The sequence below is a fragment of the Shewanella sp. OMA3-2 genome (assembly GCF_021513195.1).
Taxonomy (GTDB): Bacteria; Pseudomonadota; Gammaproteobacteria; order Enterobacterales; family Shewanellaceae; genus Shewanella.
In genome coordinates, this window is record NZ_CP090974.1 from 2,163,155 (window position 1) to 2,220,825 (window position 57,671).

Genomic DNA, 57,671 nt, shown 5'->3' on the forward strand with positions numbered 1-57,671 from the left:
AAAACTGACCTGTTCTGGGTAGGCTGTGCTATAGCTGGTATTTTACTTCTGCTACCTGACTCATCCAGTGCACAGGGGCTTGATCTTACTGGTGCATTAATGGCACTGGGAGCGGGGGCCTGTTGGGCTGGATATATCTTGTTTGGGACTCGCACTGGCAAGCAAGCATCGGGTGGTATTACCGTGGCTCTTGGTATGACAGTGGCTGCCATTGTGTTAGTACCTGTTGGTGCTATCAGCCAAGGTTTAGCGTTAATCAGCTGGGAAGTGTTACCACTAGGACTATTGGTGGGCATATTGTCCAGTGCCTTACCTTATTCTTTAGAAATGGTGGCCTTAAGAAATATGCCTACTCAAACTTTTAGTGTGTTAATGAGTTTAGAGCCAGCAATCGCCGCATTGGCAGGTTTTATTATTTTAGCTGAGCAACTGACTTTACTACAGTGGTCCGCTATTGGTTTAGTCATTGTTGCCTCTATTGGCAGCAGTTTTACCCCCAAAAAAGCGATTGAAATGGGAGTGTAAAAAAGCTATTTAAATTGCTAACAAGCTTTTTATCACTAAGTGTCTGATGGTTTGTTAGCCGTTAAATAAGATGAGGTTTCTCTAACATGTATATTGGTGAAATATCAAAAAAGACCGGATTATCTATCAAGGCTATTCGTTTTTATGAGGAGAGGGGACTCATCCAAACGCCGGAAAGAAAAGGCCGTTATCGGGTATATCAACAAAAAGATGTAGAGTTGCTGATTTTAATTAAGGAAGCTAAAGCATTGGGAGTCACCTTATCTCAACTTAAAGGCGTTATAGTGTATAAAAATGATCGAGTTGACTGGGCAAGTATAAAACAATTTCTCAGTGAGTTTAGAGAGGAACTAGTGGCTAAGAGTAAAGATATCAACAATAAGATAGCGAATATTGATCGGTGTTTTGAACAAATTATGTGTTAAGTATCACTTGACTCTCCCCTAATAGGGAGACGGTAAGCTACATCTTAAATACCTTTATATTGGAAAATGAGATGAGCAAAAAAATATTAGTGTTATCTGCAAACCCAAGAAAGAATAGTTTTACTCACCATTTGGCTTGCATATACGCAGACGCAGCAGAAAAAAATCATCAGGTTAAACGACTCGATATATCTGAAATGCAGTTTGATCTCGATCTATCAGCTGGATATAAAGAGCGCATGTTAATGGAAGCTCCGCTTATGGAGTTTCAGGCTGCACTTGAGTGGTGTGAGCATTTAGTGATTTTAACGCCGATTTGGTGGGGATCCGTACCAGCAAAGTTAAAAGGGTTGATTGATCGTACTTTTTTACCTGGTTTTGCATTTCAATATGAACAGGGCAAGTTAATCCCTAAAAAATTATTACAGGGTAAAACGGCTCGTATTATCATGATGATGGATACTCCTCCATGGTATTACATCTGGGTGCAAGGAGCTCCTGCTCTTAAGCAGTTAAAGAAAACGACGCTTGAATTTGTTGGGTTTTATTCAATACAAAGCAACATGATTGGTCCTATCATTAATGCTACTCAAGGCACTAGAGATAAATGGGTTCAGCGGGTGTCGAAACTGGGTTTTGAGGCGTGTTGACATTATGCCAACTAGGTGAAAATAAATATTACTTATTTTCTAGCTTTGGCCTTCTGTGTTAAGAGCGTTGCCGTGGCCTGATCTTTATATTGGTGTCGATTAGAGTATTAGTTTTATCTGGTTACAGGCCTAACGATGAAAAAGGGTGGCGTTAGATCGTCACTTTGCCACCCGTGGATATATTAATCTGCTAAATAATAAGCAATCGTTGAAACAACTCTAACTTGCTTAATATGTGGATTGTTCTTGTCGCGGTCATTTATTGAAAATTGCCCTTGTGAAGCCTTTTTAATCTTACCTAGCTGGCTGTTTGAATCTGTAGCAAATTTCTCTGCAACCATTCGAGCATTGGTGGTTGATTGCTCGATCATTTGCGGTTTGATTTCATTCAGTCGAGTAAAGATATACTCAACCTGTGCATTGTAATCATTTTGGCTAAATACAATGCCTTTTTTACCTAATTCGGTCAGTTTTGGCATAGCATCACGCACCAGTTGAATACTTTTTGAGTAAACGGTAATGGTTTGCAGTGCGGTGTAACGGAACTCAAAATCTTGCTGGCCACCATATTGTTGCGCCAACTTATCATTAATAGTGGGAGCTGAAAAGCTGATTTCATCCACTGCAATATTCTGTGAGGTTAGAAAGTTAATGACTTGCTGCGCCTGAGTGTCGACTTGATTATATAAGCCTTCAATATCATTACTGGCAGCGGTAAATTGAATCGGCCATATAACAATGTCGGCTGGAAATTCTGCTTCAGCTAACCCTTTTACGGTAACACTTCGATCGTAGGTTTTTACTTCAATTAAGGCCTGTTTTATCAGTATGCCAAAAACGGTGAAGCTAATGACTAGCATAAGCCCCAAAATGGTTGCACTTGATTTTTGCATTTTTCTACCTTAATGATTGTTTAGAAAGCGGTGAACTGATCGTACCAAAAGCATTCAACTGGCTAATTGGCTATATCTAGCTAATATTAGTGGGTGTCATGCCAAAGGATTGAAGATGCCAGCTACGTTATTGAATCAAGGTTCAGACCAGATCAAATTAGAATTACCGTCAGCTGTTTGGGCTTGGCGTAAAACTGTTTTTGAACGCATTTTCAGCATTTTATCCCTCATTTGCATCCCCGTTTATATTACCAGCGTTTATCTGTGTATCAAGATGAATTATTGGGAACTCGTCATTTTTGATACATTTGTATATGCCACTTTTGTGAGTGTGGCTTTTGGGTCTATTATTCCGCTTAAAATACGCTTCACTATAGGCTGTGCCATTACCTATTTAATTGGGGTTGCTTTTTTGCTGGTGATTGGTCCTTCTGGCGCAGGTTTTTTTTGGTTATTTATCTACCCACTGTTGAGTTGTGTTTTATTAGGTAATAAGGCGGGTTATATTGCACAAGTTATTAATTTTTTTACATTAGCTGTGATTGGTCTGCTTTTTTATCATCATGTATTACAGTGGCCAGAAATAGAAGGTTATTCATTTTTTATTTGGTGTGTGGTCGCGATTAATTTTATGGTAACGAATATTCTTGCTATGTCTATTTGTGGCTATTTATTACAGGCAACTGCAAAGCATTTAAAACAGGTTCAAGTATCTCGTTATGCCTTTGTTGTCGGTTTAGCGACATTATCAGAATCGTATAATCCCAGTGCTAAATTACATATTCATCGTGTGGCCATGTATGTTCAGATTTTAGCGGTGCAACTGGCGAATACGGCATCAAGTCGTGATGAAATGGTTGAAAAAATAGATGACCTCATGCTTGCCAGCATGCTACATGATGTAGGAATGCGTGAAGTTCCAGAGCGATTATTGTGCTACAAAGGCAAAATGTCTTTGGATAATTTTGAAGACATAAAACGTCATTGCGTCAGTGGTGCGTCATTGTTAAAAAGTTTGCAAAATTACCACCCTAACGGTGAGTTGTTATTTATGGCTAGGGATATAGCCTTGTATCACCATGAAAATTGGGATGGTTCAGGATATCCACAAAATGTGATGGGTACGCTTATTCCGCTAAGTGCACGGCTTATGCGATTAGTGGATGTGTATGATGGTATGACGAGTGAAAGAAGTTACCAGCAAATGATGGGCCATAATGCCGCTGTTGAGTTTATTAAGCAGCAATCGGGCATATTGTTTGATCCTAATGTGGTTAACGCTTTTTTACTTGTGACGGCAGACTTTGCCCAACTTAACCCAAATAAACTCGCTATACAGGCATAAAAAAACCAGCGCTAAAGGCTGGTTTGATAATAATGTTAGCCATTATAGGCATGACCATCGCAGCTGCTAATGGTTAAATTCAACCCTAGTCACGGCTTTAGTCGCGTGATAGTGGTAAAATTTCAATACCCTGAAACAGAATAATTGTTAAGCAAGTTTTGCTTTACGGTCACGTGAAGCTTGGGCTAAATCACGCAGTAATTTTTCAGAGTCGTCCCAATGCAAACATGCATCGGTAATACTTTGGCCGTATGTTAGCGGCTTGCCTTCAATGACTTTCTGATTACCTTCAATCATAAAGCTTTCTGCCATTATGCCTGCTATGGCGGTTGAACCTTCGCGTAGTTGGGTAATAATGCTATCTGCTACATTTAATTGATTTTTATGATTTTTCTGGCTATTTCCATGACTAAAATCAATCACTATACGTTGGCTAATACCCACATCTTCAAGTTGCTGACGCACGGTTTCTATATCAGCGGCTTGATAGTTAGGCTGCTTACCACCACGTAAAATAATATGGCCATATGGGTTGCCATGGGTGCGGTAAACCGCCATGGCGCCATCTTTATCCGGTGAATAAAATATATGCGGTACTTGCGCTGCACGAACGGCATCAACAGCTATGTTGATATTACCGTCGGTGCCATTTTTAAAGCCCACTGGACACGATAAAGCCGATGCCATTTCACGGTGAATTTGGCTTTCGGTGGTGCGTGCACCAATAGCGCCCCAGGTGATGAGGTCGGCAATATACTGACCGTTCACCATGTCTAAAAACTCAGTGGCAATCGGTAACTTCAATTCAGTGATTTGTTGCAACAGTTGACGCGCCATACGCAAGCCTTTATTAGGGCTGAAGCTGCCGTCTAAATCCAGGTCAGAAATCAGACCTTTCCAGCCTACAATAGTGCGGGGTTTTTCAAAATAGACGCGCATGACAATACATAAGTCATCTTTTAATTCATGGTGTAATGTCGATAAGCGCTGGGCATAATCTAATGCTGCTTTAGTATCATGAATCGAGCAAGGTCCAATAATCACCAATAGGCGTTGGTCTTCACCAGAAATAATCGCTTCTACTTCTCTACGCTGCTGAACAAGGTAATCAGCGGCATTTTGAGTAAGCGGATATTCAGACGCAAGTTGTGCGGGTGAAATTACTTTGCATAATAAGGATGTGCGTAGTTCGTCTGTTTTAATGGTCATTCATATTACCGCTAAATCGTGAGATGCTTATTTGCATCATAATAGGGCGATTATAACCTCAAATATGTTATCGATGCGAGTTTCACAGACCAACTAATGCTTGTAAAATATCAATCTTGTTCAACAATAAAACCGATTAGACAGCTTTAACCTATTTTTAAATGAGCTTATAAGATAAGTTTTGCTGTGGGGTTGACGAATATTTCATTAGGTTAAAGGTGAAATATTCGTCAAATAATAAGTAGCAGAGATTGTTCTATATTATAAACAGCCCTAGAACATATGACGTTCTAACCTGGTTATATCCAGAATTTTAGTCGCTATCTCTTCAACTGAATGATTAGTGGTATTCACAAAGGGAATACGTTCTCTTTTATACAGCATTTCAACTTCTTTAACTTCTAAACGGCATTGTCTCAGTGATGAATAGCGGCTATTTTCCATGCGACTTTGGCGAATTTCATGCAGACGATTAGGATCTATGGTTAAACCAAATAATTTAGATTTATTACGTTTAAGGGCATCAGGTAACTTTAGGTTATCCATGTCATCTTCGGTGAAAGGGTAGTTTGCTGCTTTTATGCCAAATTGCATAGATAAATAGAGGCTTGAAGGCGTTTTACCACATCGCGATACACCTAAAAGAATGATGTCCGCTTTATCCATATGTTTCATGGTTTGGCCGTCATCATTTTCCATTGAAAAGTTAATGGCTTCAATTCTAGCTTCATAACTGTGGTTAGCTTTACCATGGGTGCGGTGTAAAGCGGGCTTAGCTTCGACACCTAAATGTTGTTCTAATGGCGCAACAAAGGTGTTCAAAAAATCATAATCCATCCCTTCTGAAGAGAATATGACGTTTCTGATGTCGGGGTTAACGATAGAATGAAACACTAGCGGTCTTTCACCTGTGGTAATAAAACTATCATTTATTTGTCGCTTCACTTTTTCTGCTTTTTGAAGTGTCTCGACAAATGGAATTGTAAGTGCTTCAAATTGAATGGGAAACTGTGATAGAACCGCATGACCAAAAACCTCGGCGGTGATCGCTGTCCCATCCGAGATATAGAATACTTTAGGTGCCATAATGACCTCTTGTTGTAATAAAATTACAAATAAAATTAATTATTTACGCGTCTTATAGGGGAGTGTAAAATGCCGCTGCCCTTATGTGAAGTGGCCACTGAAATAAAACTTGCGGAGATAAAACTGTGCAGCAATACGTACTCTGGTATCAAGAATTAGGCATGGGTGATGTGAACAAGGTTGGCGGTAAAAACGCATCCCTTGGAGAAATGATCAGTAATCTAGCCAATGCAGGCGTTCAAGTACCTGGTGGTTTTGCAACTACCTCTCATGCGTTTAATGAGTTCCTTGAACAAAGTGGTGTTAATCAAAAGATTTACAACCTACTAGAAACCTTAGATGTAGACGATGTAACGGCGCTTGCTAAAGCCGGTGCACAGATTAGACAGTGGGTAATTGACACCCCATTCCACCCAGAATTTGAATCAGCCGTTCGTGAGGCTTACGAGCAGTTAGCTAGCGAAACTTCAGAGGCTTCATTTGCCGTGCGTTCGTCGGCAACCGCTGAAGATATGCCAGATGCTTCATTTGCTGGCCAGCAAGAAACCTTCCTAAACGTTAAAGGTTATGATGCAGTCATTCTTGCGATTAAGCATGTGTTTGCTTCTCTGTTTAACGACCGTGCAATTTCATACCGCGTTCACCAAGGTTATGAGCACCAAGGTGTGGCATTGTCTGCGGGTATTCAACGCATGGTTCGCTCAGACAAAGCTGCATCAGGCGTGATGTTCACTATGGACACAGAATCAGGTAACAACGACGTTGTATTTATCACTTCATCTTTTGGTTTAGGTGAAATGGTGGTGCAGGGCGCCGTTAACCCAGATGAATTTTATGTTCATAAGCCAATTTTAGCGCAGGGGCATCAAGCCGTTGTGCGCCGTAATATCGGCAGCAAGTTAATTCAAATGGTTTACTCTGATGAAACATCCCACGGTAAACAAGTTAAAATTGAAGATGTCGCGGCAGATCAGCGCCGTATATTTTCAATTAATGATGCTGAAGTGATGGAACTGGCGAAACAAGCCGTTATTATCGAAAAGCATTATGGCCGTGCAATGGACATTGAATGGGCAAAAGATGGCAACGACGGTAAGTTATATATCGTTCAAGCTCGTCCTGAAACCGTGCGTAGCCGTGAAGATGTTCAGCTTATTGAACGTTACCATTTAAAAACCAAAGGCGATGTGATCTGTGAAGGCCGTGCTATTGGTCATAAAATTGGTTCAGGCGTAGCAAAAGTATTAACATCAATTGCCGACATGGATCAAATTCAACCAGGTGATGTATTAGTTACTGACATGACAGACCCAGATTGGGAACCTATCATGAAGCGCGCTAGCGCCATTGTGACAAACCGTGGTGGACGTACTTGTCACGCAGCCATTATTGCCCGTGAGCTAGGCGTTCCTGCTGTTGTAGGTTGTGGCAATGTCACTGATTTAATTAAAAATGGCGAGCTAGTGACTGTTTCTTGCGCTGAAGGTGATACAGGCTTTATATACTCTGGCAAACAAGAGTTTGAAGTCGTCACCAACCGTGTCGATACACTGCCTGACTTACCAATGAAAATCATGATGAACGTTGGTAACCCTGATCGTGCATTTGATTTCGCTCGTTTACCAAACGAAGGTGTAGGGCTTGCGCGCTTAGAGTTTATTATCAACCGTATGATTGGTATTCACCCTAAAGCTTTGCTTGAGTTCAACCAGCAAAGTGCTGAGCTGCAAACTGAAATTAACGAAATGATCGCCGGTTATGACTCGCCAGTTGAGTTCTATATCGCTCGTTTAGTTGAAGGTATTGCCACTATCGCCTCGGCGTTCTACCCGAAAAAAGTCATTGTACGTATGTCAGACTTTAAGTCTAACGAGTACGCTAACTTAGTTGGTGGTGAACATTATGAGCCAGAAGAAGAAAACCCAATGTTGGGCTTCCGTGGTGCAAGTCGTTATATTTCTGAATCATTCCGCGATTGTTTCGCGTTAGAGTGTGAAGCAATTAAACGTGTGCGTAACCAAATGGGCTTAACTAACGTTGAAGTGATGATCCCATTTGTGCGCACATTAGGCGAAGCTGCTCAAGTTATCGACTTGCTTAAAGAACAAGGTTTAGAGCGTGGCAAAGATGGATTACGCGTCATTATGATGTGTGAATTACCGTCAAACGCATTACTTGCTGAACAGTTCTTAGAGTACTTTGATGGTTTCTCTATCGGTTCTAACGACTTAACTCAGTTAACCTTAGGTCTTGACCGTGATTCTGGCATTATCAGCCATTTATTTGATGAGCGTAATCCAGCCGTTAAAGCGCTGTTAGCTATGGCCATTAAAGCGGCTAAAGATAAAGGCGCTTATGTGGGCATTTGTGGCCAAGGCCCATCTGACCACGCTGACTTTGCCCAATGGTTAGTAGAGCAAGGTATCGATAGCGTATCACTTAATCCTGATACTGTGATTGACACATGGTTGTACCTAGCAAAAGATCACGCTTAATCAATTAAACTTATCAAAATAGCTGGTTTGAATTCGATTTAGCATTTAGCTTCGAAGCCAATTACAGGTATTTTTATCAAGTTGTTAAAAAAGCCGCTATTTAGCGGCTTTTTTTTGTTTATAATGGCTGTAACTAATAATAAATAATAAGTCTGCCATGTTACCTCTACTTTCACACAAACAAACTTTAGAACCGATTTATCTAGCGTATTTAGATGTGCTGGAACAAAGTGATTTTAATGGTGAAATCGATAAACGATATAGCGCCAGACTTATTCAAGCCACCGACAATTCTGTTTATCAATTTTTGCCCCAAGCCGTTATTTATCCCGCAAGTCAAAAAGATGTCGAGCTGGTATTACGCTTAGCTGCTAAACCTGAGTTTAGTGCAGTAACATTCAGCGCCCGTGGTGGTGGAACTGGCACTAATGGGCAATCTTTAACCCATGGACTTATTTTAGACGTGTCACGTCATATGAACCAAGTCATTGAGATCAACGCCAAAGAAGGTTGGGTGAAGGTACAGGCGGGGGTGGTAAAAGATGCGTTGAATGATGCACTCAGACCCCACGGCTACTTTTTCAGTCCTGATTTATCCACATCAAACCGCGCCACAGTTGGCGGAATGGTCAACACCGACGCGTCTGGTGCAGGATCTTTAGTGTACGGTAAAACATCTGATCATGTTTTAGGACTGACTAGCGTATTAATTGATGGCAGTGTATTAACCACTCGACCTATTAATAAAGATTCAACCCATTCTTCACCGACCGAAAATGCATTGGCAGATAGTATTATTGCCAAAGTGGCTGATATTTGCCGTGATAAGCGTGAATTAATCGATAATCGGTTTCCGAAATTAAATCGTTTTTTAACCGGTTATGATTTAAAGCATGTTTGGGATGAAACATTAAGCCATTTCGACTTATCCCGTATTCTAGCCGGTTCAGAAGGCACGCTTGCGGTGATCACCGAAGCGAAATTAAACATTACCCCGCTGCCAACCACGCGGATGATGGTTAATATAAAGTATGATTCGTTTGAGTCTGCTTTACGCCATGCTCCGTCATTAGTTCAAGCTAAAGCCACAGTAGTTGAAACCGTTGATTCAAAAGTATTAAACCTCGCTAAGAAAGATATAATTTGGCATTCGGTAGCGGATTTAATTCAAGATGTCCCTAATAAGGTTATTGAAGGATTAAATATGGTTGAGTTTGCCGGAGATGATGCTGACGTTCGTGCCAAGGTGGCCAGTTTAGAAGCCGTGCTCACTCAACAATTAGCTGATGAATTATACGGGCTAGTTGGATTTCAAATAACCAGCGATAAGCCCAGTATTGAGCAAATATATGGTATGCGTAAAAAAGCGGTAGGTTTACTGGGGGCCACTAAAGGTCGCCGCAAACCAATTGCATTTGCCGAAGACACAGCTGTACCACCTGAGAACCTAGCCGATTTTATTATGGAGTTTCGTGCGCTATTAGATGGCCATGAACTGCAATACGGCATGTTTGGTCATGTTGATGCGGGCGTATTGCATGTTCGTCCAGCCCTTGATATGTGTGATGAAGCCGATGAAAAGCTGCTTAAAGTGATTTCTGACCAAGTGGCGGCTCTGACGCTTAAATACGGCGGTTTAATGTGGGGCGAACACGGTAAAGGCGTGCGCGGCGAGTATGGCCCATCGGTTTTTGGAGATGAGTTATATGGCGTCCTTCAATATATCAAAGGCTTGTTTGACCCCGATAATCGTTTAAATCCTGGTAAATTAGTTGCACCAGCACAGTCTGGCCCTTTGATGTTCAATGTTGATAGCACCAAACGAGGCACCTTTGACAGACAAATTCCGGTGCAAGTGCGTGATGCTTTCCCCGATGTGATGAATTGTAACGGCAATGGCTTATGCTTTAACTACAGTGCCTACTCACCTATGTGTCCGTCTTTTAAAGTCACAGGTGACAGAATTCAATCACCTAAAGGTCGTACGGGGTTAATGCGAGAGTGGTTAAGATTACTTGAAGCTGAAGGAGTGAATGTAAACGAGTTAGCAGCATCAAAGTCATTAAGCTTATTACAACGGGTTCAAAATACCATTAACACCAAACGCGACTATGACTATTCGCATGAGGTGATGGAGTCGTTAAAGGGGTGTTTAGCCTGTAAAGCGTGTTCTAGTCAGTGTCCGGTAAAAGTGGATGTACCTAAATTTAGAGCGCAATTTTTTGATATTTATTACAAACGCTACTTACGTCCAGCTAAAGATTATTTAGTTGCCGGTATTGAAGACTCATTACCATTAATGGCAGCCATGCCCAAAGTGACCAACTTTGCCTCACAAAATCCGTTAAGCCAATGGATCATTAAGAAAACGATAGGTTATGTCGATTCACCCAAGCTGTCGGTGCCGACACTCAAGCAACGTTTAGATGGCCATCCAAGTCGTGGTTATGATCTCGATACTTTATACAGTATTCCTGAAGCTGACCGCGCACAATATGTCCTTGTGGTGCAAGATCCGTTTAATTCTTTTTATGATGCTGACATCGTGTATCACTTTATTCAATTAATTGAAAAGCTTGGTTTTAAACCGGTTTTATTACCCTTTAAACCTAATGGTAAACCAAGCCACATTAAAGGGTTTTTATCCAAGTTTGCCAAAACGGCCCAGGACAGTGCAGACTTTTTGAATAAGGTGCATTCACTTGGAATGCCAATGGTCGGTTTAGATCCCGCTTTAGTATTGTGTTACCGAGATGAGTACCATGAAGCGTTAGGCAAGAAACGAGGTAATTTTGAAGTCAAACTGGCCAATGAATGGTTAGTTAATGCCATTGAGGATTACCCTAAAGTGACGAACCAAACACCGGCGCAGTTTACCTGGTTTAGTCATTGCACCGAATCTACGGCTAAACCTAATACTGGCAAAGAGTGGCAAACTATTTTTAATCATTTTGGTGCCAATGTCAGTAGCTTAAATTTAGGATGTTGTGGTATGGCGGGCACATATGGTCATGAGCTTGAAAATCTTGAGCGCTCTAAAACCTTATTTGAAATGTCTTGGCAATCTAGTATTGATAAAGTGGCTCAAAAAAGTCAGATTTTAGTTTCGGGTTACTCATGTCGAAGCCAGGTTAAACGGTTTGCCAAGTTTAGTCCAAAACACCCTGTAGAAGCTTTATTAGCCTTGCTTAACAATAACTAGGTAGTGATGAAATGATAGATAATGACACTGAAATTGAAGCTGAAATCACACCCTCAGTGGGGGAGTTCACCCATAAAGACGGGGTAAAGTTGTGCAGTGATGAGGTGTTATTCAGTATTTTATCTGACGGCAGTTGGCTGTATCTTAATAGTCCGCTGCCGACTAAGTTTGCGCGTATGTTTAGTCATATTTTACATTGCATTGATACAGAGTACTTCTTAATTACGCCTGTCGAAAAAGTGAAGGTCGCTGTTGAAACTTGGCCTCTGTTAATGGTTGATGTCGATAAAACAGAACAAGGTTTTTGCTTTAAATCTAACCTTGATACTGACTTTAACGTGATACCGTCAGACATTAAACTGCAACAGCAAAGTATTTTGGTGAGCCTCCCTAGGGGGTTAACGGCAGTATTAAACCGTGCCTGCTATTACCGATATATTAATGAATATGTTTCTTTTGACTAAAGTGCTGGTTTCTAGCGTATGCTTAAAGGCTGGGTTGGATGCTATGTGCTGTTGTAGCACAAATAAATTCTAAAAGTATTCTCAATATAGCTGTTGTAGGGAGGTATCAATTGAAACGATTCGAAAGTTTAAATTACTTGGTATCACATTTAAATTTAGCTTTGCAGCAAGCGTTAGATACGCGCCTTAAGCGTTATGAATTAGATATTAAGCTCTGGCCGGTTTTGTTTACTTTGTGGCAAGAAGAGGGCTTGAGTCAAACCGAGTTGTCTAAACGATGTGACGTGGCTAACTACACCATGACACGCTTACTCGATCAGCTGCAAGTACAAGGTTTTGTTACCCGCCACCAGGAAGCTGATAATCGCCGAGCGTTTCAAATTTACTTAACAGACAATGGTAAAGCCCTAGAACATGATTTAATCCATGAAGCTGAATGGGTTAATGAACAGTTTTTAGATCAACTGACCGATACTGAGCAGCAAGAGTTAATGCGTTTGCTAAATAAAATTAACAACGCATGTTAAAAAGCTAACGTTTTCAATTATGATGATACAATACAGCTAATAAATATTGGAAATGGAATAACCATCATGGTTGATGAACAAAGCATTATTGTTGAAACTGAACGGCTAGTTTTACGCCCTTTTACCGCTAACGATGTGCATAGTCTTTTTTTATTAAACAGTCTCCCCGACATTCTCACTTATATTCCTATGGACCCTTTCACAGAGGAGTCGCAGGCGGCAGATATTTTCGAAAATGTCATTAAAGCCGATTATCAGCAACATGGTTTTGGTCGCTGGGCCGTGCATCATAAAGTTGATAATAGAGTCATCGGTTTTTGCGGTCCTAAATATCTACCTGAGTTTGACAAGGTTGAGCTAGGTTATCGATATTTTCCTGAATACTGGGGTAAAGGAATTGGTTATGAGGCGGCACAGGCAGCACTTAATACCTTTAAGCCATTACATGGAATTGAACTGGCTATAGCATTAATTTTGCACGGGAATGTGGGCTCAGAAGCGGTAGCTAGAAAAGTGGGAATGTCTGTCTTTGAGCAGAGTGAGTATTGTGGTCACAAGGTACATGTATATCAGTGCGATTTATAATGTATTTTGTGCCAATTTAGACAATAAATAACCAGCCTCTTAGCTGGTTATTTATCAATGACAATTTATTCGTCAGCGTGGTCACAAGTATCATTGGTGCAATGACCATAAAGATACAAGCTATGGTGGGTCAGTTTAATATTATGACGCATAGCAATTTCATCTTGGCGACGTTCAATCACATCATCAGAAAACTCAATCACTTTGTCACAAGTTAAACAGACTAAGTGGTCGTGATGTTGTTGAGTTGACATTTCAAAAACCGCTTTACCTGATTCAAAGTGGTGACGGTTTAAAATACCAGCATCATCAAATTGGTTAAGTACGCGGTACACAGTTGCTAAGCCAATTTCCTCACCAACTTCGAGTAATCTCTTGTACAAGTCTTCAGCACTGATGTGTTGATTTTCAGGGTTTTGCATTAGCTCTAGAATTTTAACTCTTGGCAGGGTAATTTTTAAACCGGCTTTTTTAAGCGCTTGATTTCCATCTGTCATTGCTAATCTCTTGATTGCAGAACCAATCGGTTCATCCGTGGGTAATTAATCATTATATGTGTTGAATAGGAAAACTTAAACCTCTTAAACTGCTTAATCGACTGATTAGTGCCAAAATCGTCGTTATTAACGACGCTTGGCAAATAATTAGCTTATTTGTGACAGTAAGCTTACTTATACTAAGGGATTATTGCCGTTAATGGCCTCGTGGGCAAAACTAGAAATATCATTTATTTTCTCTAGTGAAATAAATAAAGCTAAAAATGACTAAAGTTAGTTGCAGGTTAAACCCTGCTATTGATAGTGTAAGCTTGATTATTTAGTCTAAAAATACACCCTATAATAAAAAGGAATCACCATGTACCGGAATATTGTCGTGTTAACCGGCGCAGGCATTTCTGCAGAATCAGGTATTGGTACTTTTCGTGATCAAGATGGGCTATGGGAACAGCATCACATTGAAGATGTTGCGACACCAGAAGGCTATGCTAAAGATATTGAATTAGTTGAGCGATTCTATAATAGCCGTTGGACCCAATTGCATTCAGGTGAAGTAAGTGAAAACTTGGCCCATATAGCCTTGGCAAAGTTAGAAGCCAAATTTGAGGGTAATCTACTGGTTATTACCCAAAATGTAGATGACTTACATGAACGCGCGGGTTCTAGACGTTTATTGCATATGCATGGGGAATTATCTAAAGGTCGATGCCCTAAATCACTTCAAACATTTATTCTGCGTGAGCCTTTTGGCCCAGAAAACTGTTGTACTTGTTGTATTCCTGCCATGCGATTAAGGCCACATATTGTCTGGTTTGGTGAAATGCCTTTTGGAATGGACAGAATACATGATGCCCTTGATCACTGTGACCTATTTATTGCTATTGGCACTTCCGGTACAGTTTATCCAGCAGCAGGTTTTGTCGACAGTGCTAATCATCACGGAGCGCAAACGGTTGAAGTTAATCTTGCTGGCCCTGATAGACATAGTCAATTTCAATACCACTTTACCGGTAAAGCAGGCGACATAGTGCCTCTGTTAGTTGACTGCATTTTACAAGGTAAAATAATTGGCAGTGAGTTGACACAATCATGAGTACTAAACCAGTAGATGTTAAATCAATTGATACAGGAACAATGAACTCTAAGTTGGTTATTATTATGCGTGGCTTACCTGGTAGTGGTAAGTCCCATTGGATAGACCTATTTATTCAATCCCAACCTTTACCAGTAGCGCTGCAAATTAAGCAACGAGGTTATTTTTCAACCGACAATTTGTTTGTTGTTGATGGCCAGTATAAATTTGATGCCAGTAAGTTATCTGAATATCATCAAATTAATTTAAGCTTATTTATTGAAGCTTTATCAAGAGGTGAGCCCATTGTGATATGTGATAATACCAATGTGTGCCATTGGGAATATATCGCCTATAAAACTGCTGCAGTGGCATTAGGGTATAAGGTAAAAATAGTGATTACTGGTGAGCCAAAATCAAAGTCACACCAACTGCTGTGTGCACAACGTAATAAGCATCATGTTCAACTGAAACATATTCAAAGAATGGCAGAAATATTTGAAATATAATAACAACAGAATAAAATCACTCTGATTAATCCGTTGTTATTATATTATAAAGAGCATTTATATTTTATGATTTAGAGATAACTTCAAAATTAACCCGACGTATTTTTGAACGTTCAGAATTTGATAACTTCACATTCTTATTTTCAATAATGTGCGCACTTGATTGTAGTTGGCTAGGTGATGCGCCTAACAGCACCAAATGTTCAACTAAACCTTCTGCACGACGTTTTGCTAGGGCTTCATTGTACTTAATCGTGCCTTTGTCATCAGTATAACCTTGAATATCAATTGCTTTTTCTGGGTTATTCGCTAGAAAAGTAACGATGCAAGCCATATTGTTCTCTAAGCTGCTATAAGGTTTATCGCTATTTAATTCAAAATAAACTGGTCTAAACCCAAGCACTTCGCTCTCATGTTCATCCTGCAATGCATAATCTAGGCATGCTGGAGATAATGAAAATACTTTAGGGGGTTCAGGTACTACTTCAGGAGTAGATTTACAACCCGTTAAACTTAATAAAACAAATAAAGATGCTGAAATTTTAAAGTGTGCCATATCTATATTTAGTCCGTTAAAAAAGAAGCCGTAAAATTACCTACTCTATTTATATTGGTCAAGAGTAAAGTGCTATATTTTAGTGTAAAATAGAGAATAATTTAATATCAATACATCCTTTGTAATAATGTTATTTGTAATTACATTATAATGGGTGTGTATGTGGCCGCTTATTTTCATGTTTATGTAAGGATCGTTTTTTAGGTGTTGTTTTTTATTATTTGTTGCTGCAACATATTGGGGTGAATTTGTTTTACTAGGTAGTTAGTTTACATACCTTTTGATAATATTAAGGGATTAACCTGTACTTATGGATAAGAGTAAAGTACCAAACCAACCAATTGATGATAAAACTTTTGTAGCTGGAATAACCCAATCAACAAAAGTTAAGAATGAAGTAAACTTAATTGGTAAGTGTTTAAAAAAACGCTATCTAATCGAGTCTAAAATTGGTCATGGTGGTATGAGTGACATATACCGCGCTAAAGATCTTTATTTGGAATCTCTTAAGATCCCTGAGCCCTATGTGGCAATTAAAGTATTATTATCACAATTCTCTGATATTGAGGAGGCTCAACAAGTCTTAATTAAAGAGTCTGTTCAGACTCAGCAGCTTTCTCATCCCAATATTATTCGTGTCTATGATGTTGATACCGATGATGGTTATCATTTTATGGTCATGGAATGGCTAGATGGTGAAACATTAGAGCAAGTTATTAAACGCTCAAAACCATTAGGCATAAACTTTAAAGGTACAATGAAATTAGTTGAACAAATTGCTTCCGCTCTTACATATGCGCATCAGCAAGGTATTGTTCATACAGATTTAAAGCCTTCAAATATATTTTTAACGCGTCAAGGTAATATCAAAGTGTTTGATTTTGGCGTGGCTAAAAGTTTTCAACACAATGTAGATCAATATGCACTTACTGAAACAGACCATGACTCATCGTTAATTGGGTATACACCAGCATATGCTAGTTTTGAACAGCTAGCTGGTGAAGAAGCTTGTGCCGCGGATGATATTTTTGCGTTTTCATGCATTGTTTATGAGCTGCTCACGAGTAAGCATCCTTATCAAAGAGTCGCTGCTAATGACGTCGACTTAACTAAAACTAATCTGGCTAAACCTAAACATATCAGCTTAGGTCTATGGCCGACTTTGAAAAAAGGTCTTGCTATTAAAAAAGCGCAAAGAGCGGACTCAGTGCAAGCAATTATAGGTAAATTTCAAAGCAAAAACTGGCCTATCCCTACAGCAGTTGTTGCGGCAATAGTGCTTACGCTAGTAGGCGTACAAGTTCAGCGTAGTCACCAACAAGATATTCTAGCATTACAAAACAAAGTATTGCAGACCACTCAGGCGCAAAGCGAAGTCCAAGCCTATGAATTTCTACCAGCGTCTTCGGTTTTAGAGCGTATTGAAGAGATCCCCGCAGACAAACTATTAATTCGCAATGGCTTATTACGAAAACATCAAAGCTCAATATTAGATATTCTTGAACAACAAATTGAATTATTACCTAAAAGTAGAAATGGCTTATATCAAAACTACCAAAAAATAGAATCAATGATAAGTAATGTATCGGGTTATTACCCAGATTCAGTTCGTTTATTACAAATTAGTAATCAAGCACAGCGGAGTAAGCAATCTGTTATAGATTCATTATCAGATCGATTGAGCGTGCTGCTGTCACAGTCAAGATATAATGAAGAAGGTGATAATAACATTAAGGCTATCGTAGAAGATTTAGCATTTGTTGAACCTGAGTACCACTTTAGTCCAAGTGAAGCAGATTTTAATTTATATTCAAAAGCTTTTTCTACAGCTTTAAAGTCTCATGATGTAAAACAAATGAATGCATTAATTATTACTGGTGAAGTTGTATTTGCACATCAACCTTTAGCTGAACCTCTTATTGAGTATGGTTCGGCTTTACGAGTAGCGGTTAAAAAACTAAGTGATTATAACGATGCTAAAGCCAAGGGGCTTGCGGTTGATTATCCTTATGCCGCCGCGGAAGTTTATTATCGCGATACTTTTAATCAACTCACCACACGATTAGATACAATAAATGAACCAAAAGCCTTACATGCTTTTGATCAAGAGGTACGTGATTTAGCCACTAATTTACCTGCAGACTTTGAACCATTATTAACACTTGATAAGCGTTTAGCGGCATCGTTTTTACGTCAGGCCAATATATTTTTGGAAAAACAATATTTGAAAACCGCTCGTGAACTATTTGCCAGAGGTAACGAAATGTACGAACGCTTGAACGGTGTGCAGCGATTATAAATGTCAGTTGATGGTAAGTTTAACGTTGTAGAGTATGGATGATGTAAAAGAAATGGAATTAACTTTAGAAATTGTCAGTTATCATCGATTATCTCCCGAACAGATAACGATCAAGAATGTCACGCAATCTTTAACTATGGGGCGGGCTGAAACCTGTGATTGGTATTTACCGGATCCAGAAAAAGTCGTTTCGGGAACACATGCGCGCATTTCTAAACGCGAAGATGGTTTTTATATTGAAGATTTATCAACTAATGGACTGTATGTAAATCGAGCTGTCGATGCACTTGGCACCAAAGCATTACACAGAATAGATCATCAAGACTTGTTCACTTTTGGCGATTATGAGGTGAGTGCTTCGCTTGTTTCTAATGACAGAGTAAGCAGCCAGCCATTAATTAATACTGACATTAACCAGGCCAGCAATTTTGCTGTTTCGTCGGATAATTCACAGTCGAATTCCAATATAACTCAAAAGCAGCAATCCCCTATCTTTAGTGAACACTTAGATAATGGAGTGGCGGGCTTTGATGCTCACACGCTTTTAAATCAATCTAGTCAAAAAAAATCACTCTTTTCAGGTATCAATGCAGACTTACAGGACCATTTTCAACCGCCTGGAGCGAGCATACCGGAAGAGTGGGATAAAGACTTTTTTGGAGCGTCAGATTCACATGTTACTGACACGCCAGAGAGACAAACTCAACCACAACCACAACAAGTGAAAGAGTCTGCTTATGCAGCCGTGTCTGACGTATCACCTACTCAGTCCTCGCAGAGTCATACCACTCAACCGTCTCAACAGGTTACCTCTTTGACTCAAGCTTTTTTTAAAGGGCTGGGTGTTGATGAGCAAGATTATGCCAAAGTTTTGAATGAAGCATTGATGTTGGAGTTAGGCCAAAGCATGCACTTAATGTTAACTGGTTTAATGGATTCATTACGTCAACGCTCTCAATTAAAAATGGAGTTTCGAATTAATCACACTACTTTTCAGCAAAGAGAGAATAATCCGTTGAAGTTTTCGGCCAACATTGAGGATGTTTTTCAAAATTTATTTCTTAGAAAAAGTGCGAGTTTTTTGTCTTCACAACAAGCAATTGTAGAAGCATTTAATGATGCTAGAAAGCACGATATAGCACTGACATCGGGGACTATAGGGGCACTCCAAGGGTTATTAAACCAATTAGCTCCAGAGCTTATTGAGCAAAAAAGTCAAAGTCAGTCTTTTGCAGACATGTTACCTGGACAGAAGCAAAGTAGGCAGTGGAAAGTATATAAAAGCCTGCATCAAGATTTGAAGAATGAATTCATGCAAGACAAACCAGCTGCATTGTCAGATGATTTTGTTAAAGCCTATGACAGTAAACTTAAGTTATTATAAATAGTTGGAGACGACTCAATGAACCTTAAATCAAGTATTTATCAAATTTTTATCGTTAGCTTGTTACTTGTTAATTCCGGCTGTAAAACCATCAATGCTGTAGTGCCAGCCTCTACGGATATTACTTTTCAAGCCAGTGCAGATATTAATCCTGACATTAACCTACGCCCGTCGCCTGTGGTGGTAAAAATATTTGAGTTATCTTCTAGAACAATCTTTGATACTCAAGATTTTTTCACTTTATACGAAAATGCAGAATCAGTGCTGGGACCCGACTTGATCCGCAAAGATGAATTGGAATTACAGCCTTCAGAAATCAGAGAATACCCAATGAGTTTAGGTCATAACACCCGCTATGTTGGTGTGATTGTCGCTTATCGAGATATTGATTCCTCTCGGTGGCGATCAGTTGTTGCAGTCGATCCGACTGGATATGATGACGTAACCATTAATATTGAGCAAATAGCTGTATATAGCCAAGAAGATTAGTCACTTAAGCCAAGTGTGTTCAAAGATAGAATATCACTAATAGACGTTAAGAATAGGGAAGTTATGAGCGATTTTAGCCCAATAGCATGGACAGAAGGGATGTTTTTGCGCCCTCAGCATATGCAGCAACAAGAGCGTTTTTTACAATATCAACAAACACGTGTTGTTAATAAATTAAATCCATTTGCTTGGGGCGTGACAAATGTAGACATTAACTACAGTTTGTTGCCTTTAGGGCAATTTGGCTTAGACCGTATTGAATGTATGTTTCAAGATCATTCGTTAGCGCTTATGCCTGAGCAAAGCCCATTGCCTAAAGTGATTACTGTGCCAGCGGGCACTCTAGATCAACTGATTTACATTGTGCTACCTGTCACGAAAAGCAACGGCTTAAATATCTCATCTATTGAGCAGAATCAAATCACCCGTTATGTTTTTGACGATCATAATATTGTTGATACTAGCGTGGGTTCAGATGCGATGGAAGTATTGCAAGTAGCAAAGCTCGATTGCAGACTTAAATTACAAAATGAAGACCGCTCAGGATACGTGTCTATTGCCATTGCCAGAGTGATTGACGTATCAGATGAAGGTGTTGTTAGACTCGATAAGAAGTTTATTCCAGCCTGTACAGGCATTGAGCATATTAAAGCGTTACAGAATATTAATTCTGAAGTGAACGGCATGATCCATCAGCGTGCCGATGCAATAGCGGCTAGATTAAACCAATCTCAAGGGTCATCAAGTTCGATAGCTGACTTTTTAATGCTGCAACTGTTAAATCGGTACCAACCTATTTTTGAGCATTATTCTGTTGCTAGTCATATTCATCCCGAAAAATTATTTTGTACATTAATTGCTTTTGCTGGTGAGTTAGCGACCTTTAGTAGCGCAGATAAACGTCCGCCAAAATTTCCAATATATCAACATGATAATTTAACTTATGTCTTTAGTAATACCATGGTGATTGTCAATCATGGATTAAGCAGTGTATTGGAGCAAAGTGCGACAGAATTGAGTTTAGAAAAGACTAAATTTGGTGTTTATTTCTCGACGATTGCGGATAAAAGTATGTTGGATAATTCGGAGTTCATTTTGGCCGTTAAAGCTAATGTGCCAAATGATGAGTTACGTCAGCGTTTACCGTCACAGATTAAAATTGGCTCGGTAGAGAGTATTCGCGAATTAGTTAATAACCAGCTTCCAGGGATCGGAATTACTAATCTTCCAGTGGCGCCAAGGCAAGTCCCTTACCATGCCGGTTATCATTATTTCCAGCTTGATAAAAATAATAGCCACTGGATAAAACTCAAATCAAGTGGTGGTGTAGCCATGCATATTTCAGGTGCTTATCCTGATTTACAAATTGAGCTATGGGCTGTCAGCTTATAACAAACACAATATAAAAGGACCTTAGTTGTGAATGATAAAACGATTGTTAAGCCTCGACCTGGGAAAGGGGCGGGGCTGGCAAGCAGTAAACCTAAAATTGATGATGATAATCAAAAAACCTTAATCCAAGAACAAAGGTTTGAAAATCGAAGCCAGCGGGCTGTGCTCAGTCTGGCTCAAAATCCAATTGTTGATTTTGCTGGTACGCTGCTGTCTATTTGTACTCAATTAAAAGCCAGCACCCAACATGATGATGTTGATACTTTGCGAGTGCACTGTGTTGAGTTAATTAAAAATTATGAACAACAGCTGCGTAATGCCGACGTGGCCTCAGACGACATCAAATCTGCTCGCTATTGTATCTGTTGCTTTATCGATGAAGTGGTCCTGAATACTCCTTGGGGTGAGCAAAGTTATTGGGCGTCAGAGAGTTTGTTGTCTACGTTTCATAATGAAACATTAGGTGGGGAGTATTTCTATACCCTGTTAGATGCTTCATTGGTGAACTCAAATGAAAAGTCCAATTTACTTGAGTTGATGTATCTATGTCTGACTCTGGGTTTTGTTGGCAAAATGCGCGTTGAACCTCAAGGTGGTCAAAAATTAGAAGCATTGCGCGACCGCATATACTTAGCTATTCAGTCAACAAAAGATGAAGTTCACCGTGAACTGTCTCCCAGTTGGCGACAAAATATAGCCTCTCATCTTACTTTCCAACATCCTTTCCCATTATGGGTTATAGGGGCGTTATTTGGCGTGTTGTTATTGTTTATTTACATGGGATTCAGTTACAGCATTAATGAATATTCTTCACAAGCATACAAACAACTGACGTCAGTTGTGCCTTGGCAACAAGCAGAGGAAGAACAGCAAATAAGTCGTGATGAAGCTCTCTTACTACAGCAACTATTACAAACTGAGATCACCAAGCACATACTTGAAGTTGAGCAATTAAATGACCGGGTACGCATTCGAATCGGTGCCGGTGAGTTGTTCTCTTCTGGTAATACTCAGCCTCGTTCAGATTTTGAAGCGATTTTAGCCAAAATAGCGCGCACGCTTGAAAGTACCTCAGGTAAAATTTTAATTACCGGACACACAGATGATGAAGCGATTTTTACTTCCAAATATCCTTCAAATTGGCACTTGTCACTTGCTAGAGCAACTTCTATCGGCGATGTACTTGCTCGAAGTGCATCATTGCGTGGTCGTATTTGGCCTGAAGGGCGAGGAGAGTCGGAACCTCGAGTCGCTAACGATAGTGATTTGAATCGCGCTCTGAATAGACGTATCGAAATAGATTTATTGTTCTAGCATTACACAAAGGAATGTATTGATGTCTTTAAAATCAATTGGCAAAAGGATTGTCGATGTACTCAAGTCCAAATGGGTTATCACAATTATTGGCTTTACATGTTTAGCATTATTAATCTGGTTTGGTGGCCCATTAGTCGCCATAGCAGGATATGAACCTTTAGCATCTGCAGCAGTGAGGGTCATCGTCTTGCTGGTTATTATTATTATTTGGGGGATTTTACATTTTTCACAACAAATTAATAGTAAGAAACAAAGTGAGAAAATGGTTGATAACCTTATTAATGGTGACGAAGGCAGTGCGGTAACTGGGGATGATTTAGTTAAAAGCGAAATTGCAGTGTTACAGAATAAAATGACCCAAGCGTTAGATATTTTAAAGCACACTAAATTAACTAAAAACAAAAGTATCTATGAACTACCTTGGTACATCATGATTGGTCCGCCAGGTAGTGGAAAAACCACCGCAATCCAACACTCTGGTTTGGAATATCCTCTAAAAGATAAAATGGGGATAGATATGATTGAGGGTGTCGGCGGAACCCGCCATTGCGACTGGTGGTTCACTAATAAAGCGGTATTAATAGATACAGCGGGCCGGTATACCACGCAAGATAGTCATATCAAGCAAGACTCTCGTGCTTGGCAAGGTTTTCTGGGATTACTCAAAAAGTATCGTCCTATTCGCCCTATTAATGGGGTGATTATTAGCATGGGAATGTCAGATTTATTAAATCAAACAAAAACCGAGAGAAATCTACACGCTAGAGCGATTAAGCAGCGATTACAAGAGCTACAAAACCAATTAGGTATGACTTTTCCGGTTTATGTTCTGTTGTCTAAATCAGATTTAGTGGCAGGTTTTAATGAATTTTTTGATGACTTAACTAAAGATGAATGTGAGCAAATATGGGGGGTAACATTTCCATTAAATGTCGATGATGGCAGCGATGTTGTGAGTACTTTTAATAAAGAGTTTCATCACCTTTTATTAAATTTAAATGCCAGACTAAATAGTCGTCTAAGACATGAACGAGATTTAGATCGTAGAGCGGCAATTTATGAGTTTCCAAAACAGTTAAGATTATTACAAAGTTCAGCAGATGATTTTTTGAAAGAAATATTCGCACCTAACGCATATGAAGAGGCGCCATTATTACGGGGAGTGTACTTAACCAGCGCGACGCAAGAAGGGACTCCGATAGATCATTTATCAACCCATTTATCCAGTGGCATAAAAAGTAGAACCAAAGCGAATACTGGCCATAAGGTACGCAGTTATTTTATAAAGCGTTTACTTGAAGATGTTATTTTTCCAGAGAAAAACTTAGCCTCAACCAATAGAAAACACGTCAAGCATAACAAGCTGTTACGTAAAATCTCTGTGGGTATAGCAGCCTCTGTAACCTTGTTGTCAAGTTATCTTTGGTGGCAAAGTTATGACTGGAATAGGCAACTTATTGATAATACTTATGCTGATTTAGCTAAATATGAAGCAATTACAAATGGCGGTTTATCGTCAAAAGCAGACATAGTGACCTTAACAAAAGGTTTAACTGTGATTCGAAATTTGCCAGTCGGTTTTGGAACCGAAAAATCGGATGATGCGCAAACATTTGGCCTTTATCAAGGAGACAAGCTAAAGCAACCTGCGACAGCGGCATATATTAGAGCGTTAGAAACTCATTTAAGGCCATTTATGCTTGCGGTTCTCAGTGAGGAAATGGACGCTAATGGTGGTCATTTAAACTATCTTTATGAGACATTAAAAACTTACTTAATGTTATATCAATCAGAGTACTACAAAGAGGACAATATTAAAGTTTGGTTCTCTGCTTATATTGACCGCAACATTACAGGCAGTATTAATATTGACGTACGTCAACAGCTCAATACTCATATAGAAACTCTATTAAATTTAGGTATCCGCGGCAAAAAATATGATGAGATGGTCGTAGATAGCGCTCGGGCAAATTTGACTATGTTGCCATTAGTTGAACGCGCATATCAGCGATTAAAAAGTGACTTTTCCCAAAGCAGCATTCCCGATTTTAAGCTGGTTGATATTTTAAGTTTAGATAGCTTAGATGGCTTGGTTTTTACCAGCGGACGCCCATTTAATCAAGGTATTCCTGGCTTATATACCTTTAATGGCTTTCACGGTATTTTCAATATTGAGAAAAACAAAATCATCAAAAATTTAACCGCAGACAGCTGGGTTTATGGTGATGACTTAGCTGATTTAGATGAACAAGCCCGTAAGCGTTTAACTGCAGATTTAGAGACGAAATATATTCGCGATTATATTTTCTACTGGGAAGATTTATTGAGTGATGTTGCAATCAGACCATATTCGACTCTTGAAGAGGCTGAACGCGTTACTGCCGCGTTAGCGAGCCCAGATCAACCGATAAAAACCATTTTGGCAGCAGTGCAAAAAAATGTTGAATTAACTAAGTTACCGATGGAGTCGAATAATTTAAAAGCAGCTGGCGAAGTCGTCAGCAACATATCAGATGTCGCATTTAGGTCTAAAAAGGCACAATTAAATCGTCTTTTACCTGATACTGCAATTGAACTTAATATGGATTTACCGGGTAAAGAAGTTGAGGTTGCATTTGCTGAGATTTTAAAAATTAATCTATCCGAAATAGATCAAGTTCAAACAACTCTTAGGGCATTAAATAGAAATTATAATAAGTTATTACTTCAGTCTGAAGGCCGCGGTAGTGTAATGAATCAAGCGGTCGAAGAAAGCTTTGCCCAAATGGGCTCTAATTTATCCGAACAACTTATTGATTTACCTTATCCGGTAAAAGGTTGGTTGGGCGATGTTGCTTATCAAACTCGTTCATTTGCAAAATCGAATCAAAGCCAGCGATTTAATGGCATCTGGCGATCACAAGTATTTGCTGAGTTTGAACGGGCTATTGCTGGTCGATACCCGTTTAATCGTCGTGCGACAGAAGATGTTAGGCTGAAAGATTTTAGTAAGTTTTTTGGTTACGGCGGCACCTTAGATAAGTTTTGGGATCAATACTTAGCCATGCATGTTGATACAAGTAAAAAGCCTTGGCGCTTTAAACGTAATATTGGTATTCGCAATGATGTGTTAACCATGTATCAACGGGCAGAGGTTATCAAAGAAGCCTTTTTTGAACCGGGCACTAATCATCCTAGAATCAATTTTTCATTAGAGCCACAGCTATTAGATAGCAGTGTGAGTTTATTTTTATTAGAAATGGACTCTCAACAGCTTAAGTATCGTCATGGTCCAACAAGAAAAGAAATGTTTGTTTGGCCTGGCCCTGGTGCTAATAATGAAACTCGGATTGCTTTTTCTCCACCTAATGGCGGCCGTTCAATCAATATGAAATATGAAGGTGAATGGTCATTTTTCAAACTGCTTGATGAGTTAAGTAATAAACGTCCTCAAACCAAAAAAGATGGCAAGTTACAGATTAATTTGAGTGGCTATAACGCTGAGCTGACGCTTAGGGCTAATAGTGTTAACAATCCATTTTGGATGGCAAATATGGAGAAGTTTACATGTCCGGCGAACCTTTAAAACATATAGGTTATTGTGGCAAAGTCCCCACAAGAGGCGACTTTATTCAGCAAGGATTAAATAAAGATTTCTTTAAAAATTGGAATGATTGGCTTCGGGCCGTTATCGCTGTTAGTAAAGAACAGGCAGGGGATGATTGGTTAGAATATTACTTAACCAGTCCAATTTGGCACTTTTCTCTTTCTGCTGGGGTGTGCTGTGATCAAGCTGTTGTAGGGACGGTTATTCCCAGTGTAGATCAAGTTGGCAGGCACTATCCATTTACCTTGGCGGGGCTCCATACTCAATCTGCATTAAGGGGATGGCGTGACAATACTTGCTCGACAGCGTTTGAACAAAACATATTAGCTGTTCTTGAAGATGACATCGCAATGGATGAGTGGTTTAACGTCCTAGCCCAAAGTAAGTTTACTGTTGGTATAGACAAATGTCGTTTTTTTGAAAACGAATCAATGGATCAAACTAAAAAAGCCTGGGTTTTCCAAGGGGCAAATAACCTAGATTTACTGTCGCTACTTGATCTGCAATATACACGACGATTTAAGCGATACAGTATTTGGTGGACAGAAGGTTCAGAAGAAGTTGAATCCTGCGTGATTGTGACCGAGGGATTACCCCCCGTGAGTCAATTTATATCAATGCTTAATGGTCAATGGATACAACGTGATTGGAATACCGCTCAGATAATCAAGGAAGAAAGCACGTGCACTTAAGTCATGCATTAACCCATAGGGGTACCGTAAGGGAAATAAATGAAGATGCTTTTTTAGAATTACCTCACTTAGGCGTTTGGGTTGTTGCTGATGGTATGGGGGGACATGCTGCCGGTGATGTGGCGAGCCAATTAGTGATTGATGGTATTCAAAAATCACTGGAGTGCTTAACGCCTGATGAAATCACCATTAGCATTTTAAAGTCTTCTTTGCAAAACAGTAATCGATTGCTCCAACAGATGAGCCAATCTGATTTTGATGGCAAGGTCGCAGGAAGTACCGTGGTTGTTTTGTGGTTATATGCAGAGCAATATCATTTATTTTGGGTTGGTGATAGTCGAATATATCGCTCAAGAGATGAGTGTTTAGTTCAGCTCACTAAAGATCATAGTCAAGTGAATGATATGGTCGATGAAGGGATTCTTGCGCCAGAAGATGCAGAATCGCATCCTTTAGCAAACGTTATTACCCGTGCTGTAGGCGTTGATCAAGATTTAGATATTGACTATCAGGTCGGAACCTTAAAAGAAGGAGATATTTTTCTTTTATGCAGTGATGGCCTCAACAAAGAGTTAAGTGATATAGAAATAGAGCGCACTATTAAAGCAGGAAATATCATAGATTCAGGTTTAGCGTTACTACATTCATCATTAGTACGTAATGCTAGAGATAACGTGACCTGTATTTTGGTTAAGAATACCCAAGTGATAGCAGATAAGACAGAAGAGTGTGATAAAACCATTCCCGTTTTTATATAACATAAGTTATTTATATTTTTTTTGAGTATGACTTGTGTTGATATAAATGTTTAGTTTAGTATGTCGTTTACCTTATTATTATCGATAACACTAAGCTATTAGTGATGTAATATAGGTAAATATAATTACTTTTGATGTATTTTTATTTTATGTTTAGTGTATGTTGATATAAATATAATTAATAAGGATTATATTTATATGAAATACATTAAAAAGTATTACTGTGTTTTCTTATTTATTATTTTAGAATCAAAGTTTGTTAAATTCAGGGATTGAATTCAGTTGAGAAAGTTAAAAAATTTATTAATTGATGATTTAATATTACCTATTACTGAGGATGCGGTAACAGGCACAGATCCGCGTGAAGATATTAGCCCCACCTCTGCATATTACTTGTTAAAAGATGTTCGAAATAACGCACGAGCAAAAGAGCGTAAAGCGCTGACTAACGATGAAGATGTACTTTCAGTTGCGATAGATTGGCGCCCCATTTTTGAGCAAGTTCCCAGCAGGCTTAAAGCTCAAACTAAAGACATTGAATATGTCGCTTGGTTTATTGAGGCCGCATGTCGATTATATGGCTTTAAAGGACTCAGTTTTGGTTTTTCACTGGCGACAGAATTAATTGAAAATTACTGGGATGAACTGTATCCAACACCTGAGCCAGATGACCTATCAGAAAGACTTGCACCACTAATCGGTCTTAATGGCATTGAAAGCGAAGGGTCGTTAATTCAACCGATCAAGACCATTCCAATCACAGAAGGCAGTTTTGTATTTTCTACTTGGCAGTATGAACAAGCATTAGATGTGGACCGTTTAGATAAAGATAAACAAGAAAAACGTTTTGAAGCCGGTGCAGTATCACTTGAGGAAGTACAGCTTAGTATAAAAGAAACCACCGATGATTTTTATATCGAGCTCAGTCAAGATGTTGATGATGCGATTGAAGCATTTATGAAGCTATCAGATGTCATGGACGAGGTGATGTCTGGCCAGCCGCAACCGACTAGCTATATTCGTAAAGCGCTTGAAGCATGTGCTTTACAAATCCGCTCCATATCTGCACCTATATTAGTTAAAAACAATAAAAGTGTTGAGGTTCCATCGGAAAACGACGGCGATGAAACGACCACTGTACTGGGATCTGAGACCATAGGTGTCGAAAAACAACTTCATTCGCGAGCTCAAGCTATTCGCCATCTGGAGTCGATAGCGCAATTTTTTAAGCAAACAGAACCACACTCTCCAATGTCGTATGCCATAGAGCAAGTAATACGTTGGAGCGATTTAAGTTTACCTGAGTTATTACAAGAATTAATCCAAGATGGTGAAGCGAGGAATGGCTTCTTCAAGTTATCTGGAATAAAAACTGAAGAATAATCCGTAGTTGATTACTCACATTATTATTGAAAGGAGTTCAAATGAGTGTACATGATCGATTAAAGCGAGTACGAAAACCCCGCGTCCATATTACCTATGATATCGAAACTGAAGGTGCAGTCGTTAAAAAAGAACTGCCTTTTGTTATTGGTATTACTGGCGATTTTACTGGTCACAATACCGAAAGCATTAAACCGTTGAAAGACCGTCGTTTTGTGCAAATTGACCGTGATAACTTTAACGATGTACTTAAGCGTATGAGTCCTCAACTCAATATATCAGTGCCTAATACGTTGGCTGATGATGATTCAGAAATGAATGTCTCTTTACAGTTTAATAGCTTAGAGGACTTTGAACCTGCTGCGATAGTTAACCAGGTTGAACCATTAAAGAAATTGATGGAAACACGCAATAAACTACGAGATTTAATGACTAAGGTCGACCGTTCAGAGAATCTAGAGAATATTTTAGAAGAAGTGCTAAATAACACCACGAGTTTAGATAAGCTAGCAGGTGAACTGAATCTTAAAGGAGCTGAATAATGAGCATGGAAGCCGCTACATTAGATGCTGTATCTGAAGAACAAACATTAAGTGTCTCAATTCTAGAGCAAGCAATTGGTGCGACAAAGCAAACCGATTCATCACGAGCTGAAGAATTAATTCGTTCTTTAACAGAAGAAGCATTAAAAGGTACCGTTCAATGGGATAAAAACCTTACGGTCACATTTAATAAAGCCATTAGCCGCTTGGATGATGTTATTTCTAAGCAGTTATCAGCCATTATGCATAATAGCGAATTACAAAAACTCGAAGGTAGCTGGCGTGGTCTGCACCACACAGTGAAAAACTCTGAAACGAATGCCACACTTAAAATTCGTATCATGAGTTTATCAAAGAAAGAGCTCCATAAAGATTTAAGTAAAGCTGTTGAGTTTGACCAAAGCCAGATGTTTAAAAAAATCTATGAAGCTGAATTTGGTACTCCTGGTGGCGAACCATATGGCTGCTTAGTCGGTGATTACGAGTTCAGTAATCATCCTGAAGATGTGGAATCATTATCATTAATGTCCAATGTTGCAGCGGCAGGTTTCTGTCCGTTTATTTCTGCCGCGGGATCGTCTTTATTCGGCTTTGATGACTGGACTGAACTCAGTAAACCGCGTGATTTAGAGAAAGTATTTGAATCATTAGAATATACCCAGTGGCGCTCATTTCGTGAAAGCGATGACTCACGCTTTGTAACATTAACTATGCCACGAGTACTGGCCCGTCTACCTTATGGTTCAGCGACTAAACCTGTTGAAGAGTTTTGCTATGAAGAGTTTGAGTTAGACGACGAAGGTGGTCGTTCTAAAATTGCTGGTCACGATGATTATTGCTGGATGAATGCCTCTTATGTCATGGCGACGAATATGGGCCAAGCATTTAGTAAGTATGGTTTCTGTACCGCTATTCGAGGCGCGGAAGGTGGCGGCAAAGTTGAAGGCTTACCTGCGCACATATTTACCAGTGATGATGGCGACCTGGATCTTAAATGCCCGACAGAAATTGGTATTACAGACCGTCGTGAAGCTGAGCTGAGTAAGTTAGGTTTCTTGCCTTTATGTCACTATAAGCATACAGACTATGCTGTGTTTTTTGGCTCTCAGTCGTGTCAAAAGCCGAAGATTTTTTCAAACCATGATGCGACAGCGAATGCAGCTATTTCTGCCCGTTTGCCATATTTAATGGCCACATCTCGCTTTGCTCATTACTTAAAGGTAATGGCGCGAGATAAGATTGGTAGCTTTATGGAGGCTGATGATGTTGAGGCATGGCTTAACCGTTGGATCTTATCTTTTGTGAACGCTTCTGAAGGTGGTGGCCAAGATATTCGAGCTAAATATCCACTGGCTGACGCTAAGGTTGAAGTTAAAGAGATCCCTGGTCAACCGGGATCTTATAATGCAGTAGCCTGGCTTCGCCCTTGGTTACAAATGGAAGAGTTAACCGCTTCCTTACGCTTAGTCGCGAAAATTCCTAAAGTAGGCTAGTCACCCTCAGGTGAGCCTCATTTGTTTTCAAGGATAGAAACAAACGATGACGCAAGAAGCTATTTCATTTGTTACAAGTGAAATCTTTAACGAAGGCACGGGTGTGAATACACCTGTGTCTTCGACGCCACAAAAGCTTAAAAACAAGCATTTGGTTGAACGCTTCCTTCGGGAGTCTGACTCAACCCGTTCCTTGTTGCTTTGGCTAGAGAATTCGCGTCATTCGTTGACTCAATTTGATAAAACCTCCGTTTTACCATTTTTGCTCAAAGCTATCGATCAAATCGACAGGCAAATAGAGCAACAACTCAACATCATTATTCATCATGTCTCTTTTCAAGCCTTAGAAGCTAGCTGGCGCGGGGTACTTTATCTTGTTGAACAGCAACACATGCATGATAAAGATCAAAAAGTAAAAGTAAAAATGTTGGACTGCTGTTGGCAAACGTTATCAAAAGATATCAATAAAGCGATTGAATTTGACCAAAGTGAGTTTTTCAAACTTATTTATAATAATGAATATGATATGTCTGGTGGTGAACCTTTTGGTGCGCTGATTGGCGATTATCAGATCAGTCATAAAAGTCGTCCTGGTGTATCGATGAGTGACATTGATGTACTAAAAGATATATCCCGAACTGCAGCAGCCGCTTTTGCTCCTTTTATAGCTTCAGCAAGCCCATCTTTATTTGGTGCCGATGATTTCTCCGATCTTTCAGCCCACATGAATATAGGTAAAATTTTTGAACAACAAGAATATATAAAGTGGAACTCATTACGCAAAATGGATGATGCAAGATTTATTGGTCTTACATTACCCAATATTTTGATGCGCTCACCTTATTTAATTGATGGCACCCGCAGCGAAGGCTTTAAATTTAAAGAGTCGATTAAAAACCCCAAAAAAGATCATTTGTGGGGTAATGCGGCTTATGCTTTTGGTGGCGTCATTATTCGCGCCTTTAGCGAATCAGGTTGGTTTGGCCAGATAAGAGGCCTTGAGCCTGGGGCGCGTAAGAAGGGCTTAGTGTGTGATTTGGCTGTGTGCCAATACGAGACGGATTTATACCGTAAACGCAATAAACCATCCATTGATCTATTAGTCAGTGACAAGGCAGAAAAAGCCTTGTCTGACCTTGGTTTTATTCCTTTATCGCCCGTATCTGGCTGTGAGCATTTAGTTTTTTACAGTAATGCTTCAGTTCAGCAACCGCCTAAATACGAGTTACTAGAGGACAGCATAAATGCAAAGTTGTCATCAATGTTGCAATACATCTTATGTGTATCTCGTTTTGCGCATTACATCAAAGTTATTGGGCGCGAAAAAATAGGCTCGTTGCAGTCAGCAGAAGCTTGTCAGCGAGATCTACAATTATGGTTACATAAATACACAACGGCATCAGAAGTGTCGTCTGAGGATGTGAGAAGCCAATACCCATTACGTAATGCACAAGTTCAAGTTAAAGAAATGCGTGGTAAACCTGGGCATTATTACTCAATTATCCAACTTCAACCTCACTTTCAATTGGACCAGATGGTATCGAGCATCAAGCTGGTTACTGAATTGACGTCAAGAAACTAACTTTAAAAAAGGTGTGCAATGAATACGATCCAACAAATGCTTGGCAATGGTCAGCTACAAGAAGCAATTTTATATGTTGAAGGCAAGTTAAGAGATGATCCAATGAATGTAGATTTTAAGAGTGCTCATATTGAGCTCTTATGCATCAATGGGTCACTTGAACGGGCTGATAAGCAGTTAAACTTTTTGGTGCAAAAACATCCTGACTTTTTAATTGGAGCGGCCAACTTACGCCAATTAATTCGTGCAGAACAGGCTCGTCAAGATTTTATGAAAGGGCAAGCTGTACCTAAATTATTTGCTGATGCCGATCCACATAGCGAGGCGTTAATGAAGCTAAGGCTTGCATTGACAGATGGGCAAGATGATATGGCTCAATGTTCATTAAATTTAGAACAGCAGCGCCCTCAGGTAAATCTTGAGCTAGATGGAAAACTCAGTGAGGAAATACGAGATCTTGATGACACTCTTGGTGGATTCATTGAGGTTTTCGGCACCGACGGACATTATTATTTAGCACAATTATCAGAAATCGATTACATCAATTTCAAGCCAGTTTCTTCATTGATTGAAAACGTTTGGCGTCGTGTTGAACTGGCAATTAAAAATGGCCCAAGTGGTGAGGCGCACATACCTATGGTGTATGGCGGTAGTGAATCGGATGCTCAAAAATTGGGGCGTGAAACCGATTGGCAAGAAATTGCCACGGATGTCATGGTTGGTAAAGGATTAAAAATGTGGTTTGTTGATGATAATGCCACTCCATTAAACCAGTTCAAAAAGATAAATGCACCCGTGTTGCAATAGGCTAAATAAGTGAAGAAAGCTCAGCCCATTATGGCATCCGTGTTAGATCGTCTTATTGACGATGCACCTGATGAACAAGATATCAAAGACAGTCATCGCGGTCTTAATTTACGTCAATTAAGGGCCAATGTACGCCGAGATCTTGAAAACTTGTTGAATGCAAAATTGCAATGGCAGACTTGGCCCGAACATTTAGTTGAGTTAGATAAATCACTGATGAATTATGGATTACGTGACTTTTCATCTATGCCTGTAGCAAGTCTAGATGGTCGTCAGCTGTTATGTCAGCAAGTCGCAGATACTATAAAACGTTTTGAGCCAAGATTTGTAGAAGTCATGGTTGAAACTGTTGATAACGAGCAGCCATTAGACAGAGTACTTAGATTAAAAATTAATGCGCTGTTATATGCCGATCCTGAACCAGAATTTATAACTTTTGACTCAGAAGTAGAACCAGTGCATTTAGCCATGATAGTGAATGAGGCGTCATTGTGAACCAAGAATTACTAGAATATTACAATCGTGAGCTGGCATTTATTCGTCATATGGGTTCAGAGTTTGCCGATCAATATCCCAAGGTTGCAGGACGGCTTAGATTAAGTGATGAGCATGTGGAAGATCCGCATGTATCAAGGTTAATTGAGGCATTTTCATTACTCACGGCACAAATAAGACAAAAGTTGGATGATAGTTTTCCTGAGCTCACCGAAGCATTATTAGGTCAACTATACCCTGATTATCAAGCGCCTATTCCTTCTATGTCGGTTATTCAGGTTACAACTGAGAATTTATCAACAACCAGGGTACTACTGCCAAAAGATACCCAGGTAGAAACACAAGTTGAAGGGATGAAATCTTGTCAATTTAAGACATGTTATGACATGAAACTGTGGCCAATTGAAGTACAAAAAGCGCAATTTCAAAATGCCCCTTTCAGTGCGCCTGAGCCAAACTGGCCTGAACGCGCAAAGGCGATAATAAAGCTTGATATAGCCTGTGAATTTGATGAAATCAGTATGCCTAGTTTAGGCGTTAATAAACTGCGCTTCTTCCTTAATGGGCAAGATCACCAAACTTTTCAGTTATACCAATTATTATTCGAGCATAGTTTAGGTTTTGCCCTGGTAAATGAAAACCAATCAGAGTGTAAGTTTTTAACAAAACGTCATTTAAAATCTGTTGGGTTTGATGATGAAGAGCAAGTTATTCCTTACAGCCAACGTAGTAGCGCGGGTTACCGATTATTACTTGAGAACTTCATTTTTCCTGAGAAGTTTCTTTTTTTGATATCGATGATTTATCAAACAGTTGGCAAGGTATTGATAGCAAGTTTTCATTATATATTTATCTCAAGGAAGGCTCATCCGATCTTGAGAAACAAGTATCTGCAAACCATTTCTTATTGGGCTGTACTCCTGTGATTAACTTATTTGAGCAGAAGTTAGAGTCGGTGAGTATCGATGGCGCACAATATGAGTATAAATTAGCCGCACGTTATGCTGATGCCGAAGTAACAGAAATCATTAATGTGCAAGAAGTGATTGCATTTGATCCCAAAGATAACAAAGTCGTTGTTACGCCATTTTATGGTGAGTCTCATCCACAGTATCTTGGTCATAATAACTTGTTTTGGCATGTTAGGCGGGAGTCTGCTAGTTGGGCAGGTGGCTATAGTGAGCAAGGAACTGAATCCTATTTATCACTTGTTGATCATCACTTTAAAGGTTTTACCGCAGAAGAAGATTATGGGTCATGGGTGCTCAGTATTAAAGCACTTTGCAGTAACCGAAATCTACCAGCACATTTACCTTTTGGTACAGATGAACCTAAAATGTTTGTTCCTGAACGTGCTGATATTATTAAACAAGTTAAATGCTTATTAGCACCAACATTGCCTGTAAGAGCTGCCTTAAGTGATGCGTCCCGCTGGCAACTGGTCAGACACCTCTCAATTGATAGCTTTAGTGGCCCTAATGCCCTTAACAACTTAAAAGAAACACTTAAGTTGTATGACTTTAAATGCTCGCCTGAAAACAAGAAATTGATTGAGAATATTCATCAAGTGAATGTAGCGGCTGACACAGCAAGAGTTAATCAAGCTGGCAGAATCAGTTTTTGCAGTGGCAGCCATATAGAAATCACTTTTATTAATGATCATTACTCTGGTAGTGGAGTGTTTTTCTTTTGCTGTATTTTAGACCACTTTTTTGCGCAGTTTTCTGTTGTTAATAGCTTCACTCGGTTAAGTATGCGATTTAAAGATCAAGATGCTATTTATCATACTTGGCCAGCTCGAGCAGGGAAGATACCGCTGCTATGAATTTACAAGCCATATTTGATGCACCAACAGAATATGATTTTTACCAAGCGGTATATCAATTTCAACAGCAGCTTTCAAAGCATCAACAAGGTTTTAAGGTGGGGTATGACTCTATTCCGTCTTCCGAACTATTGCGGTTTAAGTCTGATCAGCACCTAGGTTTTCCAGGTCAAGCTATTAGTCGTATTAAGCCTAAAGACAGTGAACAAACAACAAAAAAAACGGCTGAAATACATGTGTCATTTATGGGGTTAACAGGCCCTAGCGGAGTATTGCCGCAGCATTATACCGAGTTAGTATTAGAACGTTTACGCTTGAAAGACAGTGGGATGCGTGATTTTTATGATCTTTTTAATCATCGGCTAATTTCGCTTTTTTACCGTGCTTGGGAGAAGTATCGGTTTGCCGTAAATTATGAGACAGCAGATAAAGGCCCAAAAGATGCTTTTACTCATGTCTTAAGCCAATTAAGCGGTGAGCACTCTTATAACCGATATTACAGTGGTTTTTATCAGCGAAAATCGCCTAGTGCAGAGTCGTTAAGAATGATGCTAGAAGACTTTACTGGTTGTGATGTTGAAATATTATCTTTCCAGGGGCGTTGGCAAACTTTAGCGACAACAGAGCAAACTAGAATGGCGAGTCGAATGTTACCTGAAGGTCAGTACGCTCGTCTTGGCGTTGATGCCAGCATAGGTGGCAGAGTATGGGATATCAACTCAAGTATTACTATCAATATTAAACCAAATAAACAGTCGACCGTAGGTGCATTTATGCCGGGTGAACCAGGCTATGTCCCTTTGAAGGAGTTAGTCACTAGCTATTTAGGTCAGTCTGTTAAACATAAGATTTATTTAGAAATAAAACAACAAGATGCCCCTAAAGCACAGATGTCAAAGTCTGCTGTTCCCTTAGGGTTAGGGTGTGGATTATTAAACCGTGCAGAGCATGGTCAACATTTAAAACGATTAATGATATAACAAATAAGGGACTATATATGTCAGCAATGACTTTGAGTAAATTGGTTGAAAAACTTAATCCTGTTTGCCGAAAATCTTTAGAAACTGCCGCCAGTATTTGCCATAGCCGCAGTCAATTTACGGTTGAAATTGAACATTGGTTATTAGCGTTATTAGAAAGTGATTCAGGTGACTTTGACATAATTAATGCCAGCTTTTCTGTTCATAAAGATCAGCTTATTAGTGAAGTTCGTCAAGGACTTGAAAAGTTTAAAACAGGAAACAGTTCGGCGCCGAGCCTATCGCCACATATTGTAAACTTACTTCGTCAATCTTGGTTAAATACCAGCATAGAATTTAATGATAACCAAGTCCGAGTTGCCTATGTCATCTATACACTGCTGACAGACGACTCTCTAAATTCATTAATTTCTCGCTCTGCCAAGCAATTAATGAAAGTCGACCCTGCACAATTAAAACACGCTTGGCCACAATTGGCGCGTCAATCAGCAGAGCATAAAGTATCAAGTACTGATATTGAAGAAACCCAAGCAATGCACACAGCTCCAAGCAAAACACCTAATTTGGATCAGTTTACCCAAGATCTCACAGCACAAGCGAGTTTAGGGAAAATCGACCCTATTTTAGGTCGCGATAATGAAATCAGACAGATGATTGATATTTTAACGCGACGCCGGCAAAACAACCCCATCTTAACAGGGGAAGCTGGTGTTGGAAAAACGGCCGTTGTTGAAGGTTTAGCTCTTAAAATTGCTCAAAAAGAAGTACCTGATGCATTACTCAATGTCAGGCTTCATGTACTTGATTTAGCGTTGTTACAAGCTGGAGCAGGTGTTAAAGGTGAGTTTGAAAATAGACTAAAAGCATTAATCAATGAAGTTAAGAATGCAGTAAAGCCGATTATATTATTTATCGATGAAGCTCACACTATGATAGGTAGTGGAGGACAAGCAGGGCAAAACGATGCCGCAAACTTACTCAAACCTGCTCTAGCAAGAGGGGAGTTAAGAACTATCGCCGCCACAACATGGGCAGAATATAAGAAGTTTTTTGAAAAAGACGCCGCATTAACACGACGTTTTCAAGTGGTAAAAATTGAAGAACCAAGCACTGAACAGGCAATAGCTATGATGCGTGGTTTATTACCCGTTATGGAAAGTCATCATAAAATCCTGGTATCAGATCAAGCGCTTTGTGCCGCAGTAAATCTGTCCCATCGATATATAACAGGGCGTCAGTTACCAGATAAAGCCGTCAGCTTATTAGATACAGCTTGTGCTAGAGTCGCGATGAGCCAGGCTTCAACTCCAGGAGCGGTTGAGGCAGTACAGCGTCAAATTCAACAATTAGAAACTCAGATAATGATCTTGAATAGAGAGCAAAAAAATGGCTCAGATCATAAGAAAGTACTATCTGAATTAAGCAAAAAGCAGAAGTTGTTCGAAAAGGAACTTAAACCGCTTGTTGAACAATGGCAATCAGAACTAGAAACGGTAAAAAGTATTGCCGCTTTAGTGACACAAATTCAAAATGAGCCAGAGGCATCCGCTGAGTTAGTCATACAACTATCAGAATACAAGCAAACACTTACGAGTAATAAACAGCCAATGGTACATTGGCAAGTTGATGAGCAACTCGTGGCTGAAGTGATTTCTGATTGGACAGGTATTCCGGCTGGGAAAATGCAAGATGATGAAATAAAGACAATTTTAAACCTAAAAGATGTCATGGCAAAGCGAGTAATAGGCCAAGATCATGCATTAGATTTAATTGCTAAAACAGTGCAAACATCGCGAGCTCAACTAGGTGATGAAAAACGTCCAATTGGTGTGTTTTTATTAGCAGGCCCAAGTGGTGTTGGTAAAACAGAAACAGCATTAACTTTAGCCGAACAAGTTTATGGTAGCGAAGATAACGTTACCGTAATCAATATGTCTGAATTTAAAGAAGAGCATAAAGTGTCGCTCTTATTAGGTTCGCCGCCAGGTTATGTTGGGTATGGTGAGGGCGGAGTATTAACTGAAGCAGTACGACGTAAACCCTACAGTGTTATTTTGCTTGATGAAATGGAGAAAGCGCATCCAGGAGTGCAAGATATTTTTTATCAAGTATTTGATAAAGGCACCATAAAAGATGGTGAAGGTCGTGACATCGATTTTAAGAATACCATTATAATTATGACATCTAATGCCGGTACTGATACGACAATGGCGCTCTTTGAAGATGAAGATATCATCCCCTCAATCAGTGGATTGCGAAAAGCACTCCAAAATGACTTACTAACGTTTTTTAAACCTGCTTTTCTTGGCCGTCTTAATGTTATTCCTTATATTCCACTGACTCAATTAATGCTTAATGAAATCACTAAATTGCAGTTACAGCGTGTTGGTGATCGCTTAGCAAATCATTACCAAGCTAAATTTAGTTACAGTGATGATGTTGTCACCAAGATTGTTTCTATGTGTCAAGATGCCGGCTCTGGTGCTCGTAATGTGCATAATATTTTACAAAACACCATGCTTCCAGATCTATCTATTAAGATTTTACAGAATATGGCAGCAAATAAAAAAACAGCTAATGTAAAAGTAAATATCGAAAAAGAAGAGTTTACTTATAAAGTATAAAAATAATATTGAAACCACACCCTCTCAATACTATTAAAAAGTATTAGATTTAGTGTTTTCTAATCTTTATTAAATTGAGAAATTATAAGTATTAACGCCAATGTGGTTTGTAAGCTTATGTTTTTTAAGGTTTGAATTGGGTTTTAAATATTTTTACATTCCTTTCATAAGGATAATTGATTATGAATCTCCCTTTGATATAATCTTTTTGCTTTAGACATAATTCTACTTTTCAAATAGTTAATAGTGATATTTATTTTTTGGAAAGTGCATTTTTAATAAATTGAAATATTAAGTTTGATTGTGAACTTATATAAACCTGTCCATTAATGGATGACATTTACGCAAAAGGAGCATTAATAATGCAAGCGAATACATATTTAGATTATGAAGGAATTAAAGGCGAAACTACCGCTGAAGAATTTAAAGACATGATCACTGTACTTTCTGTCGATTGGAATGTAAGCCGTGAGATTTCGTCTTTCACAGGTACTGCAAAAGATCGTGAAGCAAGTGCTACTCGCTTAGGTGACGTGACTATTACTAAATTACAAGATAATGCTTCTACTGACATCTTTAAAGAAGCGACTATCGGTAAAGGTAAAAAAGCGGTTTTTCATATCACCAAGCAAGGTGATAAAATCGAAGAAATTATGCAAATTGAATTAACAGATGCAATGATTTCTAGCTATAGCGTTTCAGTACAAGGCGATCGTCCAGTTGAGACTATTACCATCAGCTACACTGAAATGATGATGGCTGTTACTCCAACTGACGATAAAAATAACATTACTGCAGCGCTACGTTATGGCTACAGCGGTGTTAAAGGTCAACAAATGTAATTTGTTTGTGATCTTGAATCTTGGGGAACTTGTTTCCCCAAGATCTTTATCTTAAAAGACTGAGGCAAGGAATGCTTAAGGCCACTCAAAAAAATAATATTATTAGTATTACCACTCCTCTTGGTAAGGACACCCTTTACCTAACACATTTTACTGCCACTGAGGCCATGTCACAGCTATTCTCTATCAGTGCGTCAATGTTTACCGTTGGTACGCAGATCAACCTTGAAAATTTGGTCGGTAAGAATGTGTGTATTACTTTGCGAAATGCGCAAAGTGCAGGAGCGGTTCGATACTTCCATGGAGTGGTAAGCCATATTGAATCCGCAGGAATGCGAACAGCAGCATCCGATGTCGCTGAAGATTATATTGATTATCAGGCTGTTATTGTACCTCGTGCAGCATTGATGAAAAAACGTACCAATTGTCGAATTTTTCAAAATAAGTCCGTCATTGATATTCTTACCGATTTATTTGGTCAGCACGGTGTTAGCTTTCAAAATAAAACCACTCGGAGCTATCCTCAATATGAGTACTGTGTTCAGTATCTCGAATCAGATTTAGATTTTATTAGTCGCTTATTGCAACAAGAGGGTATTTTTTACTTTTTTGACCATAGCTTAAGTGATCATAAGTTGGTATTGGCCGATGATATTACTGCCTATAATGCTTGTGATGAAGCCCAAGTTCGTTGTTTTTCTGGCCATTTAGCCGAGTCACATGTGTCCCATTGGCAAGGGGGAATGAGCATGGTTAGCGGTGGCTTTATGAATAAAGGGTATGATTATACCCAGCCTAAAAAGTTTCCTTCGGGCAGTAATACCAAAGCGAGTTTACCTGAGCAAAAAACGCTCGAAGTATTCGAGTATCTAGGTGAGTCAGAATTCAATAAACGCTCACAACCTGTAGCAAATAATCAGCTTGAAGCCTGTCAAAAAGACATGAATAAATGCAGTGGTCAAAGTGACTGCCGTAGTTTTACTGTGGGTAAGTTCTTTACTTTTAAAGATCATGAAAACAGCAGTTACAAAGGTAAGAGTTTTCTTGTTAGCGCATTGAGAACATCTGCCACACAACCGAACCAATCTGGCGCAAGCCAGAGTGGTTCGGGCTCTGTCTATCAAAATGATTTTGAATGTGTACCTAATACCATCGCTTATCGCAGTACGGCCCAGCTTCGAAAACCACTTATAAATGGCGTTCAAACCGCGGTGGTTACTGGCGAGCCTGGTGATGAACAACATATTGATAAGTTTGGTCGGGTAAAAGTGCAGTTTCACTGGGATAGAGAGGGTGAATTTAATTCTAAAAGCTCATGTTGGATCCGTGTTGCTCAAAGCTGGGCCGGTAACAAATGGGGCGCATTCTTCTTTCCTCGAGTAGGGCAAGAAGTGCTGGTTGAGTTTATTAATGGTGATCCTGATCAACCTATTATTAGTGGTGCAGTGTATAACGCTGATTTAATGCCACCATATGCATTGCCATCTAAAAAAACACAATCGGGTATTAAATCTCACAGCACAAAAGATGGCGGCGCAGATAATTTCAATGAGCTTCGTTTTGATGATGAAAAAGGCAAAGAGTTGTTATTTTTCCAAGCGGAGAAGGACCATCAACTTAATGTTAAGAATGATCAAAAAGATAAAGTAGGTAATGACCGCTTTACCGATATAACTAACAATGACAATGGCAAGGTAGGCAATGACCGTAAGGTTGAGATAAGCAATAATGACACAGTCAAAGTCGGTAAAGTGCTGAACATTGAAGCCGGAAATGAAATTGTTATTAAAACGGGTAGCGCAAGTATTAAAATGAGTAGTGATGGCTCAATTTCAATTGAAGGCACTAATATCAAGATTAAAGGTACTGATATTAAAGTCAATGGAACGAGTATTGCGCTTAAAGCTGCTCAAATTAAGTTGAATTAATTATGTCTGTTATCGAGTATCCAGGAATTGGTCATTTAGGTGCATTTTGCCGTGGGCATGAATTAGTGTGCCAATTCGGATATTCCCATTTAATTTGCAAGCCAGTAGATAAGCCACAAGATCCACTATTAAATTTACCCAATATGTCATTTTGGGTCAGTGCAACATTTGGCGAACAGTTCTTATTAAATCGCCATAGCTGGAGAAATGGAACAGATATATTGAGCCGTATTTATCATTACCTGGTAGCTGATGACTATGCAGGCGTTCAGTTATCTGAATGCGAATTAGTGTCGGCAATTTCCATTGCATTTGAGCAAAGGTTGCTATTGGTTATTCCAATCGATAAAGACTGACTTGTCCACTTAACCTGTTTTCATAGAACAAATAAAGGAATATTTGATGGGAATGCCCGCCGCAACGTTATCTTGTATGCACCTTTGTCCCAAAACTAATCCTGGTCCCGTCCCACATGTTGGAGGTCCTATTATTATGGGGTCAGGCAATGTACTAATCGGTTCTTTGCCCGCGGCACGAAAAGGCGATAAGTTAATTTGTGTCGGACCGCCTGATACGATTAGTGCAGGATCTAGCTCTGTTATGATCAACGGAAAACCTGCTGCACGATTAGGTGATGGAACGGCTCATGGTGGAAAAATCATCGTAGGAAATCCTACAGTGATGATCGGCTGAATATACAAGGATAGTATTGATGAGTTTGCTTGAGAGTTTTGATTTTCTATTAGCACAACGACAAATTCTTTTGTCGTCATTTCAGTGTGTGCCTAAAAATCTAGAAGATAATACTCAATCATTATTAGTCACATTAAAAATGCTATTACAACAGGGAGTGGTTTCTCTGCCTTTACTTAATGCAAAAACACCTACCGATTTTGTTTCAGCATTAGAGGGTGAAACGAAATACAGTATTGAAAACCAACTTGTAATCGTGCAGCTACTGCTACAACTTCACTATAAACATGCTCCGGATGAACAAGTTAACATTTTCCAAAAATTATTTGAAAATTCAGCCGTGAACTCTGCTAAATATTTACCTTACCTTGCGCTGATTGCAAGCCAACAAAATATAGACAAAATTCCTTTTAGTACAACAAATAAAATGTCGGTTCAAATACATCAATATTTGTTGTTCTGTCTTTATAGAGGGAAGCGATTAAAACGTAAAGAAGGTGCTGATGTTTTAGATATTTCAATGACACCAATGACGACCTTGTACATTGAGATGCTTATGGATACACCAAAAGAACCCCTCATGCTATATGCAGACTTTGTCGAATTAGCACTTTGTAATAGTGCATTATTTGACATATTTATCACTTCACTTGAAGAAACCATGTTAACCCAAATTGTTAATCTGATGAGCCAAGATAATGTGATGGGCGATAGAGTCATTGAGTTAATGGGCTACTCAGGCTTTAGCAAGTTTGTTCCTTTTCTTGCTCGAGCTATGCAGCAGCCCGCGCAAACATTAGTAGCCTTTAAAGCATTAAGAACCATTTTGGGTCCAGAACTTGATCATGCCGTTCCATACCAGTGGCAGTTTGAAGATGATCAATCGAAAAGGTGTGAATATTTGCAGTTTTATAGCGCTAAATTGCTTAATCGATGGTTGTTGTTAGCACCGAAAATGCCCAATGTTCGTATGATAAACGGCATTGAAGTCGGTATTGAAACGATTGATAAAATTATGAGTCATTCAAGCCCTGTGCATCAACATGCTGCTAGGTTACATAAGCTGCGTTTACAAGGCGTGATCAGTAATCCTGTTTCAAAACAGTTTAAGTTAGCATCATGATAGTTAGCACACATGATACTCGTATAGTGGTCGGGGCAAGTAGTGACTTGTCGCAAATACTCAACTTGCCTTACAGTGAACCCTTAGATTTTAATTATCGAGAGATTAGTGGTACGCACTATGTTGCAGCTATGGCCACTGAGCTTGCAACCGATAGCAAAATAAATCGATTAGTGGGCTTACTAGAGAAAATTGAACTAGATAATGAGCTTGTTTGGCAAGTCTATAAAGATAAACCGGTATTGTGGCTACTGCCAAACCTTGATGCTGTTGAGTTAACGCAATGGGTAAGCATTCTTCATCAGCGCTTCCCCCATTGCTTTACCCATTCACAATGTCGTTTTTTCCCCCACGGCAGTGCCTCATTATTCTTTGCGTTAAATGCGTTTGAATCGATGCAAGAGCAACAAAAAAGCAGTGCTGTAATAATATCCTTGGATAGCCTTTACTTTACGTTAGCTGAATTAGAAAGCAGTAATGCATTGGTGAATGACACACAAGATGTCGGTCAAAAGCCTGCGGAAGCGGCAATTATCACCATAATTGAAGCAACTGATTCTGGGATGAATATTGCAGGCTTGTTTCTAGAAAATAGTAGCTTAGTTCAGCAAACCCAAACAATACAAAACTTATTTTATCAAGCAACTCAGACAAATAAAAATGCGTTTAATCAGCTTTATTTACCAAGCTTTAATCAAATTGTTATTGATAATTGGCTAAATGCTTATGAAAAATTAGCAGGACACATTGACGAAGAAAGTCAGATAAATCAAACCACAATTTTCACCGGGCATATAGGTAGCGTAGCGGGTTTATATAACTTTTTACATTTATTTAATCGTTATCAGCAGCATGATTTGTCAGGGATAAGCTTACAACTTGAAGTGTCTCAAACACTGCATTTAGGATTGGCAATCTACTCATGGATAGAGAAGGCATAAACACGCATGACAATGAGTAACTTTCGTTTTAAAGGTCATAATCGTCATATCATTATTGCGCCTGTTAGTGCATCGACACCATCTGGGTTTCAATTATTGACCTTTGAGCAACCACATAAACTCGTTGAGTTAATTCAAGAGGTCTCACCCCATTTAGTTCGCGATAGAAATGCGTTAATGCAAGGCAGAGAATTAGTTACCCATGCAGGGCTGACAGCTCGTTTACAACCACGTCATATTGTCGCTAAATTAAACGAAGCAATAACAAGATCATTACTGCGCGTTTATAGTGAGATACCAAAACAGCAGATCCAGCAATCAACAGAAACCGCAACCTTAGCGGCAAGTTCTAGTGTCAATAATACAAAAGCGGCTAAAGAGTATAAAGGTGGACAATCTACAGCTTCAGTGCAATCAGGAACCGTCACAAATAATACCCTGGCAGAAGTAGCAATTGATCAGCAAGAATGTCGTAGCGATCCTGTGTCAATGCTTAGCGGCGAAGAAATTTTACCCTTAATCGACTTCGAGCTAAATGGCTTAATGCCGTTAACGTGGCGCAGGTTGTATCGTTCAAGTAAAACTCGCACTAATGTTGGTCTAGGCTTTGGTTGGCGACATAATTTTTGTGTCCAGCTAGAGCAGCAATATCAAGCCCCAGCTAAAGTCGGACCCAAAAGGCCTGGAAAATATTGGTTTGAGTTAACCGATGACGAAGGCCGGGTACATGTATTTGATACCGTTAAGCGTGGACAAACCAGTATTCAACTTGCTACAGGTTGGTCGTTGGTGCATCAAGTTGATGGCCGCCATGTACTTATCAAACCTGATGATAGTCACTGGGCGTTTGTAAAAAGGCAGGTTGCAGGTAAAGAAGTATGGCAATTAGAGACCATTAGTAACCATCAAGGTCAATATTTCCAACTTTATTATGATCATCAAGGGCGCTTAGCTCAAATTACTACAGGACCCAAGCGGGGCGTGTTGTTATTTTACAATGCGCAGGGCAATGTATTAAAAATTGCTTCGTACATGTTAGACAGTGAAGGTAAAAGGCACGTTCATCAGAACTTGTTGGCCAGCTATCAATACGATGATGCCCAAGCATTAATTGCTGCCACAGACAGCTATGGCCGGGTAGAGCGCTACAATTATGTCAAAGTAAAGTCGGTCGATATTACGCCCGATAGCGATCATCAATACAGCCCCAAAAGCACCACGTATTTATTGCAACGCCGCACCCGTGCCTCAGGCTTTAACCATCACTTTGCCTGGGACGGACAAGATCATTTAGCCAAGTGTATTGAACAATGGGGTGATGATGATATTTATCATTATCATTTTGAATATACGGCGCTTGCCCAAGGTGTTAAAAGTAGCTGCGTTGACTCATTAGGACACAGTGAAAGCTTTGTTCATAATTCGCAAGGTTTACTAACAGAACATCAGAATGCCAATGGCACTATTCTTCAGCACCAATATGACAGTGTCGGCCGTAAAGTGGCCACCATTGATGGTTGTGGTAATAGTATTCAATATCGTTATAACGTAGAAGGCCAATTACAGGCAGTTATTCAGGCCGATGGCGGTACCACACAATTTGAATATAATCGTTTAGGGCAACGTATAGTTACCCATGATCCAATTGGCCGAGTGGCTAAAAGGCACTACGATGCGACCGGGAGACTGTTGTCTGAGCAACATTTTGATGGTCGTCAATTGCAATATCAATACAATGATGCAGGGCAATTAACGCAAAAAGTCGATGTTAATGGCGTTGTTCATCGCTACCATTGGGACCGAGATGGTGAGTTGCTGGCAACGCAAGTCGGTGATGCATTAACCCGTTTTAGTCATGACAAATTAGGCCGAGTAAACGCCACTATCGATCCCCAAGGTTTAGTGACCGAATTTATTCGTGACACTAAAGGCCAAATTGTCGAAAGTAAATCCTATCAACAAGAGAAACAAGATAAGCCTGAAGAAGTCATTAGCCATTATTATCAATACGATGATGCCGGACGTATTATTCGTCAGCGTCAACAGGCTGATGCTGCTGGAGAACAAGAACTCAGTAACGATAGTGAGTACATTGATAACATTATCGACTATGACGGTTTAGCCCAACCGCGCCAACAAACCTTTGCCGATGGCAGTTGGCTGAAGTTTTTTTACGATAAAGAGCGTAACTTAAATCGCATCGAACGCAGTGACGGGGCGCAATACCGTATTGAGTACACGCCAACAGAACAGCCTAAAACCTTAATTGGTTTTGATGGCCGTGCGCAACATTATCAATATGACGCGAATGACAAATTAATTGCGGTTAACGACAGTGATATTCGGTTTGTTGAGCTCAAGCGTGATGCCATGGGGCGAATTTGTCAGCAAAGTAGCCATGTAAAACTTGAGCCCAGTGCCACATCTGCATTACTCAATACTCAGAACTTTTATCAATATAATCCGATAGGGCAAATTACCCGCGCTCATAACCAACATCGTACCGTGCAGCAAACTGTCGACTCACAAGGACGCATTAACAAGGTACAACAAAGCCAGTGGCAACTAGACTATCAATATGATGATTCAGGCAATCGCAGTGGCTTAACGTTACCTGACGGGCAACAGATTGATTATCAATACAATAAAAACAGTCAATTAAGTGGCATTAGCTTTACAGACAATAGCCCATCGAAGCAGCATGTAAAGTTGGCGGATTATCACTATCTGCCATCAGGATTATTGCACAAAACGATACAGGGTAATCAGCTTGAACTCACTTATGCTTACGATGCTCATTCAAGATTAATTGAGCAGACATGGCAACATGCACAAAAAGAGACGCAATTATTTGAGTCCAGACGTTATCAATACGATAAACAGCACCAGTTGCAACGCTGTGAAAGCGAGCAGGGCAACGCTAGCGTCACAGATGGTCAATCTTCTGAACATATTAACCACAAACCAGAAGTTAAGCAGTTTAGTTATAACAAAATCAGTCAATTAATCAGTAATAGTGTTTCAAGTTTGCCAGAGCAAAACGCTAATCGTACCGATGGTCAACCAAATGCTCGTCAACAATACCAATGGGATGCTTTTGGTAACCCACTGCAGGCTATTCGTACTAGTGACATCAATAGCCAAGCTATGAGTTGCAATCATGTTAGCGCTAATGAAACGGCTAACAGTCAAGCAGCTGAAACAGTAAGACCGAATAAAAACCTCAATGATGTAGTGGTAAACAACGACCGCTTAATGAGCATGGCAGGGGTCGATTATCGTTATGACGGCAGTGGCAACCAAATCAGCCAAATCGGCACTAGCGATAAACAACAACGCAGCTTTAATGGTCTAAACCAATTAGTGCAAATCAACGTTAATGGCAAGCTGACGCAATACGAATATGATGCCCTAGGTCGTCGCAGTGCAAAAATTACTGAACTCGGTCGCACCGACTTTATTTGGGACAATCACCAGCTGATTGGCGAATGCACCTTAGGTGAATACACCTGGTACATTTATCAGCCTGATACTTTTACTCCAGTCGCACTGATTAAAGCAGGGCAGGTTTATTATTATCACCTAGACCAACTCGGTACCCCGATTTGCTTAACGGATGAAAATACCCAAATTGTTTGGCGCAGTCAGCAAGACGTGTTCGGCCAGGCAATTGAAAGCACGTCTATTAAAGATAGATATATTGAAAATACAGATTTTAAAGATGCAGCCAAGCAAGACAAGATAACTAACCCAATCCGTTTTCAAGGCCAGTACTTTGATGACGAATCTGGTTTACACTACAACCGCTTTAGGTACTACAGCCCACAGCAAGCACGCTTTATACATCAAGACCCTATTGGCTTGGTTGGCGGGATAAACCATTATCAATATGCGCCGAATCATGTGAACTGGGTGGACCCGTTTGGACTGATGTGTAAAGAGGGGGAAGCTTCACTTAATAAAGCTTTAAACCATGCAGTAGATACAGGTTCTATAAGTAAACAGCTTCAATTAGATCTTTTAGAAGCTGCTCAAATTGGTTTTTTGACACCTAAAGAAATTAAACAAGGTTTAGCAAGCGGAAATGTTGCATCTTTGTTCGAGTTATCTCCTTCTGTGGTAGCGACTGAACATGTCGCAGCACAAAATGAATCGATTGATGACCAATATGAAGCACCAACTGTAGATGAATTGATTGATACTGAACTGGATAAAATAACCAGTTTGATATTTAAAGAAGGTGAAGAATTCAAAAAACATGTTCTAATGAACTATTATCTTGATCCTGATATGCAGATCTTAACTAGAGAAGAGTTTTTAGCTATTTCAGTTTACAGTACAGACTTATGTGAGCCCATCAATAAGGGGTTGAGAGGTTTTTCTCCTGAAGACAAAGCAAAGTGGTCTACATTAGTTGCGGAAGCAGATAACGGGTTAGTAAAGTTAGCCGAGAATCCTAAATTGAGATTCGAAGGCCAAGTATTTCGAGGTGATAAGTTTACAGACGAATTGATAGACGAATTGTTTCCTGTTGGTGGCATACACCATGAAAAAGCCTTTAAAAGTTCTACAAGCGATGTAGCTAAAGTCTTTGATGGTAATACGATTATTTATATAAAATCCAAAACAGGTGTAAATATTTCTGATAACGCAGCTGTAAAAGCTGATGAAAAAGAAATATTGTTCAAAACTTCGACAAAATTTCGAGTAATATCAAAATCATTCTTTAATGGACAGCACAGAATAAGATTGGAAGAAGTTTAATTATGAACAAAAAAAATATTATGATGAACGTACAGGTAAGCTAATAACAGATGAGCTTATTTTAGAAATGATTAGACTTGAAGAAAAAATTCCAAATGATCTTCGTTTTCCTTTTATGACAAATAAGTTGAGTGGTTCTAGAGAGCCGCATAAAACTCAATGGATGTCATCGTACTTTGTTTTCCGGATTGCAAAACCGACTCCTACAGACGAAGAGTGTAAAGGATACTATCAACGTATTAATGTTGATAGTGAAGATGATATTAATCGTTTTAGAGGCGCTTTAATCGGTTGTGCGATTGGTGATGCGTTAGGCACTACCGTTGAATTTAAAGCACCAGGTTCTTTTCCGCCCTTAACCGATATTGTTGGTGGTGGTCCATTTAATTTAAAAGCAGGTGAATGGACTGATGACACAAGTATGATGTATTGCTTGGCACATAGTCTTATTAGAACTAAGCAGTGTGATTTAAAAGATCAAATGGACTTATATTGTAGATGGTGGCAAGACGGGGTATTTAGTGCAACAGGAAAATGCTTTGATATTGGTAATACAGTTGTATCTGCTTTAAAACGTTACCAGCAAACAGGCGACCCTTTATCTGGTGATACAGCTCCAATGTCTGCGGGGAATGGCTCCCTCATGCGGATTGCCCCCATTCCTATTCGTTACTTTAATAATTTTGAAAATACGATTAAGTACGCAGCGTTAAGTTCAATGACAACTCATGGTGCAATTGAAGCTGTTGATGCATGTAGATATTTTAGCGGCCTCATGTGGGGCGCGTTACATGGGATATCAAAAGATGTATTACTTAATGGGTTATATACACCTATTGATGAGTATTGGGAACAAAATCCACTTTGTGATTCGGTACTAAAATTAATAAAAGAAGAAGAATACAAGAACAAAAAAGCAAAAGATATTCGAGCGAGTGGATATGTAATGCATACCTTGGAAGCTGTATTGTGGGCATTTTTCCATAGTGATTCATTTGAAAAAGGTGCACTGTTAGCGGTCAATTTAGGTGAGGATGCAGATACAACTGGAGCAGTATATGGTCAACTAGCAGGTGCCTATTATGGTGAAAGAGTTATTGATTTTAGATGGGTTCGTAAAATAAAAGAAAGTCATTGCTTCTATTTAAAAGCTGAAGAGCTGAAAGACATAATCATCTCAGAAAGAGCAATTTAAAATAGCTATAATTTAAATTATCAATAATATGACCATTCACTCTAATTGGCCTTTTTTCAGATTTCACCTTTTATTAAAAACAACAATGACAAGGATAATACGATGTCATCAATAAAAATAACTCAAGCTGTCGGGCTGGGTGGCACTAACAATTTAAACGATGTAAAAGTAGTAAAAATTGCATTAAATAAATTACTCAAACTTATCCCGCCTACAAAATCATTAATTGTTGATGGCCGTTTAGGCTCTAGGCCTGAAAGCGCTAAAACCGTTGCTGCGATAAAGCTATTTCAAAGTAAAATACTCAACATGGTACGTCCAGATGGCAAAATTGACGTAAATGGTCGAACTCATCGAAAAATGAATGAGAAGCTATTAACGACTTTAAGTATGGTCACCTATAAATTACCGATAGTATCTATTGAAACTCAAATGTTATCTGAGTCAGATTATTTAGATATTGCCAATCAACTTGGCTGTAAAGTCGCTGCTATTAAAGCTGTTGCGGACGTTGAGTCTTCTGGTGATGCATTTTTTTCAAATGGAAAGCCAAAAATTCTCTATGAAGCCCATATATTTTCTCGTTTGACAAATCACAAGTATGATTCAAGTCATCCAGCTGTATCCAGCAGAACCTGGAATCGAAGCTTATACACCGGTGGCTCCCAAGAGTATGCAAGGCTTGAAATTGCCATGAGTTTAGATACTTCAGAGGCTTTGAAGTCGACTTCATGGGGGCGCTTTCAAATTATGGGCTTTAATTATAGTGAGTCAGGTTTTACTAGCGTAGAAGCTTTTGTTAAAGCAATGTTCAGCTCAGAAAGAAAACAGCTTGATGCTTTCGTTAGCTTTGTAAAGAATAAAGGGCTAGAAAAGTTCCTAATAACGCTAGACTGGGCTTCATTTGCGAAAGGTTATAACGGTTCGCAGTACAAACAGAATAAGTATGATGTTAAATTGCAGAAGGCATTTGAAAAATATGACAAAAAGTAAATTCTCTAACGCTTTGTGGTTTTTTCCCTTCTTTTTAGTTGCATCATGTAGTGCTTCTCAGCTTGATAAGGCAGAAATTATATTTAAATGCCACGCTGATCAGCCTAAATCGATAGATGTTGTTATTAGTAAAATGGATAACTCGTTTAAATTAGCGCAATTCAATATTGAAAACTCAAAGTTTGCTAATGCAGCATTAATTAGTGATGTGAGTAAATCGAGCTACCATCGCTCTTTAGTTACAGAGCACAGTATGACTTTCACACACGGCGACAGTGAAGTTATCGTGAGTGACTACTACAGCGAAGAACTTAATATGATTACTAAAGAAACATCAGTAACAATACAAAAAAATGGTAAAAAAGAATATTGGCTTTGTGATGAGTCAGGTTTTAGTCAGTTGGGGTCTATTGAAGATTTTTAGTAGATTGTAAATAGACATTATGTCATTTAAGTAGATGTTATGAACTCTAGTTACATCGCCATTCACGATTCGTGGTTGAAATAGTTAGTTATGACGTTTGCTCTTATACTATTACTATAAAGCGTGATATGGCTGTAATTAGTTCATTTTTTGAATTCAGATATTTTCATTTTTATAAAGATAAATAAAAACGTCTTCAACTTATAAGTCTTTATTTTAAAAATCTCAAGTAACGGGTAAATAGTGATCCAATTTAATGGAATTAACTTTAAACAAAACATAAGGATATGTAATGAGTCAGATTAACAAAGATGTAAACTATAAAAAAATAGCTGGTGATGCTAGATTGGTGATGATAGGAGAGTCTAATCACAATACAGCAGGCTATAAATATGAGGCGATAAAGGCACTTAAACAATTGAAAGCAGCAGGGTTTACCCATTTCGCAATAGAAATGTTACCTAAGATAATGCAAGAAAAAATAGATTTTTATCAGCGAACAGGTAAAGGTTTTAATGCTATACAAAAATATTTCGATCAATATTGGACACATGGTTATTTAGTACCTCATTCATACGGCGAACTCGTAAAAGCCGCAAGAACAGTCGGTTTAAAAATAATTGCGCTGGATATGACTGTGGATGAAATGAGTATATTAGATGATGTCTGTAGCTATGATCATGCAAAAGCAAAGTTATGCTTCGATACTCATACTAAGCGGAATATCTCTTGGGCTTCTACGATTGGTACTATTTTAAAAGAGTCAAACCAGAATCGAATCGTTGCTTTTATGAGTCGTTGGCATGCCGTAGAAGCTGCAGCTTTTCAAGAAGGGCTTGATACTTTAATTAAGAAGCAAGGTATTCAAAAAGTCAGGTTTATAGATTATATCGGCGGTATCACGTGCCTGTCAGAAAGGGATTGTCGGAACACTTCGGATGAAAGCATTGATCTTAAGCAAGAATATTTTTATAGAGAAGGATTTCCACATAAAGCCGCTGTAATGTCATTTCAAATACATATTCCAGAGAAGCGTGTTTCTTCCTCAGGAGCATTGGTATGGTAGGTAAGATGGCGCTTTTTTTACTTTTTATAACCTCTCTATCAAATAGCTCATCCGCAAGCGGCTTATGGCCTGATGTTGATATTAACGATCCCAACTTAACCGTAAATTTGGCAGCGCAGCAGTGTTCAAAAAGTTTAATGTACGCGCCTTATAAACTTGAACAATGGTGTGAAAAAGCATACAACATGGGGAGTTGGCACTCTCTGCTTTACATTGGGTATCACACAGGTGATGGAAGTCGCTATGTTGAGGAAGCCATAAATCAAGTTAGACAGGGTAATTTTGAAGCTATTTCCGAGTTGGCTTGGATTTATTCCACAGGCTCATTTGTTGAGATAGACCTTAATAAATCGATTATACTTTATAATCAATATTTAAATCACGAAAATAGAAAATCTATTTCTAGAGGAAAGTTAAATTCAGTTCATAAAGAGCTTTATAATATCTATAAAGAATTAGAAAACTGGCGTAAAGCTTCAGAACACCTGCAGTTTCTCATTGAACATGAAGATGATGCTATTTATAAATCATTGCTTATAAAGCAGATGGAAGATATTAAAAAAACACTTAATAGTAAATAATCGAAAATTGGATATCGCAGAGCTATACCAAAATCGACTAGTAATATTAACATGCTTTAGCTTTATTAAATCTATATCTAGCAGATGATGGTAAAACGACTTCAACACATTTTGTGTTGAAGTCGTTGAATGATGTTTACATAAAATATAGGACTAATTCTGCCAACATATTATGATTAAAACTTGTACTCAACCCCGATGGAAGCAAATTTTAAATCGGTTGAGAAGTTAGCATTATCAATATCATCTGCTGCGCTCTCAATATCTAAGTCATTATCATATAATGTGTAGTCAGCTTTAACAGTCCAATTTTTGTTAACATGGTAGCTGACGCCTACACCAGCAAATAAACCTTCATCATCAGTGCTGTCGCTAACACCAAGAACAGAATAATCAGTCTTATACCATAGCTGACCACCACGGACATAAAGGCTGATGTTATCGGTTACTGGCAAACCTAATTTTAGGCCTAGGGAATAGCCATCGGTATCTGCATTCGCTAAATCATTACCATAACGACCAAAATCAATGTAGCTACCTTCAACAGCAATGTATTGATTTAATCCATATCCGGCAAATACTTGATATGCGCCTTTATTGTCATCAAATTCTTCGTCACCCTCTACCCGTAAAAAACCGTAGTCAGCTCCGACGTAGAATCCCTGTGCATCAACTTCTGGGTTATATGTTTCTGCTTGTGCGCTAGAGCTTAAAAAACCCGCGGTAATAAGTGCTGCTACTAATATTGTCTTTTTCATTACATACTCCATAGTCATTTTTCATTACCTTTACTGAATTTGATAATCCAGATGTATTGATATATACAAGTCTTATGCCAATATAAAATAACAGAATAAACGGCGGTTTCGTTTAAAAAGCAAACGATTAATGGCAGTTTAAATGTAATTTTTATCATTTTCTGTGAAAAAATTACAATATATTGATAAGTGAGTGTTTGACTATATTTGGTAATGTATCAAATCTATAAATTAATCTCGTTATGGTATGAAATTAAAAGGAGTGTTATGCCTATTCGCAAAACGCTGAAACAAAAAACACATCAATTTATATATTCAAAGCATATGTTAAGTGGCATTACCATCGCGTCTTTTTTCGAGTCGATCATCGTGCCTATTCCACTAGAAGCTGTATTAGTACCATTAATGCAAGCCCGTCGTGACAGATTATGGGTTATTGCGCTAATGGCAACGGTAGGTTGTATCCTGGGGGCTTTATGTGGTTATGGTGTGGGTTATTATTTATTTGATGCTTTTGGGGATTGGCTAATTAATACATTTTCAAACCCTGAGCAATTTTCTAATGTACAACAAAAGATGTTGGACCAAGGTTTCTGGTTTGTGATCACGGTTGGTATTGTACCCATTCCATTTCAAATCGCCATGTTGGCAGCTGGAGCGACAAAGTATTCCTTAATGTTGTTTTTAATCGCTTCAGCGATTGCGCGTTCAATTCGTTATTTTGGATTAGCCATTGTGGTTTATTGCACAGGTAATCAAGCCGAGTATCTTATCAAAAAAAATAAAGTCAAAGCCATGATTTTTTTAACAACTCTGGCATTGTGCCTGTGGGGATTAAGTCTCTTATTATAATTAATACAGAAATGGTTGCAGCAAGGTGGGCCAGTAAATTTGTCATTAACTACTGTGTAAAATACAGCAAGCTATAACACTTTACTGATAAATTTTTGGTGAGGTGGTTCAGTTAACGATTTATGCATCCAATAAAATTATCTTGATGACTTTGTATTTAATTACATTGAAATCGAGAGTGTAAAAATTTCATGTTGATTGTAAATTCTTCATGTTTTTACAGATTACCAAAGTATTTTATTAATTTATTTTTTAATTAAATCAAGTGGATAAAATAATTTTAAAATTGGAGTGTTTATTGCTTCAAAGAAAGTAAGCTAGCAATAGTTAGTGGTACAGTCAAAACAGGAGTTAATATGTTAAATCAAAAAACAAGTGTAGAGAATGTAGCAGACGTTATTCAAGTAATGAGAGCAGGTGTAGATTTCTATCAAGATGCTGTAGAAAAAGTTAATAGCAGCTCACTTAAAGGTACTTTCACAAAAATGGCTACCAAAAAGGCTGCTGCTATTCAAGCTTTGCAACCGCTAGCTATTGCCGAACAGGGAGAAATTGAAGATGGGAATTCTATCGCGGTAGAGACTCGTAAGATATACACTAAGTTTGTGGCAATGTTCTCAAGTGATGAAGATTACACCTATATAAAGCAACTTGAAGAGGTTGAAGATAAGGTACTTGAAGTGTTAGATGACGCAATAGCTAAAAACCAACAAGGTCAGGCATTACTTATTTTGACTAATATTAGAGTAGATGCGCAATCTATGCATGACGAAATGAAAACCTTGCAACAGTTAAAGAAAAACTAGGCATTTTAATACTTATCATTATTTAAGATTTTATTAATAACTTGATGGTTAAAAGGGTCTAACAGACTTATTCAGCGATTTTTGTTACATGAAGGAGTATATCATTATGAATAACGACATTATTGAAGGTAAATGGAAACAGGCGTCTGGTTCACTTAAAGCGCATTGGGGGAAGTTAACTGATGATGATTTACAGGAAATAGACGGCAACCTTGAGAAGTTTCAAGGTAAAATGCAAGAGAAGTATGGTATGGCGAAAGACGAGGCTAAGAAGGCATTCGAGAAGTCACATGTTTAGTATTTTTAAATAATTAAACGAATAAAAAAGCGCCTTTCGGCGCTTTTTATTTAAACATTAATTACAAATTAACGTTTGTCTAAACTCACAAATTCACGTGCAGATTCACCAGTATATAACTGACGAGGGCGGCTAATTTTATGGCCTGGTTGATCTAACATTTCTTTCCAATGTGAAATCCAACCAACGGTGCGTGACAATGCAAATAGCACTGTAAACATATCATTAGGGATACCAATGGCTTTCATGATAAGACCAGAATAGAAGTCAACGTTCGGGTATAGCTTCTTAGAGATAAAGTATTCATCTTCAAGTGCAATACGCTCTAGTTCCATTGCTACATCGAGTAATGGATCAACGACTTTAAGTTCATTTAACACTTCATGACAGGTTTCACGCATCACTTTTGCGCGAGGGTCGAAGTTCTTGTAAACACGGTGTCCGAAGCCCATTAAGCGGAATGGATCATTTTTGTCTTTCGCTTTAGCGATAAACTCAGGGATACGATCCACTGAACCAATCTCTTCAAGCATAGCAAGACAAGCTTCGTTTGCGCCGCCGTGAGCAGGGCCCCATAATGACGCAATACCCGCAGCGATACACGCAAATGGGTTAGCACCTGAAGAACCTGCTAAACGGACAGTAGATGTAGATGCATTTTGCTCATGATCAGCATGCAGTACAAAAATACGGTCCATTGCTTTTTCTACAACTGGATT

49 protein-coding genes and 1 pseudogene (2 of these 50 running past the window's edge) are annotated in these 57,671 nt (G+C 39.0%); 43 read left to right on the plus strand and 7 right to left on the minus strand.

Annotated features, from left to right (window positions below; translation table 11 throughout):
* From L0B17_RS09540 to L0B17_RS09550, 3 genes are all read left to right on the plus strand, one after another.
* Positions 1 to 525: the 3' portion of an EamA family transporter gene (locus L0B17_RS09540; RefSeq protein WP_235084371.1), read on the plus strand. It extends 345 nt beyond the left edge of the window; the window shows 525 of its 870 coding nt (coding positions 346–870); its start codon lies off the left edge, out of view; it ends in the stop codon at positions 523 to 525.
* Between the two features lie 86 nt (positions 526 to 611).
* Positions 612 to 950 (plus strand): MerR family transcriptional regulator, encoded by a 339-nt coding sequence (locus L0B17_RS09545; protein WP_235084372.1) that lies wholly within the window; start codon positions 612 to 614, stop codon positions 948 to 950.
* Positions 951 to 1,021: 71 nt separating this feature from the next.
* Complete coding sequence (locus tag L0B17_RS09550; RefSeq protein WP_235084373.1) at positions 1,022 to 1,600, plus strand: NAD(P)H-dependent oxidoreductase; 579 nt, start codon at positions 1,022 to 1,024, stop codon at positions 1,598 to 1,600.
* A 182-nt stretch (positions 1,601 to 1,782) separates the two neighbouring features.
* Here the strand turns inward: L0B17_RS09550 and L0B17_RS09555 are convergent, their stop codons facing one another.
* Complete coding sequence (locus L0B17_RS09555; RefSeq protein ID WP_235084380.1) at positions 1,783 to 2,493, minus strand: SIMPL domain-containing protein; 711 nt, start codon at positions 2,491 to 2,493, stop codon at positions 1,783 to 1,785.
* A 115-nt stretch (positions 2,494 to 2,608) separates the two neighbouring features.
* On the opposite strand from L0B17_RS09555, the gene L0B17_RS09560 reads away from it, so the two are divergent.
* Positions 2,609 to 3,838, plus strand: coding sequence for an HD-GYP domain-containing protein (locus L0B17_RS09560; RefSeq protein WP_235084384.1), 1,230 nt, complete (start codon positions 2,609 to 2,611; stop codon positions 3,836 to 3,838).
* A 147-nt stretch (positions 3,839 to 3,985) separates the two neighbouring features.
* On the opposite strand, the gene L0B17_RS09565 is transcribed toward L0B17_RS09560, so the two are convergent.
* Both L0B17_RS09565 and ppsR read right to left on the minus strand, forming a co-directional pair.
* Positions 3,986 to 5,047 carry a 3-deoxy-7-phosphoheptulonate synthase gene (locus L0B17_RS09565; protein WP_235084386.1) on the minus strand — a complete coding sequence of 354 codons (1,062 nt, stop codon included), beginning with the start codon at positions 5,045 to 5,047 and terminating at the stop codon, positions 3,986 to 3,988.
* 273 nt (positions 5,048 to 5,320) lie between these two features.
* Positions 5,321 to 6,133, minus strand: coding sequence for a posphoenolpyruvate synthetase regulatory kinase/phosphorylase PpsR (gene ppsR, locus L0B17_RS09570; protein WP_235084387.1), 813 nt, complete (start codon positions 6,131 to 6,133; stop codon positions 5,321 to 5,323).
* Positions 6,134 to 6,258: 125 nt separating this feature from the next.
* Here ppsR and ppsA point away from each other — a divergent pair, with 125 nt between their 5' ends.
* The 5 genes from ppsA (at position 6,259) to L0B17_RS09595 (ending at position 13,406) form a co-directional block, all read left to right on the plus strand.
* Positions 6,259 to 8,628: a phosphoenolpyruvate synthase gene (ppsA, locus tag L0B17_RS09575; RefSeq protein WP_235084388.1), complete on the plus strand. Its 2,370-nt coding sequence runs from the start codon at positions 6,259 to 6,261 to the stop codon at positions 8,626 to 8,628.
* Positions 8,629 to 8,785: 157 nt separating this feature from the next.
* A complete protein-coding gene (gene ydiJ / locus L0B17_RS09580; RefSeq protein WP_235084389.1) occupies positions 8,786 to 11,830 on the plus strand; it encodes a D-2-hydroxyglutarate dehydrogenase YdiJ in 3,045 nt (1,014 codons plus the stop codon).
* Positions 11,831 to 11,841: 11 nt separating this feature from the next.
* On the plus strand, positions 11,842 to 12,294 hold the full coding sequence (locus L0B17_RS09585; protein ID WP_235084390.1) for a DUF1285 domain-containing protein: 453 nt from the start codon (positions 11,842 to 11,844) through the stop codon (positions 12,292 to 12,294).
* 110 nt (positions 12,295 to 12,404) lie between these two features.
* Complete coding sequence (locus L0B17_RS09590; protein WP_235084391.1) at positions 12,405 to 12,821, plus strand: MarR family winged helix-turn-helix transcriptional regulator; 417 nt, start codon at positions 12,405 to 12,407, stop codon at positions 12,819 to 12,821.
* Between the two features lie 84 nt (positions 12,822 to 12,905).
* Positions 12,906 to 13,406 carry a GNAT family N-acetyltransferase gene (locus tag L0B17_RS09595; RefSeq protein ID WP_235089715.1) on the plus strand — a complete coding sequence of 167 codons (501 nt, stop codon included), beginning with the start codon at positions 12,906 to 12,908 and terminating at the stop codon, positions 13,404 to 13,406.
* Positions 13,407 to 13,471: 65 nt separating this feature from the next.
* Here the strand turns inward: L0B17_RS09595 and fur are convergent, their stop codons facing one another.
* Positions 13,472 to 13,903, minus strand: a complete 432-nt coding sequence (gene fur / locus L0B17_RS09600; RefSeq protein WP_235084392.1) for a ferric iron uptake transcriptional regulator — start codon at positions 13,901 to 13,903, stop codon at positions 13,472 to 13,474.
* Between the two features lie 358 nt (positions 13,904 to 14,261).
* Here fur and L0B17_RS09605 point away from each other — a divergent pair, with 358 nt between their 5' ends.
* Both L0B17_RS09605 and L0B17_RS09610 read left to right on the plus strand, forming a co-directional pair.
* Positions 14,262 to 14,996 (plus strand): NAD-dependent deacylase, encoded by a 735-nt coding sequence (locus L0B17_RS09605; protein ID WP_235084393.1) that lies wholly within the window; start codon positions 14,262 to 14,264, stop codon positions 14,994 to 14,996.
* A gap of 41 nt (positions 14,997 to 15,037) precedes the next feature.
* Complete coding sequence (locus L0B17_RS09610; protein WP_235089717.1) at positions 15,038 to 15,484, plus strand: AAA family ATPase; 447 nt, start codon at positions 15,038 to 15,040, stop codon at positions 15,482 to 15,484.
* A 64-nt stretch (positions 15,485 to 15,548) separates the two neighbouring features.
* On the opposite strand, the gene L0B17_RS09615 is transcribed toward L0B17_RS09610, so the two are convergent.
* Complete coding sequence (locus tag L0B17_RS09615) at positions 15,549 to 16,040, minus strand: OmpA family protein (RefSeq protein ID WP_235084394.1); 492 nt, start codon at positions 16,038 to 16,040, stop codon at positions 15,549 to 15,551.
* Between the two features lie 310 nt (positions 16,041 to 16,350).
* On the opposite strand from L0B17_RS09615, the gene L0B17_RS09620 reads away from it, so the two are divergent.
* From L0B17_RS09620 to L0B17_RS09760, 29 genes and pseudogenes are all read left to right on the plus strand, one after another.
* A complete protein-coding gene (locus tag L0B17_RS09620) occupies positions 16,351 to 18,339 on the plus strand; it encodes a serine/threonine-protein kinase (RefSeq protein WP_235084395.1) in 1,989 nt (662 codons plus the stop codon).
* A gap of 34 nt (positions 18,340 to 18,373) precedes the next feature.
* The gene (gene tagH / locus L0B17_RS09625; protein WP_235084396.1) at positions 18,374 to 19,723 is read left to right on the plus strand and encodes a type VI secretion system-associated FHA domain protein TagH; all 1,350 of its coding nucleotides are present in this window, start codon (positions 18,374 to 18,376) and stop codon (positions 19,721 to 19,723) included.
* An 18-nt stretch (positions 19,724 to 19,741) separates the two neighbouring features.
* Entirely contained in the window at positions 19,742 to 20,212 is a 471-nt protein-coding gene (tssJ, locus tag L0B17_RS09630; protein WP_235084398.1) for a type VI secretion system lipoprotein TssJ, read from the plus strand.
* A 63-nt stretch (positions 20,213 to 20,275) separates the two neighbouring features.
* The gene (gene tssK / locus L0B17_RS09635) at positions 20,276 to 21,604 is read left to right on the plus strand and encodes a type VI secretion system baseplate subunit TssK (RefSeq protein WP_235084399.1); all 1,329 of its coding nucleotides are present in this window, start codon (positions 20,276 to 20,278) and stop codon (positions 21,602 to 21,604) included.
* A 27-nt stretch (positions 21,605 to 21,631) separates the two neighbouring features.
* Positions 21,632 to 22,918 (plus strand): type VI secretion system protein TssL, long form, encoded by a 1,287-nt coding sequence (tssL, locus tag L0B17_RS09640; protein ID WP_235084400.1) that lies wholly within the window; start codon positions 21,632 to 21,634, stop codon positions 22,916 to 22,918.
* Positions 22,919 to 22,940: 22 nt separating this feature from the next.
* Positions 22,941 to 26,486: a type VI secretion system membrane subunit TssM gene (tssM, locus tag L0B17_RS09645; RefSeq protein WP_235084401.1), complete on the plus strand. Its 3,546-nt coding sequence runs from the start codon at positions 22,941 to 22,943 to the stop codon at positions 26,484 to 26,486.
* Positions 26,468 to 27,199 (plus strand): type VI secretion system-associated protein TagF, encoded by a 732-nt coding sequence (tagF, locus tag L0B17_RS09650; RefSeq protein ID WP_235084402.1) that lies wholly within the window; start codon positions 26,468 to 26,470, stop codon positions 27,197 to 27,199. Before tssM ends, tagF begins: the two co-directional genes overlap by 19 nt.
* Entirely contained in the window at positions 27,190 to 27,957 is a 768-nt protein-coding gene (locus tag L0B17_RS09655; protein WP_235084403.1) for a PP2C family protein-serine/threonine phosphatase, read from the plus strand. The genes tagF and L0B17_RS09655 overlap by 10 nt, the downstream gene beginning before the upstream one ends.
* A 282-nt stretch (positions 27,958 to 28,239) precedes the next feature.
* The gene (tssA, locus tag L0B17_RS09660) at positions 28,240 to 29,340 is read left to right on the plus strand and encodes a type VI secretion system protein TssA (protein ID WP_235084404.1); all 1,101 of its coding nucleotides are present in this window, start codon (positions 28,240 to 28,242) and stop codon (positions 29,338 to 29,340) included.
* 41 nt (positions 29,341 to 29,381) lie between these two features.
* Positions 29,382 to 29,882 (plus strand): type VI secretion system contractile sheath small subunit, encoded by a 501-nt coding sequence (gene tssB / locus L0B17_RS09665; protein WP_235084405.1) that lies wholly within the window; start codon positions 29,382 to 29,384, stop codon positions 29,880 to 29,882.
* Entirely contained in the window at positions 29,882 to 31,375 is a 1,494-nt protein-coding gene (gene tssC, locus L0B17_RS09670; protein ID WP_235084406.1) for a type VI secretion system contractile sheath large subunit, read from the plus strand. The genes tssB and tssC (L0B17_RS09670) overlap by 1 nt, the downstream gene beginning before the upstream one ends.
* Positions 31,376 to 31,421: 46 nt before the next feature.
* Positions 31,422 to 32,957, plus strand: coding sequence for a type VI secretion system contractile sheath large subunit (gene tssC / locus L0B17_RS09675; RefSeq protein WP_235084407.1), 1,536 nt, complete (start codon positions 31,422 to 31,424; stop codon positions 32,955 to 32,957).
* Positions 32,958 to 32,975: 18 nt separating this feature from the next.
* Positions 32,976 to 33,764: a type VI secretion system accessory protein TagJ gene (locus L0B17_RS09680; protein WP_235084408.1), complete on the plus strand. Its 789-nt coding sequence runs from the start codon at positions 32,976 to 32,978 to the stop codon at positions 33,762 to 33,764.
* A 30-nt stretch (positions 33,765 to 33,794) separates the two neighbouring features.
* On the plus strand, positions 33,795 to 34,259 hold the full coding sequence (tssE, locus tag L0B17_RS09685) for a type VI secretion system baseplate subunit TssE (protein WP_235089723.1): 465 nt from the start codon (positions 33,795 to 33,797) through the stop codon (positions 34,257 to 34,259).
* A 50-nt stretch (positions 34,260 to 34,309) separates the two neighbouring features.
* Positions 34,310 to 36,084 (plus strand): annotated as a pseudogene (tssF, locus tag L0B17_RS09690) (type VI secretion system baseplate subunit TssF).
* A complete protein-coding gene (gene tssG, locus L0B17_RS09695) occupies positions 36,081 to 37,064 on the plus strand; it encodes a type VI secretion system baseplate subunit TssG (RefSeq protein WP_235084409.1) in 984 nt (327 codons plus the stop codon). The pseudogene tssF and the gene tssG overlap by 4 nt, the downstream one beginning before the upstream one ends.
* A 17-nt stretch (positions 37,065 to 37,081) precedes the next feature.
* Positions 37,082 to 39,688, plus strand: coding sequence for a type VI secretion system ATPase TssH (tssH, locus tag L0B17_RS09700; RefSeq protein WP_235084410.1), 2,607 nt, complete (start codon positions 37,082 to 37,084; stop codon positions 39,686 to 39,688).
* Positions 39,689 to 40,050: 362 nt separating this feature from the next.
* On the plus strand, positions 40,051 to 40,530 hold the full coding sequence (locus L0B17_RS09705) for an Hcp family type VI secretion system effector (RefSeq protein ID WP_235084411.1): 480 nt from the start codon (positions 40,051 to 40,053) through the stop codon (positions 40,528 to 40,530).
* A 71-nt stretch (positions 40,531 to 40,601) separates the two neighbouring features.
* Positions 40,602 to 42,458: a type VI secretion system Vgr family protein gene (locus tag L0B17_RS09710; protein ID WP_235084412.1), complete on the plus strand. Its 1,857-nt coding sequence runs from the start codon at positions 40,602 to 40,604 to the stop codon at positions 42,456 to 42,458.
* Between the two features lie 2 nt (positions 42,459 to 42,460).
* Entirely contained in the window at positions 42,461 to 42,814 is a 354-nt protein-coding gene (locus L0B17_RS09715; protein ID WP_235084413.1) for a hypothetical protein, read from the plus strand.
* 46 nt (positions 42,815 to 42,860) lie between these two features.
* Complete coding sequence (locus L0B17_RS09720) at positions 42,861 to 43,151, plus strand: PAAR domain-containing protein (RefSeq protein WP_235084414.1); 291 nt, start codon at positions 42,861 to 42,863, stop codon at positions 43,149 to 43,151.
* A 19-nt stretch (positions 43,152 to 43,170) separates the two neighbouring features.
* Positions 43,171 to 44,274, plus strand: coding sequence for a hypothetical protein (locus L0B17_RS09725; RefSeq protein WP_235084415.1), 1,104 nt, complete (start codon positions 43,171 to 43,173; stop codon positions 44,272 to 44,274).
* Positions 44,271 to 45,215, plus strand: a complete 945-nt coding sequence (locus L0B17_RS09730) for a hypothetical protein (protein ID WP_235084416.1) — start codon at positions 44,271 to 44,273, stop codon at positions 45,213 to 45,215. The genes L0B17_RS09725 and L0B17_RS09730 overlap by 4 nt, the downstream gene beginning before the upstream one ends.
* 12 nt (positions 45,216 to 45,227) lie before the next feature.
* Positions 45,228 to 49,979, plus strand: coding sequence for an RHS repeat-associated core domain-containing protein (locus L0B17_RS09735; protein WP_235084417.1), 4,752 nt, complete (start codon positions 45,228 to 45,230; stop codon positions 49,977 to 49,979).
* 67 nt (positions 49,980 to 50,046) lie between these two features.
* Positions 50,047 to 51,174: an ADP-ribosylglycohydrolase family protein gene (locus tag L0B17_RS09740; protein WP_235084419.1), complete on the plus strand. Its 1,128-nt coding sequence runs from the start codon at positions 50,047 to 50,049 to the stop codon at positions 51,172 to 51,174.
* A gap of 102 nt (positions 51,175 to 51,276) precedes the next feature.
* Positions 51,277 to 52,167, plus strand: coding sequence for an N-acetylmuramidase family protein (locus tag L0B17_RS09745; RefSeq protein WP_235084420.1), 891 nt, complete (start codon positions 51,277 to 51,279; stop codon positions 52,165 to 52,167).
* Entirely contained in the window at positions 52,154 to 52,591 is a 438-nt protein-coding gene (locus L0B17_RS09750; RefSeq protein ID WP_235084422.1) for a hypothetical protein, read from the plus strand. The genes L0B17_RS09745 and L0B17_RS09750 overlap by 14 nt, the downstream gene beginning before the upstream one ends.
* Positions 52,592 to 52,883: 292 nt before the next feature.
* A complete protein-coding gene (locus L0B17_RS09755) occupies positions 52,884 to 53,657 on the plus strand; it encodes a ChaN family lipoprotein (RefSeq protein ID WP_235084424.1) in 774 nt (257 codons plus the stop codon).
* Positions 53,651 to 54,238, plus strand: a complete 588-nt coding sequence (locus L0B17_RS09760; protein WP_235084426.1) for a hypothetical protein — start codon at positions 53,651 to 53,653, stop codon at positions 54,236 to 54,238. The genes L0B17_RS09755 and L0B17_RS09760 overlap by 7 nt, the downstream gene beginning before the upstream one ends.
* A 176-nt stretch (positions 54,239 to 54,414) precedes the next feature.
* Here L0B17_RS09760 and L0B17_RS09765 read toward each other — a convergent pair whose 3' ends face one another.
* Entirely contained in the window at positions 54,415 to 54,996 is a 582-nt protein-coding gene (locus tag L0B17_RS09765; RefSeq protein WP_235084427.1) for a porin family protein, read from the minus strand.
* A 267-nt stretch (positions 54,997 to 55,263) separates the two neighbouring features.
* Between L0B17_RS09765 and L0B17_RS09770 the strand changes: the two genes are divergently transcribed.
* The 3 genes from L0B17_RS09770 to L0B17_RS09780 all read left to right on the plus strand — a co-directional run bounded on the left by L0B17_RS09770 (position 55,264) and on the right by L0B17_RS09780 (position 56,952).
* Positions 55,264 to 55,848, plus strand: coding sequence for a YqaA family protein (locus tag L0B17_RS09770; protein WP_235084429.1), 585 nt, complete (start codon positions 55,264 to 55,266; stop codon positions 55,846 to 55,848).
* 356 nt (positions 55,849 to 56,204) lie between these two features.
* Positions 56,205 to 56,654: a PA2169 family four-helix-bundle protein gene (locus L0B17_RS09775; protein WP_235084431.1), complete on the plus strand. Its 450-nt coding sequence runs from the start codon at positions 56,205 to 56,207 to the stop codon at positions 56,652 to 56,654.
* A 106-nt stretch (positions 56,655 to 56,760) separates the two neighbouring features.
* Positions 56,761 to 56,952 carry a CsbD family protein gene (locus L0B17_RS09780; protein ID WP_235084433.1) on the plus strand — a complete coding sequence of 64 codons (192 nt, stop codon included), beginning with the start codon at positions 56,761 to 56,763 and terminating at the stop codon, positions 56,950 to 56,952.
* Between the two features lie 68 nt (positions 56,953 to 57,020).
* Here the strand turns inward: L0B17_RS09780 and L0B17_RS09785 are convergent, their stop codons facing one another.
* A protein-coding gene (locus tag L0B17_RS09785; RefSeq protein ID WP_235084434.1) for a citrate synthase crosses the window boundary here: on the minus strand, positions 57,021 to 57,671 show its 3' portion. The gene runs 636 nt beyond the window's last position; only the last 651 of its 1,287 coding nucleotides appear in the window; its start codon lies beyond the right edge, outside the window; the stop codon is at positions 57,021 to 57,023.

Excerpts from the sequence above, each read along its gene's own strand:
- L0B17_RS09545 (WP_235084372.1), top strand. The coding sequence starts at position 612 with ATGTATATTGGTGAAATATCAAAAAAGACCGGATTATCTATCAAGGCT.
- L0B17_RS09550 (WP_235084373.1), top strand. The coding sequence starts at position 1,022 with ATGAGCAAAAAAATATTAGTGTTATCTGCAAACCCAAGAAAGAATAGT.
- L0B17_RS09555 (WP_235084380.1), bottom strand. The coding sequence starts at position 2,493 with ATGCAAAAATCAAGTGCAACCATTTTGGGGCTTATGCTAGTCATTAGC.
- L0B17_RS09560 (WP_235084384.1), top strand. The coding sequence starts at position 2,609 with ATGCCAGCTACGTTATTGAATCAAGGTTCAGACCAGATCAAATTAGAA.
- L0B17_RS09565 (WP_235084386.1), bottom strand. The coding sequence starts at position 5,047 with ATGACCATTAAAACAGACGAACTACGCACATCCTTATTATGCAAAGTA.
- ppsR (WP_235084387.1), bottom strand. The coding sequence starts at position 6,133 with ATGGCACCTAAAGTATTCTATATCTCGGATGGGACAGCGATCACCGCC.
- ydiJ (WP_235084389.1), top strand. The coding sequence starts at position 8,786 with ATGTTACCTCTACTTTCACACAAACAAACTTTAGAACCGATTTATCTA.
- L0B17_RS09585 (WP_235084390.1), top strand. The coding sequence starts at position 11,842 with ATGATAGATAATGACACTGAAATTGAAGCTGAAATCACACCCTCAGTG.
- fur (WP_235084392.1), bottom strand. The coding sequence starts at position 13,903 with ATGACAGATGGAAATCAAGCGCTTAAAAAAGCCGGTTTAAAAATTACC.
- L0B17_RS09605 (WP_235084393.1), top strand. The coding sequence starts at position 14,262 with ATGTACCGGAATATTGTCGTGTTAACCGGCGCAGGCATTTCTGCAGAA.
- L0B17_RS09610 (WP_235089717.1), top strand. The coding sequence starts at position 15,038 with ATGAACTCTAAGTTGGTTATTATTATGCGTGGCTTACCTGGTAGTGGT.
- L0B17_RS09615 (WP_235084394.1), bottom strand. The coding sequence starts at position 16,040 with ATGGCACACTTTAAAATTTCAGCATCTTTATTTGTTTTATTAAGTTTA.
- L0B17_RS09620 (WP_235084395.1), top strand. The coding sequence starts at position 16,351 with ATGGATAAGAGTAAAGTACCAAACCAACCAATTGATGATAAAACTTTT.
- tagH (WP_235084396.1), top strand. The coding sequence starts at position 18,374 with ATGGATGATGTAAAAGAAATGGAATTAACTTTAGAAATTGTCAGTTAT.
- tssJ (WP_235084398.1), top strand. The coding sequence starts at position 19,742 with ATGAACCTTAAATCAAGTATTTATCAAATTTTTATCGTTAGCTTGTTA.
- tssK (WP_235084399.1), top strand. The coding sequence starts at position 20,276 with ATGAGCGATTTTAGCCCAATAGCATGGACAGAAGGGATGTTTTTGCGC.
- tssM (WP_235084401.1), top strand. The coding sequence starts at position 22,941 with ATGTCTTTAAAATCAATTGGCAAAAGGATTGTCGATGTACTCAAGTCC.
- tagF (WP_235084402.1), top strand. The coding sequence starts at position 26,468 with ATGTCCGGCGAACCTTTAAAACATATAGGTTATTGTGGCAAAGTCCCC.
- tssB (WP_235084405.1), top strand. The coding sequence starts at position 29,382 with ATGAGTGTACATGATCGATTAAAGCGAGTACGAAAACCCCGCGTCCAT.
- tssC (WP_235084406.1), top strand. The coding sequence starts at position 29,882 with ATGAGCATGGAAGCCGCTACATTAGATGCTGTATCTGAAGAACAAACA.
- tssC (WP_235084407.1), top strand. The coding sequence starts at position 31,422 with ATGACGCAAGAAGCTATTTCATTTGTTACAAGTGAAATCTTTAACGAA.
- L0B17_RS09680 (WP_235084408.1), top strand. The coding sequence starts at position 32,976 with ATGAATACGATCCAACAAATGCTTGGCAATGGTCAGCTACAAGAAGCA.
- tssE (WP_235089723.1), top strand. The coding sequence starts at position 33,795 with ATGGCATCCGTGTTAGATCGTCTTATTGACGATGCACCTGATGAACAA.
- tssG (WP_235084409.1), top strand. The coding sequence starts at position 36,081 with ATGAATTTACAAGCCATATTTGATGCACCAACAGAATATGATTTTTAC.
- tssH (WP_235084410.1), top strand. The coding sequence starts at position 37,082 with ATGTCAGCAATGACTTTGAGTAAATTGGTTGAAAAACTTAATCCTGTT.
- L0B17_RS09705 (WP_235084411.1), top strand. The coding sequence starts at position 40,051 with ATGCAAGCGAATACATATTTAGATTATGAAGGAATTAAAGGCGAAACT.
- L0B17_RS09710 (WP_235084412.1), top strand. The coding sequence starts at position 40,602 with ATGCTTAAGGCCACTCAAAAAAATAATATTATTAGTATTACCACTCCT.
- L0B17_RS09715 (WP_235084413.1), top strand. The coding sequence starts at position 42,461 with ATGTCTGTTATCGAGTATCCAGGAATTGGTCATTTAGGTGCATTTTGC.
- L0B17_RS09720 (WP_235084414.1), top strand. The coding sequence starts at position 42,861 with ATGGGAATGCCCGCCGCAACGTTATCTTGTATGCACCTTTGTCCCAAA.
- L0B17_RS09725 (WP_235084415.1), top strand. The coding sequence starts at position 43,171 with ATGAGTTTGCTTGAGAGTTTTGATTTTCTATTAGCACAACGACAAATT.
- L0B17_RS09730 (WP_235084416.1), top strand. The coding sequence starts at position 44,271 with ATGATAGTTAGCACACATGATACTCGTATAGTGGTCGGGGCAAGTAGT.
- L0B17_RS09735 (WP_235084417.1), top strand. The coding sequence starts at position 45,228 with ATGAGTAACTTTCGTTTTAAAGGTCATAATCGTCATATCATTATTGCG.
- L0B17_RS09740 (WP_235084419.1), top strand. The coding sequence starts at position 50,047 with ATGATTAGACTTGAAGAAAAAATTCCAAATGATCTTCGTTTTCCTTTT.
- L0B17_RS09745 (WP_235084420.1), top strand. The coding sequence starts at position 51,277 with ATGTCATCAATAAAAATAACTCAAGCTGTCGGGCTGGGTGGCACTAAC.
- L0B17_RS09750 (WP_235084422.1), top strand. The coding sequence starts at position 52,154 with ATGACAAAAAGTAAATTCTCTAACGCTTTGTGGTTTTTTCCCTTCTTT.
- L0B17_RS09755 (WP_235084424.1), top strand. The coding sequence starts at position 52,884 with ATGAGTCAGATTAACAAAGATGTAAACTATAAAAAAATAGCTGGTGAT.
- L0B17_RS09760 (WP_235084426.1), top strand. The coding sequence starts at position 53,651 with ATGGTAGGTAAGATGGCGCTTTTTTTACTTTTTATAACCTCTCTATCA.
- L0B17_RS09765 (WP_235084427.1), bottom strand. The coding sequence starts at position 54,996 with ATGAAAAAGACAATATTAGTAGCAGCACTTATTACCGCGGGTTTTTTA.
- L0B17_RS09770 (WP_235084429.1), top strand. The coding sequence starts at position 55,264 with ATGCCTATTCGCAAAACGCTGAAACAAAAAACACATCAATTTATATAT.
- L0B17_RS09775 (WP_235084431.1), top strand. The coding sequence starts at position 56,205 with ATGTTAAATCAAAAAACAAGTGTAGAGAATGTAGCAGACGTTATTCAA.
- L0B17_RS09780 (WP_235084433.1), top strand. The coding sequence starts at position 56,761 with ATGAATAACGACATTATTGAAGGTAAATGGAAACAGGCGTCTGGTTCA.